At 66.9% G+C, this 56121-nt stretch carries 53 protein-coding genes and 3 pseudogenes (2 of these 56 only partly in view); 28 read left to right on the top strand and 28 right to left on the bottom strand.

Annotation, left to right across the window (positions count from 1 at the left end):
• The 5 genes from ACP7A5_RS01135 to ACP7A5_RS01115 form a co-directional block, all read left to right on the top strand.
• Positions 1-710 carry the final stretch of an efflux RND transporter permease subunit gene (locus ACP7A5_RS01135; RefSeq protein WP_426040190.1) on the top strand. It extends 2563 nt beyond the left edge of the window, so 710 of the gene's 3273 nt are visible here — the last part of the coding sequence; its start codon lies beyond the left edge, outside the window; the stop codon is at positions 708-710.
• A gap of 33 nt (positions 711-743) precedes the next feature.
• Entirely contained in the window at positions 744-2147 is a 1404-nt protein-coding gene (locus ACP7A5_RS01130) for an efflux transporter outer membrane subunit (RefSeq protein WP_426040396.1), read from the top strand.
• Between the two features lie 269 nt (positions 2148-2416).
• Positions 2417-3847, top strand: a complete 1431-nt coding sequence (locus tag ACP7A5_RS01125; protein WP_426040189.1) for an NAD(P)-dependent oxidoreductase — start codon at positions 2417-2419, stop codon at positions 3845-3847.
• A 151-nt stretch (positions 3848-3998) separates the two neighbouring features.
• Positions 3999-8510 carry a glutamate synthase large subunit gene (gltB, locus tag ACP7A5_RS01120; protein WP_426040188.1) on the top strand — a complete coding sequence of 1504 codons (4512 nt, stop codon included), beginning with the start codon at positions 3999-4001 and terminating at the stop codon, positions 8508-8510.
• Positions 8507-9760, top strand: coding sequence for an ammonium transporter (locus ACP7A5_RS01115; RefSeq protein WP_426040187.1), 1254 nt, complete (start codon positions 8507-8509; stop codon positions 9758-9760). Before gltB ends, ACP7A5_RS01115 begins: the two co-directional genes overlap by 4 nt.
• A gap of 173 nt (positions 9761-9933) precedes the next feature.
• On the opposite strand, the gene ACP7A5_RS01110 is transcribed toward ACP7A5_RS01115, so the two are convergent.
• From ACP7A5_RS01110 to ACP7A5_RS01095, 4 genes are all read right to left on the bottom strand, one after another.
• The gene (locus ACP7A5_RS01110; RefSeq protein ID WP_426040186.1) at positions 9934-13503 is read right to left on the bottom strand and encodes a M1 family aminopeptidase; all 3570 of its coding nucleotides are present in this window, start codon (positions 13501-13503) and stop codon (positions 9934-9936) included.
• Positions 13504-13507: 4 nt separating this feature from the next.
• A complete protein-coding gene (locus ACP7A5_RS01105) occupies positions 13508-14389 on the bottom strand; it encodes an ABC transporter ATP-binding protein (protein WP_426037456.1) in 882 nt (293 codons plus the stop codon).
• Between the two features lie 210 nt (positions 14390-14599).
• A complete protein-coding gene (locus tag ACP7A5_RS01100) occupies positions 14600-14983 on the bottom strand; it encodes an AprI/Inh family metalloprotease inhibitor (protein ID WP_426040185.1) in 384 nt (127 codons plus the stop codon).
• A 56-nt stretch (positions 14984-15039) separates the two neighbouring features.
• On the bottom strand, positions 15040-17187 hold the full coding sequence (locus ACP7A5_RS01095; protein ID WP_426040184.1) for a malate synthase G: 2148 nt from the start codon (positions 17185-17187) through the stop codon (positions 15040-15042).
• Positions 17188-17493: 306 nt separating this feature from the next.
• On the opposite strand from ACP7A5_RS01095, the gene ACP7A5_RS01090 reads away from it, so the two are divergent.
• The 3 genes from ACP7A5_RS01090 to ACP7A5_RS01080 all read left to right on the top strand — a co-directional run bounded on the left by ACP7A5_RS01090 (position 17494) and on the right by ACP7A5_RS01080 (position 21607).
• Positions 17494-19059 (top strand): carboxylesterase/lipase family protein, encoded by a 1566-nt coding sequence (locus ACP7A5_RS01090; RefSeq protein ID WP_426040183.1) that lies wholly within the window; start codon positions 17494-17496, stop codon positions 19057-19059.
• Complete coding sequence (locus ACP7A5_RS01085) at positions 19059-19736, top strand: DUF1345 domain-containing protein (RefSeq protein WP_426040182.1); 678 nt, start codon at positions 19059-19061, stop codon at positions 19734-19736. The genes ACP7A5_RS01090 and ACP7A5_RS01085 overlap by 1 nt, the downstream gene beginning before the upstream one ends.
• 332 nt (positions 19737-20068) lie before the next feature.
• On the top strand, positions 20069-21607 hold the full coding sequence (locus tag ACP7A5_RS01080) for a DEAD/DEAH box helicase (RefSeq protein ID WP_426037446.1): 1539 nt from the start codon (positions 20069-20071) through the stop codon (positions 21605-21607).
• A gap of 179 nt (positions 21608-21786) precedes the next feature.
• Here the strand turns inward: ACP7A5_RS01080 and ACP7A5_RS01075 are convergent, their stop codons facing one another.
• On the bottom strand, positions 21787-22539 hold the full coding sequence (locus ACP7A5_RS01075) for a competence/damage-inducible protein A (protein ID WP_426040181.1): 753 nt from the start codon (positions 22537-22539) through the stop codon (positions 21787-21789).
• Positions 22540-22673: 134 nt separating this feature from the next.
• Between ACP7A5_RS01075 and map the strand changes: the two genes are divergently transcribed.
• Together map and ACP7A5_RS01065 are read left to right on the top strand one after the other, a co-directional pair.
• Complete coding sequence (gene map, locus ACP7A5_RS01070; RefSeq protein ID WP_426040180.1) at positions 22674-23492, top strand: type I methionyl aminopeptidase; 819 nt, start codon at positions 22674-22676, stop codon at positions 23490-23492.
• Between the two features lie 99 nt (positions 23493-23591).
• Positions 23592-24017, top strand: a pseudogene (locus tag ACP7A5_RS01065) (JAB domain-containing protein); the annotation flags it as partial.
• 54 nt (positions 24018-24071) lie between these two features.
• On the opposite strand, the gene ACP7A5_RS01060 reads toward ACP7A5_RS01065, so the two are convergent.
• Positions 24072-25562 carry a DUF305 domain-containing protein gene (locus ACP7A5_RS01060; protein WP_425988401.1) on the bottom strand — a complete coding sequence of 497 codons (1491 nt, stop codon included), beginning with the start codon at positions 25560-25562 and terminating at the stop codon, positions 24072-24074.
• Between the two features lie 573 nt (positions 25563-26135).
• On the opposite strand from ACP7A5_RS01060, the gene ACP7A5_RS01055 reads away from it, so the two are divergent.
• Both ACP7A5_RS01055 and ACP7A5_RS01050 read left to right on the top strand, forming a co-directional pair.
• Positions 26136-26522 (top strand): response regulator, encoded by a 387-nt coding sequence (locus ACP7A5_RS01055; protein WP_425988404.1) that lies wholly within the window; start codon positions 26136-26138, stop codon positions 26520-26522.
• A 112-nt stretch (positions 26523-26634) separates the two neighbouring features.
• Positions 26635-26850 (top strand): hypothetical protein, encoded by a 216-nt coding sequence (locus ACP7A5_RS01050; RefSeq protein ID WP_425988407.1) that lies wholly within the window; start codon positions 26635-26637, stop codon positions 26848-26850.
• Positions 26851-27004: 154 nt separating this feature from the next.
• On the opposite strand, the gene ACP7A5_RS01045 is transcribed toward ACP7A5_RS01050, so the two are convergent.
• On the bottom strand, positions 27005-28996 hold the full coding sequence (locus ACP7A5_RS01045) for a TonB-dependent receptor plug domain-containing protein (RefSeq protein ID WP_426040179.1): 1992 nt from the start codon (positions 28994-28996) through the stop codon (positions 27005-27007).
• Between the two features lie 259 nt (positions 28997-29255).
• Here ACP7A5_RS01045 and ACP7A5_RS01040 point away from each other — a divergent pair.
• The 7 genes and pseudogenes from ACP7A5_RS01040 to ACP7A5_RS01010 form a co-directional block, all read left to right on the top strand.
• A pseudogene (locus tag ACP7A5_RS01040) lies at positions 29256-29558 on the top strand (JAB domain-containing protein); the annotation flags it as partial.
• On the top strand, positions 29555-30082 hold the full coding sequence (locus tag ACP7A5_RS01035) for a GNAT family N-acetyltransferase (RefSeq protein WP_426040178.1): 528 nt from the start codon (positions 29555-29557) through the stop codon (positions 30080-30082). The pseudogene ACP7A5_RS01040 and the gene ACP7A5_RS01035, both read left to right, overlap by 4 nt.
• 78 nt (positions 30083-30160) lie before the next feature.
• Entirely contained in the window at positions 30161-30403 is a 243-nt protein-coding gene (locus ACP7A5_RS01030; protein ID WP_426040177.1) for a BolA family protein, read from the top strand.
• A 6-nt stretch (positions 30404-30409) separates the two neighbouring features.
• On the top strand, positions 30410-31318 hold the full coding sequence (locus ACP7A5_RS01025; RefSeq protein WP_426040176.1) for an oxidoreductase: 909 nt from the start codon (positions 30410-30412) through the stop codon (positions 31316-31318).
• A 91-nt stretch (positions 31319-31409) separates the two neighbouring features.
• Positions 31410-31769: a Grx4 family monothiol glutaredoxin gene (gene grxD, locus ACP7A5_RS01020; protein WP_426040175.1), complete on the top strand. Its 360-nt coding sequence runs from the start codon at positions 31410-31412 to the stop codon at positions 31767-31769.
• Between the two features lie 3 nt (positions 31770-31772).
• On the top strand, positions 31773-32198 hold the full coding sequence (locus ACP7A5_RS01015; protein ID WP_426040174.1) for an acyl-CoA thioesterase: 426 nt from the start codon (positions 31773-31775) through the stop codon (positions 32196-32198).
• Between the two features lie 212 nt (positions 32199-32410).
• Entirely contained in the window at positions 32411-33481 is a 1071-nt protein-coding gene (locus tag ACP7A5_RS01010) for a sensor histidine kinase (protein WP_426040173.1), read from the top strand.
• Here the strand turns inward: ACP7A5_RS01010 and ACP7A5_RS01005 are convergent.
• The 5 genes from ACP7A5_RS01005 to ACP7A5_RS00985 form a co-directional block, all read right to left on the bottom strand.
• On the bottom strand, positions 33478-33867 hold the full coding sequence (locus ACP7A5_RS01005; protein ID WP_426040172.1) for a hypothetical protein: 390 nt from the start codon (positions 33865-33867) through the stop codon (positions 33478-33480). The genes ACP7A5_RS01010 and ACP7A5_RS01005 overlap by 4 nt on opposite strands.
• An 86-nt stretch (positions 33868-33953) precedes the next feature.
• Positions 33954-35039: a WD40/YVTN/BNR-like repeat-containing protein gene (locus ACP7A5_RS01000; RefSeq protein ID WP_426040171.1), complete on the bottom strand. Its 1086-nt coding sequence runs from the start codon at positions 35037-35039 to the stop codon at positions 33954-33956.
• Positions 35040-35166: 127 nt separating this feature from the next.
• The gene (gene rpsD / locus ACP7A5_RS00995; protein ID WP_292152148.1) at positions 35167-35784 is read right to left on the bottom strand and encodes a 30S ribosomal protein S4; all 618 of its coding nucleotides are present in this window, start codon (positions 35782-35784) and stop codon (positions 35167-35169) included.
• Between the two features lie 150 nt (positions 35785-35934).
• Entirely contained in the window at positions 35935-36861 is a 927-nt protein-coding gene (locus ACP7A5_RS00990) for an MBL fold metallo-hydrolase (RefSeq protein WP_426040170.1), read from the bottom strand.
• A 114-nt stretch (positions 36862-36975) separates the two neighbouring features.
• Entirely contained in the window at positions 36976-37590 is a 615-nt protein-coding gene (locus ACP7A5_RS00985; RefSeq protein WP_426040169.1) for a superoxide dismutase, read from the bottom strand.
• Positions 37591-38091: 501 nt separating this feature from the next.
• Between ACP7A5_RS00985 and ACP7A5_RS00980 the strand changes: the two genes are divergently transcribed.
• Positions 38092-38334 carry a hypothetical protein gene (locus ACP7A5_RS00980; RefSeq protein ID WP_426040168.1) on the top strand — a complete coding sequence of 81 codons (243 nt, stop codon included), beginning with the start codon at positions 38092-38094 and terminating at the stop codon, positions 38332-38334.
• Here the strand turns inward: ACP7A5_RS00980 and ACP7A5_RS00975 are convergent.
• From ACP7A5_RS00975 to ACP7A5_RS00935, 9 genes are all read right to left on the bottom strand, one after another.
• A complete protein-coding gene (locus ACP7A5_RS00975; RefSeq protein ID WP_426040167.1) occupies positions 38331-38561 on the bottom strand; it encodes a hypothetical protein in 231 nt (76 codons plus the stop codon). The genes ACP7A5_RS00980 and ACP7A5_RS00975 overlap by 4 nt on opposite strands.
• Positions 38558-39397, bottom strand: coding sequence for an S-formylglutathione hydrolase (gene fghA / locus ACP7A5_RS00970; protein WP_426040166.1), 840 nt, complete (start codon positions 39395-39397; stop codon positions 38558-38560). The genes ACP7A5_RS00975 and fghA overlap by 4 nt, the downstream gene beginning before the upstream one ends.
• The gene (locus ACP7A5_RS00965; RefSeq protein WP_426040165.1) at positions 39397-39801 is read right to left on the bottom strand and encodes a type II toxin-antitoxin system VapC family toxin; all 405 of its coding nucleotides are present in this window, start codon (positions 39799-39801) and stop codon (positions 39397-39399) included. The genes fghA and ACP7A5_RS00965 overlap by 1 nt, the downstream gene beginning before the upstream one ends.
• Positions 39798-40025: a FitA-like ribbon-helix-helix domain-containing protein gene (locus tag ACP7A5_RS00960; RefSeq protein WP_426040164.1), complete on the bottom strand. Its 228-nt coding sequence runs from the start codon at positions 40023-40025 to the stop codon at positions 39798-39800. The genes ACP7A5_RS00965 and ACP7A5_RS00960 overlap by 4 nt, the downstream gene beginning before the upstream one ends.
• A gap of 40 nt (positions 40026-40065) precedes the next feature.
• The gene (locus ACP7A5_RS00955) at positions 40066-40449 is read right to left on the bottom strand and encodes a VOC family protein (protein WP_426040163.1); all 384 of its coding nucleotides are present in this window, start codon (positions 40447-40449) and stop codon (positions 40066-40068) included.
• A 61-nt stretch (positions 40450-40510) separates the two neighbouring features.
• Positions 40511-41617 carry an S-(hydroxymethyl)glutathione dehydrogenase/class III alcohol dehydrogenase gene (locus tag ACP7A5_RS00950; RefSeq protein ID WP_426040162.1) on the bottom strand — a complete coding sequence of 369 codons (1107 nt, stop codon included), beginning with the start codon at positions 41615-41617 and terminating at the stop codon, positions 40511-40513.
• Positions 41614-42393 (bottom strand): RNA methyltransferase, encoded by a 780-nt coding sequence (locus tag ACP7A5_RS00945; RefSeq protein ID WP_426040161.1) that lies wholly within the window; start codon positions 42391-42393, stop codon positions 41614-41616. The genes ACP7A5_RS00950 and ACP7A5_RS00945 overlap by 4 nt, the downstream gene beginning before the upstream one ends.
• A 6-nt stretch (positions 42394-42399) precedes the next feature.
• Positions 42400-43461, bottom strand: a complete 1062-nt coding sequence (locus ACP7A5_RS00940; protein ID WP_426040160.1) for a S1/P1 Nuclease — start codon at positions 43459-43461, stop codon at positions 42400-42402.
• A 29-nt stretch (positions 43462-43490) separates the two neighbouring features.
• A complete protein-coding gene (locus tag ACP7A5_RS00935) occupies positions 43491-44165 on the bottom strand; it encodes a nitroreductase family protein (protein WP_426040159.1) in 675 nt (224 codons plus the stop codon).
• A 98-nt stretch (positions 44166-44263) separates the two neighbouring features.
• Between ACP7A5_RS00935 and ACP7A5_RS00930 the strand changes: the two genes are divergently transcribed.
• On the top strand, positions 44264-45616 hold the full coding sequence (locus ACP7A5_RS00930; protein ID WP_426040158.1) for a M28 family metallopeptidase: 1353 nt from the start codon (positions 44264-44266) through the stop codon (positions 45614-45616).
• 166 nt (positions 45617-45782) lie between these two features.
• On the opposite strand, the gene ACP7A5_RS00925 is transcribed toward ACP7A5_RS00930, so the two are convergent.
• Complete coding sequence (locus ACP7A5_RS00925; protein WP_426040157.1) at positions 45783-46100, bottom strand: glutathione S-transferase C-terminal domain-containing protein; 318 nt, start codon at positions 46098-46100, stop codon at positions 45783-45785.
• A 140-nt stretch (positions 46101-46240) separates the two neighbouring features.
• Positions 46241-46315, bottom strand: a pseudogene (locus ACP7A5_RS00920) (glutathione S-transferase family protein); the annotation flags it as partial.
• A gap of 338 nt (positions 46316-46653) precedes the next feature.
• Here ACP7A5_RS00920 and ACP7A5_RS00915 point away from each other — a divergent pair.
• The 4 genes from ACP7A5_RS00915 (at position 46654) to ACP7A5_RS00900 (ending at position 49716) form a co-directional block, all read left to right on the top strand.
• Positions 46654-47145 (top strand): 3D domain-containing protein, encoded by a 492-nt coding sequence (locus ACP7A5_RS00915; protein WP_426040156.1) that lies wholly within the window; start codon positions 46654-46656, stop codon positions 47143-47145.
• A 41-nt stretch (positions 47146-47186) separates the two neighbouring features.
• Positions 47187-48368: a helix-turn-helix domain-containing protein gene (locus ACP7A5_RS00910; protein WP_426040155.1), complete on the top strand. Its 1182-nt coding sequence runs from the start codon at positions 47187-47189 to the stop codon at positions 48366-48368.
• An 18-nt stretch (positions 48369-48386) separates the two neighbouring features.
• Positions 48387-48773 (top strand): hypothetical protein, encoded by a 387-nt coding sequence (locus tag ACP7A5_RS00905; RefSeq protein WP_426040154.1) that lies wholly within the window; start codon positions 48387-48389, stop codon positions 48771-48773.
• Positions 48774-49026: 253 nt separating this feature from the next.
• A complete protein-coding gene (locus ACP7A5_RS00900; protein ID WP_426040153.1) occupies positions 49027-49716 on the top strand; it encodes a hypothetical protein in 690 nt (229 codons plus the stop codon).
• Here the strand turns inward: ACP7A5_RS00900 and ACP7A5_RS00895 are convergent.
• The 4 genes from ACP7A5_RS00895 to ACP7A5_RS00880 all read right to left on the bottom strand — a co-directional run bounded on the left by ACP7A5_RS00895 (position 49713) and on the right by ACP7A5_RS00880 (position 52711).
• Complete coding sequence (locus tag ACP7A5_RS00895; RefSeq protein WP_426040152.1) at positions 49713-50237, bottom strand: hypothetical protein; 525 nt, start codon at positions 50235-50237, stop codon at positions 49713-49715. The two genes, ACP7A5_RS00900 and ACP7A5_RS00895, sit on opposite strands and share 4 nt — an antisense overlap.
• A gap of 78 nt (positions 50238-50315) precedes the next feature.
• Entirely contained in the window at positions 50316-50636 is a 321-nt protein-coding gene (locus ACP7A5_RS00890) for an Mpo1-like protein (protein ID WP_426040151.1), read from the bottom strand.
• Between the two features lie 51 nt (positions 50637-50687).
• Positions 50688-51497, bottom strand: a complete 810-nt coding sequence (locus ACP7A5_RS00885) for an undecaprenyl-diphosphate phosphatase (protein WP_426040150.1) — start codon at positions 51495-51497, stop codon at positions 50688-50690.
• Between the two features lie 23 nt (positions 51498-51520).
• Complete coding sequence (locus ACP7A5_RS00880; protein WP_426040149.1) at positions 51521-52711, bottom strand: citrate/2-methylcitrate synthase; 1191 nt, start codon at positions 52709-52711, stop codon at positions 51521-51523.
• A gap of 131 nt (positions 52712-52842) precedes the next feature.
• Here ACP7A5_RS00880 and ACP7A5_RS00875 point away from each other — a divergent pair, with 131 nt between their 5' ends.
• The 3 genes from ACP7A5_RS00875 to queG all read left to right on the top strand — a co-directional run bounded on the left by ACP7A5_RS00875 (position 52843) and on the right by queG (position 55850).
• The gene (locus tag ACP7A5_RS00875; protein WP_426040148.1) at positions 52843-53805 is read left to right on the top strand and encodes a cation diffusion facilitator family transporter; all 963 of its coding nucleotides are present in this window, start codon (positions 52843-52845) and stop codon (positions 53803-53805) included.
• A gap of 36 nt (positions 53806-53841) precedes the next feature.
• A complete protein-coding gene (locus tag ACP7A5_RS00870; RefSeq protein ID WP_426040147.1) occupies positions 53842-54513 on the top strand; it encodes a glutathione S-transferase family protein in 672 nt (223 codons plus the stop codon).
• A 185-nt stretch (positions 54514-54698) separates the two neighbouring features.
• Complete coding sequence (gene queG, locus ACP7A5_RS00865) at positions 54699-55850, top strand: tRNA epoxyqueuosine(34) reductase QueG (RefSeq protein ID WP_426040146.1); 1152 nt, start codon at positions 54699-54701, stop codon at positions 55848-55850.
• Positions 55851-55964: 114 nt separating this feature from the next.
• On the opposite strand, the gene ACP7A5_RS00860 is transcribed toward queG, so the two are convergent.
• Positions 55965-56121, bottom strand: partial view of an FKBP-type peptidyl-prolyl cis-trans isomerase gene (locus ACP7A5_RS00860; RefSeq protein WP_426040145.1) — the 3' end only. Its footprint extends 368 nt past the window's final position; the window shows 157 of its 525 coding nt (coding positions 369-525); its start codon lies beyond the right edge, outside the window; the stop codon is at positions 55965-55967.

Genomic DNA, 56121 nt, shown 5'->3' with positions numbered 1-56121 from the left:
CCATCGGCATCATGGAGAATATGGCGGCGACCACCCTGCCGCCGGGCTTCTCCTACGAATGGACCGGTCTGGCCCTGCAGGAGAAGACGGCTTCCGGCGGTGCGACGATCATCTTCGTGGTCGCGGTGCTTCTGGTCTTCCTGGTGCTCGCCGCCCAGTACGAGGCCTTCACGCTTCCGCTGGCCGTGATCCTGATAGTGCCGATGTGTCTGCTGGCGGCCATGCTGGGGGTGAACGCCCTCGGACTCGACAACAACATCCTCGTTCAGGTGGGACTTGTGGTGCTGATCGCGCTGGCCGCCAAGAACGCCATCCTGATCGTCGAGTTCGCCAAGCAGAACGAGGACGAACACGGACTGGACCGCTGGGACGCCGCCGTCGCGGCCGCCAAGACCCGTCTTCGCCCGATCCTGATGACGTCGTTCGCCTTCATCCTGGGGGTTCTGCCCCTGGTGTTGTCGGAGGGCGCCGGTGCCGAGATGCGTCGCTCCCTCGGGGCGGCGGTGTTCTTCGGCATGATCGGGGTGACCGTCTTCGGCCTGCTGTTCACGCCGGTCTTCTATGTGATCTGCCGCGGCCTGGCCGCGAAGATTCCGCAGCGCCCTGCAGCACCCAGCGCGACCCCGACGACGGCCTCGCCCTCAGACGACGCCATCCACAACCAGCCCACGCCGGCGCTCAACGCGCCCCGCACGGGAGACGCCGTATGACTGCTCGCCTCACCCCCCTCCTGACCCCGTGCGCTGCTGCTGCCCTGCTGGCGGCCTGCGCGGTCGGGCCGAAGGCGCCCGACGCTATTCTCCCCCCCCCTCGCGTCGGGCGCCTTCGTAAGTTCGCCGCTCGGGTCCGCCAACGGCGCGACCTCAACCGCAGAGGCCCGCAACGACTGGTGGCGGCTCTATGCAGACCCGACGCTGGACGGCCTGATCGAGCAGGCCTTCGCACAGAACAACGAGCTGGAAGCCGCCGTCGCCAATCTACGCGCCGTCAGGGCCAGCCTGTCGGAAGCCCGCTTGGGTCTGTTCCCGACGACCAACACCTCGGCGTCCGCGACCCGCAGCCGCGCCTCGGTCGCGACCAAGCCCGGCCTCCCCGCTGGTCAGCAAGCGCCGGAGGTCGATGTCTATGCCGTCGGCCTCGACGCCTCCTACGAGATCGACCTGTTCGGTCGCGTCGCCTCGACCCTCCGCGCCGCGAATGCCGACGCCGAAGCCCAGGCCGCGGTGCTCGACGTGATCCGCGTCACGGTCGCGGCCGAGACCGCCCGCGCCTATGCCGACACCTGTTCCGCCAATGCCCAGATCGCGGTCGCCGAACGCACAATCGGTCTGCAGCAGAACACTGCCGACCTGACCCAGCGCCTGCTGGAAGGGGGCGCCGGCACGGGCCTCGACACCGCCCGCGCCCGGTCGCTGCTCGCCTCCACCCGCGCACAGTTGCCGACTCTGCGCGCCCAGCGCGACGGCGCCCTGTATCGCCTCGCCACCCTGACCGGCGTCGCTCCGGCCGAAGCCTCCGAGGCCGCCCGGTCATGCCAACGTCCGCCGCAGCTTTCACAGCCGATCCCGGTCGGCGACGGCGCGGCCCTTCTGGCCCGTCGTCCCGACGTCCGTCAGGCGGAGCGCGCCCTCGTCGGCGCCGCTGCACGGGTCAATGTCGCCACGGCCGCTCTTTTCCCGACCATCTCGCTCGGCGGGTCGATCAGCTCGACAGCGCTGGAGGCCGGCGATCTCAGCGACGACACGTCGTATCGCTTCTCGTTCGGCCCGCTGATCAGCTGGAGCTTCCCCAACATCCTGGCCGGCCGCGCCCGGATCGAAGCCGCCGACGCCCGCACCGACGCAGCCCTGGCGACCTTCGACCAGACGGTGCTGCTGGCCCTGCAGGAGACCGAGACGGCCCTGACCAACTACGCCAACGAACTGGACCGCCGCGCGGCCCTGACCGAGGCGCGGGACCAGGCCGCCAACGCCTCCCGTCTGGCCCGCCTGCGTTTCGACGCCGGGGCCGACAGCCTGTTCACCGTGCTTGACGCCCAGCGCACGGAAGCGGCCGCCGACGCGACCCTGGCCCAGTCGGACGCTTTGGTGACCACCTACCAGATCGCCCTGTTCAAGGCGCTGGCGGGTGGCTGGGACCAGACCTGACTGAACAGACTCTCGCTCCCCTTCGGGGGAGGGTGGTCGGAGCGCAGCGGAGACCGGGTGGGGGCGGCAAGTCGACACCCCGCAGGCCCGCATCTGCAACACCGGCGGCTCCCACCGCGTCGCTACGTAACGACGCTCCCCCGCAGGAGAGGGAGAAATCCGCGATCCATTCGCAGCTGTGCGCATATTTCATGCGCATGCTGGATGAATTGAAGCCATATCGGGGAAATCATTTGCGCTGACGGCCCTGTCTCGCCTTATATGTTGCCATGCAACAGAAAGGCCCATCCGGACCGCAAGGGTTCGTCGTCCAGCCGCGCCGCCTGCCCAAGGCGGAGGCGTCCGTGCGCGTGCAGGATTTCGGCGAGATCATCGTCAAACCGACCACCGAGACCGTCGAGATCCAGGCCGGCCGCTGCACCGACTGCGGCGTGCCCTTCTGCCAGACGGCCTGCCCACTGCAGAACAACATCCCCGACTGGCTGGGCCTGTCCGCCGAGGACGAGATGCGCGAAGCCTGGCGTATCGCCTCGGCCACCTCGACCATGCCCGAGATCTGCGGCCGCATCTGTCCGCAGGACCGGTTATGCGAGGGCTCCTGCACCCTGAACCAGTCCGGCTGGGAAGCCGTGACCATCGGCTCGGTCGAGGCCTTCATCGGCGACACCGCCTTCGACAACGGCTGGGTGGAGCCGATCCGCCCGCTGCACGAACGAGCCCAGTCTGTCGCCATCGTCGGCGCCGGCCCCGCCGGCATGGCCGCCGCCGACCGGCTGCGCGAACAGGGCTATCAGGTCACCGTCTACGACCGCCACGACCGCCCCGGCGGCCTGCTGACCTACGGCATCCCCGGCTTCAAGCTGGAGAAGCGCGTCGTCCAGCGCCGCATTGATCGTCTGATCGACGGCGGCGTCACCTTCGTCACCCATTGCGATTTCGGGACCGACATTACCCTTGCCGAGTTGCGCGAGCGCCACGACGCCGTCCTGCTGGCCATGGGCGTCTATCAGGCCCGCGCGCTGCAGGTGCCCGGCGCGGGTCCGGGCGACACCCTCCCCGCGCTCGAGTTCCTGATCCACCAGAACCGCCGCGACCTGGGCGAGGCCGACGACGACACCGGCCATCACGCCCGGGGTCGCAACGTCGTCGTCATCGGCGGCGGCGATACGGCCATGGACTGCGTCCGCACCGCAATCCGCCAGGGGGCCGAGAGCGTCACCTGCCTGTACCGTCGTGACCGCGAGAACATGCCCGGCTCGGCCCGCGAGGTTCTCAACGCCGAGGAAGAGGGCATCCGCTTCGAGTGGCTGGGCGCGCCCAAGGCCCTGATGTCGCGTGACGGCTCGGTGTCCGCCGTCCGCGCCGCGCGCATGGCCCTGTCGGAACCCGAGTTCGGCAAACGCCGCGAGATCGTGCCGGTCCCGGGCGCCGATTTCGACCTGAAGGCCGACCTCGTCATCGAGGCGCTGGGCTTCGAGCCGGAAGCGTTCGCCGCCCACCACGACGAGCTCAGCCTGACTGAGTGGAACACCGTGGCCACCGCCCGGTCCGGCTTCGCCACCAGCCTGCCCGGCGTCTATGCTGCAGGGGACGCCGTCCGTGGCGCCTCGCTCGTCGTCTGGGCCGTTCGCGACGGTCAGGACGCTGCCGCCGAGATCGACCGTTACCTCAAGGCTCAAGCCGACTCGGTGGCGGCATGACACGTCAAACTCCGTACATCCCCGTGAAGGTGGGGACCCAGTTCTTTGGGCGGGCTCGTATTTTCGCGTGCCCGCTGACCCCCATCCCAACCGCCCGTGCCTCACAAAAGCACTGGGTCCCCGCCTTCGCGGGGATGAGCGGAGAGTACGCATGACCTGGCTGACCAAGTACCAAGAAGACCGACAGCGCCTCATCGACGCCCACGCCTACGAGCCGTCGTCGGAGAAGGACGCCTGCGGCGTCGGCCTCGTCGCCGCGATCGACGGCAAGCCGCGCCGCGAGGTGGTCGAACTGGCCATCAAGTCGCTGAAGAACGTCGCCCACCGGGGCGCGGTCGATCCCGACGGGCTGTCGGGCGACGGCGCCGGTCTGATGGTCGAGGCGCCCCAGGCCTTCTTCGCCGAACAGGTTCGCGTCATCGGCCAGACGCTCAAGCCCGGCCCCATCGCCATCGGCCAGATCTTCCTGCCGCGCACCGACCTCGGCGCCCAGGACCGCGCCCGCGCCATCGTCGAGACCGAGGTCCTGCGCGCCGGGTTCACCATCTACGGCTGGCGCCAGACGCCCATCGATCTGTCCGTCGTCGGCTCCAAGGCCGATGCAACCCGGCCCGAAATCGAACAGATCATGCTGGCCGTGCCCGCCGATCTGACGGACGACGGCGAGGCGCTGGAGCGCGAACTCTATCTGGTCCGCCGCCGCATCGAGAGCGCGGTAATCGCCGAAAGCGTGCCCGGTTTCTACATCTGCTCCCTGTCAGCCCGGTCGCTGATCTACAAGGGGATGGTCCGCGCCGAGCTGCTGGACCAGCTCTATCCCGACCTGCTGGATCCGACCTTCGAAGCCGCCTACGCCATCTTCCACCAGCGCTATTCGACCAACACCTTCCCCGAATGGCGGCTGGCCCAGCCGTTCCGCATGCTGGCCCACAACGGCGAGATCAACACGCTGAAGGGCAATCTGAACTGGATGCGGTCGCACGAGATCCGCATGACGGCCCAGGCCTTCGGCGACAGCGACGGCGACGTGAAGCCCGTCGTCCAGCCCGGCGGCTCCGACTCCGCCGCCCTCGATAACGTGTTCGAGGTCCTGGTCCGCGCCGGCCGTCCCGCCCCCATGGCCAAGGCCCTGCTGATCCCAGAGGCCTGGGCCCGCGACGAGGGCCTGATGAAGGCCGAGCACCGCGCCCTCTACGCCTACTGCAACGCCGTGATGGAGCCGTGGGACGGTCCTGCCGCCATCTGCGCCACCGACGGCCGCTGGATCGTCTGCGGCAAGGACCGCAACGGCCTTCGTCCGCTGCGCGCCATGGAGACCCACGACGGCCTGCTGCTGGCCGGGTCTGAGGCGGGCCTCGCCGGTCTGCCGGAAAGCCGCATCAAGCGCCGCCTGCCGATCGGCCCGGGCCGCATGATCGTCGCCGACCTCCAGAACGGCGTCCTGCTCGACGAGATCGAGACCATCGACGCTCTCGCCGCCGATCATCCCTATACGGAGTGGCTGGAGAACATGGTCGATCTGGAGCCGATCATCGGCCCCGGACCCGAGCCGCGCGCCGCCACCGGCGAGGCCCTGACCCGCCGCCAGATCGCCGCCGGCTTCAGCCGCGAAGACCTCGACCTGCTGCTCGATCCGATGATCAAGGACGGCAAGGAAGCGGTCGGCTCCATGGGCGACGACACGCCTCCGGCGGTCCTGTCCGCCTTGCCCCGCCCGCTGGCGCACTATTTCCGCCAGAACTTCTCCCAGGTCACCAACCCGCCGATCGACCCCCTGCGTGAAGCGGGCGCGATGAGCCTGAAGACCCGGTTCAAGAACCTCGGCAACATCCTCGCTGCGGAAGAGGCCCAGACGAATGTCTTCGTCCTCGACAGCCCGGTCCTGACTACCGGCATGTACGAGCGGATGCTCGACGTCGTCGGCGCCGGCTCGACGGTGGTGATTGACTGTTCCTATCCCCTCCCCGAGGCCGATGCGCGCCCGGGCGCCGGCCTGCGCGCCGCGCTGGACCGCATCAAGGACGAGGTCGAAGCCGCCGTCCGTCACGGCTCCAGCCTTGTCGTCCTGACTGACGAGCGCGCGTCCGAGTCCAGCCTGTCAGTGCCCATGATCCTGGCCACCGCCGGGGCGCATGGCCGGCTGACCGACACCGGCCTGCGCAGCTTCGTCTCCATCGTCGTCCGCTCGTCCGAGGTGCTGGACCCGCACGGGTTCGCCGTCCTTGTCGGGGTCGGCGCCACGGCCATCAATCCGTGGCTGGCGCAGGAGATGTTCCAGGAGCGTCTGGATCGCGGCGCCTGGCCGGGCCTCTCCCTCCGCGACGCCTGCCTGAACTACAAGGCCGCGCTGGAGGCCGGTCTTATGAAGACGCTGGCGCGCAAGGGTATCAGCGTCATCTCCGCCTATCGTGGCGGCTGCGAGTTCGAGGTCCTGGGTCTGTCCCGCGCCGTCACGGCCGAGTTCTTCCCGGGCGCCCCCTCGCGCATCTCCGGCATCGGCCTGGCCGGTCTGGAACGGGCCGCGTTGCAACGCCATGCCCAGGCCTGGACAGAGGCCACCCCCTCCCCCGCCGTCGGCGGCTTCTTCCGCATCCGCGCGGGCCAGGAAGCTCACGCCCACGATGCGAAGACGATCCACCTGCTTCAGGACGCCTGCAACCGCGGCGACTACAAGCGCTTCAAGCAATACTCGGAGGCCGTCCGCGACCAGCCGGATCTCGCCCCCCGCGACCTGCTCGACTGGCGCGAAGGCCTGAGGCCTGTCCCGGTGTCCGAGGTCGAATCCGTCTCGGATATCAGGAAGCGCTTTCTGACTCCCGGCATGTCGCTCGGCGCCCTGTCGCCCGAGGCCCATGGGGTGCTGAACGTCGCCATGAACCGGATCGGCGCCCGCTCGGTCTCCGGCGAGGGCGGCGAGGATCCGGACCGCTACGCCACCCGCCCGGACGGCGACAACATGAACTCGGCCGTCAAACAGGTCGCGTCGGGCCGGTTCGGCGTCACCGCCGAATATCTGAACCAGTGCCGCGAGATCGAGATCAAGATCGCCCAGGGCGCCAAGCCCGGCGAGGGCGGCCAGCTGCCCGGCTTCAAGGTCACCGAGTTCATCGCCCGGATGCGTCACTCGACGCCCGGCACGACCCTGATCTCGCCGCCGCCGCACCACGACATCTATTCGATCGAGGATCTGGCCCAGCTCATCTACGACCTGAAGTCGATCAACCCGGATGCCCGGGTGACGGTCAAGCTGGTCTCCGCCTCGGGCATCGGCGCCATCGCCTCCGGTGTCGCCAAGGCCAAGGCCGACTGTATCCTGATCGCGGGCCACAATGGCGGCACCGGGGCCTCGCCCCAGTCGTCGATCAAGCACGCAGGCCTGCCGTGGGAGATCGGCCTGGCGGAAACCCATCAGGTCCTCAGCCTCAACAATCTGCGCAGCCACGTCGTGGTCCGCGCCGACGGCGGCATGCGCACCGGCCGGGACATCGTCATCGCCGCTATCCTGGGTGCCGAGGAGTTCAACATCGGTACGGCCAGCCTGATCGCCATGGGCTGTCTGATGGTGCGTCAGTGCCATTCCAACACCTGCCCGGTCGGCGTCTGTTCGCAGGACCCGCGCCTGCGCGAGAAGTTCACCGGCACGGCCGACAAGGTCGTCAACCTGTTCAGCTTCATCGCCGAAGAGGTCCGCGAATACCTGGCCATGCTGGGCGCGCGGACCTTGGACGAGATCGTCGGCCGTACAGACCTGCTGCGCCAGGTCCGTCGCGGTGGCGCGCACCTGGACGATCTCGACCTCAACCCCCTGCTGGTCCGGGTCGAGGCGGCCGAGAAGAAGCTGTGGGGCGACAAGGGCCGCGCGTCCGTGCCCGAGACCCTGGACGCCCGCGTCCTCAACGACGCCTGGGCCTTCCTCGATCGCGGCCAGACCTCAGAGCTGACCTATCCGATCTCCAATGTGATGCGCACGATCGGCGCGGGGATATCCTCGGCCATCGTCCGACGCTGGGGCCCAACCGGCCCGACTGGCGTCCTGACGCTGAAGCTTCAGGGATCGGCCGGACAGTCCTTCGGGGCCTTCGGGGCCAAAGGGCTGAAGCTGGAGCTGACCGGCGAGGCCAACGATTATGTCGGCAAGGGCCTGTCCGGCGCCGACATCGTGGTCAGGCCGATCGAATGGCGCGAGCACCAGCCCGCCATCGGCAACACGACGCTCTATGGCGCCACCTCCGGCCGCCTGTTCGTCGCCGGTTCGGCGGGCGAGCGGTTCGCGGTCCGGAACTCCGGCGCCGAGGCCGTGGTCGAGGGCGCCGGCGCCCACGCCTGCGAATACATGACCGGCGGCCGCGTCGCGATCCTGGGCCCCGTCGGCTGGAACCTGGCCGCCGGCATGTCGGGTGGCGAGCTGTTCGTGCTGGACGAGGCGGGCCGGACAGGTCTCGCCCTCAACGGCGATCTCGCGGCCTTCGCTCCCGTCACCCAGGCGGCAGGCGAGCGGCTGAAGGCCCTGATCGAGGCCCATCTGGCGGCGACCGGATCGCCCCTGTCGCGTCGTCTGCTCTCGGCCTGGCCGGACAGCGTGAAGCGGTTCGTCCGCATCGTCCCGATCCCGGTCGCCGAGGCCGAGCGCAAGGTCGACGCTGAACAGGCCGTGCCCGCGTGACGCTCGCCGCGCCCGCCCTCCTCGCCCACCAGGCGCCGCTCGTCATCGACGGCGCGGCGACCGCCTGGATCCTCGTCTCGACGGCCTTCGTGCTGATGATGACCCTGCCCGGGCTGGCGCTGTTCTACGGCGGCATGGTGCGCAGAAAGAACATCATCGCCACCATCGCCGCCTCCACGGCGTCGCTGATGGTGGTGACCATCCTGTGGTTCATCGCCGGCTACAGCCTGTCGTTCGGCACATCAGGCCCGGCGACCAACGGCTTCATCGGCGGACTTCAGGCGGTCTTCCTCGACGGGGTGCGGATCAACACGGCGCACAGTCTGGCGCCTGCCCTGCCCGAATACCTCTGGATCGCCTACCAGCTGACCTTCGCCATCATCACCCCCGCCCTGATCGCCGGCGCCTTCGCCGAGCGGATGAGGTTCTCGGCGTCCCTGCTGTTCTTCGGCCTGTGGCATCTGATCGTCTATGCGCCGATCTGCCATCAGGTCTGGGGCGGGGGCTACCTCGGCTCGTGGGGCGTGCTCGACTTCGCGGGCGGCGCCGTGGTGCACGTCAATGCTGGCGTCGCGGGCCTCGTCTGCGCTCTGGTGCTCGGTCCGCGCTACGGGTTCGGACGTGACAATATGGCGCCCGCCAATCTCGCCTACACCGCCATCGGCACGGGCCTGCTGTTCGTGGGCTGGCTGGGCTTCAACGCAGGGTCCGCCTGGGCCGCCGACGGCATCGCCGCCGTCGCCGCCCTCAACACCCTCATCGCCCCTGCCGCCGCCGCGCTCGGCTGGATGGTGATCGAGTGGATCGAGAAGAAACGTCCCACGCTTCTGGGACTTCTCTCCGGCATCGTCGGCGGCCTCGTCGCCATCACGCCCGCGGCCGGTTTCGTCGATCCCAAGGGCGCCTTCCTGATCGGCCTGATCGGCGGCCCGGCCTGCTACGCCGGCGCGGTCTGGCTGAAGCACGCCCTCAAGTACGACGACAGCCTCGACGCCTTCGGCATCCACGGCGTCGGCGGCATCGTCGGCGCCATCCTGACCGGCGTCTTCGCCACCACGGCCATCAACGGCGCTGCCGAGGGCGCGGACGTTGTGAAACAGATCGTGGGCTTCGCGGCCGTCATCGCCTGGAGCGCGGTCGGCACCTTTGCGGTCCTGATGATCTGCAAGTTCACCACCGGCCTGCGCCCGACCAAGGACGGCGAGGTCGAGGGGCTCGACTACTCCGAACACGGCGAGAGCATTCACTGAGATTCATCTGAAGTCTCCTCCCCGTTCGCCACTTGGCGAATGGGGAGGTGGATGCGAGCGCTTTGCGAGCAGACGGAGGGGTTATTCGTGCGCGCGGAAAGAACCCCTCCGCCTCTGCGCTGCGCTCCGAGCCACCTCCCCATCGCTGCGCGACAGGGAGGAGACCGCGGTCGCTAATCCACCTTCCGCACGTTGTCGTCGGAGTTCCGGTCGATCCACTTGTTGTACGGATCTGCCCCCGCGAAGGTCGGCTTCGTCGCCGTCGTGAACCGGAACGTCTGCACCCCGCTCCTCAGCGGCCGCCGCTCGAACAGCAGCACGTTGCTGGCGTCGAACTCGCCCTTGCCCGGTTCGGCCGAGAACAGGCCGATATCGAAGGTCTCGTTCAGCGGCGATTCCGTCTCCACGCCCTTGCCGTCGGCGTAAAGTTTGCGCGCCTCGACCGTGACCGTCACATCCCAGCGTCCATCACGGCGTTGGGTCGCTGTCGCCGCCGTGGTCTTCACGTCGTACAGGGTGATCTTCTCGAACAGGTCGGTGATCAGGGCCTGTTTGTCGGCCGGCGCATTGGCCCGGAACAGGTTGATCAAATCCGTCGAGCGCGGATAGGGCGCGGACTTGAAGGCATGCGCCGCCAGGAACTGGGACAGCGCCCGGTTCACATTCGCCTCGCCGATCTGATCAGCCAGCAGGTACATGACCACCGCGCCCTTGCGGTAGTGGATGTACTGCTGGTTCTCCATCCGGTTCAGCGGCAGTTCCTCGATCAGCTCGGTCCCGCGCGAACGCAGGTAGCGGTCCAGCTCGAACTTCAGGAACCGGCGGATCTTGTCGGGTCCATACATCTCCCGCATCACCATCAGGGCCGAATACTGGGCCAGGGTCTCGGACATCAGGGTCGCACCCTGCATGTTCGCCCCGACCACCTGGTGCGCCCACCACTGGTGCGCGAACTCGTGCGCCCCGATGTAGGTGACGTAGTCGATCTTGGTGTCGTCCCGCAGGTCGGCGATGAAGCCCAGGTTCTCGGACCAGGCGAAGGTGTTCGGCATCGACTGGGCGAACGACCCGTAGGGGAATTCGCTGATACGCGCCTGACGGAACTGGTAGGGCGAGAAATTGGCCTGGAAATAGTCCAGCGCGTTTTCCAGCGCCGTCATCATCCGGGGCACGTTCCGGCCGTGCTGCGCGTCATGGAAGACGACCATCTCCACGCCGTTGTGCATCTGGCGCGCGATCTCGTAGCGGGCCGACTGGACCGACAGGAAATAGAGCACCGGGCTCTCGGTCACGAACCGCATCGTCCGGCGGCCGTTGGCGGTCGTGTCGCTGCGGACCTGGCCGGGAGCCAGCGGCGTCTGGTCCGCGTCGGTGGTGACGGTGACATCGGCCGTGACCCAGTCGGCGCCGATATAGTTGCGGCCCGTCGCCGTCAGGTCCTCGAGCTTTGCGGGCCGCAGCTCTGGCGGAAGGCCGTTCTTGCGGCGCTTGGTCCGGTCCTGCAGCACCCCGGAGCGGTCCATGCCGATCCGCGGCGCGAACTCGCCGTTGGAGACGAAGGTGCCGTTGTCGACGATCCGGGTGGTGTTGCCGCTGTTCTTGAAGCCGCGCTGTTCCAGCACGGTGTCGAACGACACCGTCCGTCGCTCGCCCGGCGCCATCGGCGTGTCGAAACGGTAGATGCGATAGTCGAACTCGGGCCACTCGCGCACCATTCGCGCGCCCTGGACCGTCAGCGCCTTCATCTCCAGTTCGTCGTTCCAGCGCATATGCATTTCCGACAGCGGCGCCCCGGTGCGGTTCTCGACCACATAGGTTCCGGTCGTCTCCAGACGCGGCGTGCGCGGATGCAGGTCGAGGTTCAGTTTCACGTCCACCAGCGTGGGCTGGGACGTGGTCTCGAAGCGCAGCAGGGTCTTCTCGTACTCGGCCTGCAGCTTCTCCTGCTGGCCTTGGCTACGATACTCGTTCCAGACGTTGGTGTTGACGTAGATGAAGACGCCCAGGCCGATGAAGGCGACGAGGGCCAGGCCTCCAACGACGCCCGCAGGCCCCATCAGCCGGTGCGGAAGACGCTTCAGCCGCGGCATGAACCGGGTCTCGGTTCCCCGACGCCACAGGGCGTATCCGAGGGTCAGCAGGATGATGGCGGCCATCGTCCAGTAGGCGTCCATCCAGGCGGCAAAGCCGGCGTAGTCGCCCCGGCCGTTCATGTCGGACAGTGGCTGACCGACGCCCGAACCGTAACGGTACAGCACATGGTCGAAGCCCATGTTGGACGCCACGATGGTGGAGATCATGTAGACCACCATGATCGCCCAGCCGACGAACTTGTTGGGCGACAGCGACTGCACGAAGATGGCGAGCACCGCCAGCAGGGCGAAGTTGATCGTCTGCGGCACGACGTACCACATCAGGTATTTGTCGAACTCGTAGTCAGTGTAGCCCTTGAAGGTCTGAACAGCGACGCCGGCCACGACGCCCGCGATCGAGATCGAGGCCAGCACCAGGATCAGCGCCAGGGTCTTGGGCAGTAGGAAGGTCCAGTTAGGCGTCGACGAGGCGTCGATGATCTCGTGCACCTTGCGCTCGCGATCACGCCAGACCAGCTCGCCGGAATAGTAGATGGCCACGATCATCGCGATCAGACCGAATGGCAGGCCGTCGATGACTACGCGCGTCACCAGCAGGACGGGCGCGCCGTAGATCTCGCCGAGGAACAACAGGGTCGTGACCGCGAAGGCGAAGCCCAGCAGGATCAGGACGAAATAGGCCGGGCTTTTGAACACCAGACTCATTTCGAACGCCGTGCGCGAGGCCAGCCGCGTCCAGCCGGCGGCGAAGCCCTCGGTCGGCGTGGGCAGCGGGCGGTTCGGCGTCAAGGCGGGCGCGGCGGTCTCGGCCATCTTGCGCAGCTTGTCGGTCTTGCCCTCCTTGGCCCCGCGAATGGCCGGGCGATACAGGGCGTAGGCGACCGCGAGGATGCCCGCGCTGATACCCAGCCACAACAGTCGGTTCCACAGGAAGATTCCCTCCAGCGGGATGTTCAGCGTGTTCCGCTCGGCGGACGTCCAGTATTTGGTCGCCAGGCCGAAGGCTGCGGCGCCGAAGGGCTCGCCCCATGCCATCGCCGTCTCAAGCTCGGGCTTGTTTCCCAGAACCCCCGACGCCGCCAGGTAGAGGATGAAGACCGCCACCACGCCGACATAAGTCGCCATCATCGACCGGGTCACGGTCGCCAGGGCGAAAAACAGGGCCGAGGTCAGGAACACGCCCGGAAGGCCCAGCACGAGGTAGTTGTAGAGGTAGTCCCATGGCCGGAAGGCGCCGATCGTCTCCTTGTCGACCCAGGGTGCGATCGTGCCCGCTATGACGCCCAGCGAGATGACCGCGAAGCACAAGGCCGTCGCCAGGAAGGCGCCCGTGAACCGCCCATAGAGGTAGTCGAACTTCGTGATCCGGGTGGACTGGACCATGGGCCCGAAGCCCGTCTGGATGTCCCGCACCACGACATTGGCGACGATCGCCGTGGTCGCCAGCATGAAGAACATCGACATGATCGCGTTGATGCTGGCCAGGGCGTAGGGCGCGTTCTTGTGGACGTTGCCGCCTGCGCCGATGGAGATGTTGTCAGAGGCGGCGACAAGGCCGAAGCCCATCAGGCCGAAGATGATGGCGATGACCCAGAAGGCCGGCTGGCGCAGCTGGTAGCGGAATTCGAAGGCGGCGATTTTCCCGAACATGGTCTTACGCCGCGACCTTGCGCGAGGCTGACAGGGTCGAGAAATAGACATCCTCCAGACCGCCCGGCACGGGCTCGAAGCCTTCGCCCGGACGACGGTCGGCCAGGACGTGGATCACGGTCTTGCCGGCGAACAGGCGCGTCGAGATGACCTCGTGTCTGGCGCGGTTTTCCTCCAGCGCCTCCTTGTCGATGGTCTTCTTCCAGACCCGGCCGTTCAGCTGTTCCATCAGGTGGGCGGGCGCGCCTTCCAGCTGGATCTTGCCGCCCGCCAGCACCGCCATGCGCGGGCACAGGTCGGCCACGTCCTCGACGATGTGGGTCGACAGGATGATGACCACATTGTCCGCAATCTCGGCCAGCAGGTTCAGGAACCGGTTGCGCTCTTCGGGGTCCAGACCCGCCGTCGGCTCGTCGACGATGATCAGTTTCGGATTGCCGATCAGGGCCTGGGCGATGCCGAAGCGCTGGCGCATGCCGCCGGAGAAGCCGGCCAGGGCCTTCTTGCGCACCGACCACAGATTGGTCTGTTGCAGCAGGGTCTCGACCGTCTCCTTGCGGTCCTTGCCCGAGGCGATGCCCTTCAGCACCGCCATGTGATCCAGCATGTCGTAGGCCGAAACGCGCGGATAGACGCCAAAATCCTGGGGCAGGTATCCGAGGGTCCGGCGCAGCTTCTCCGGGTCCTTGATCACGTCGATGCCGTCGAAGTCGATCGAGCCGGATGTCGGGGTCTGCAGCGTCGCGATCGACCGCATCAGCGTCGACTTGCCCGCGCCGTTGGGACCCAGCAGGCCGAACATGCCGTTGGGTACGCTCAGGGACACATCATCCAGCGCCCGCGTCCCGTTGCCGTAAACGTGGACAAGATTCTTGATCGTAAGCATGAGCAGCCCCCTGACAGTCAAGCGACCTTGTCATGGCCGAAGTGGCCCGACAAGTTACGATCGTGTCAGGTTCGGCGGGAAATGCAGGCCCGACCGCCGATCGACGGATTCGCGGTGTTCTCGACCATGCCGAGGCCGCCATGTTCCGGCGATTTCGGTCAGGATGACCATGCAGATTTCTGCCGAATTCCGGCAGACTCCGCATTCGGTTCAGGACATCGGCGCCCGGCTGAGGGTGAAGCCGCCCGAGGTCGCCGCAAAGGCGTCCTCGCCGGTGCGATGGAAGGCCATCGCTACCGCTCCGTCAGCGGCCAGCATCTCGAACCCATTCGCCGTGGCGCGCCAGCTCTTCGCCCGCGTCGCTGCGGGTATGCCGCAGTTCTCGGCCAGCACCGGCCGGACGCCGTCGATCACGAGGTTGGCCAGCGACACTTGGCAGCGCGCGCCGTCGGGCCCGCGCAGGGACCAGAAGCCGGCGACCTGATCCACCGCCAGCACCCGCCCCTGCGGCTCCGACGAAGCCGGCGGCGCGGCGCAGCCGGTCATGAGGATCGCTCCGGCGACAGCGCAGATAATGGATCGGTCACGGATCATGCGTTCCTCTCTAGACGATCAGCTTCCGCCGCGATCGGGGCAGAGACAAGGCCGGATCAGCCCGCCTTCACCCTGAGCCGATACGCATGTAGCAACGGCTCGGTATAGCCGTTCGGCTGCTCCACCCCCTCGAACACCAGGGCCCGCGCCGCCTGGTACGCCAGCGACCCATCGGGTTCCGGCGCCATCGCCCGGTACAGGGGATCGCCCGCGTTCTGGGCATCCACCCTGGCCGCCATCCGCAGGAAGGCGGCATCGACCTGCGCCGCTGTGCACACCCCGTGCAGAAGCCAGTTGGCGATATGCTGCGAACTGATCCGCAGCGTCGCGCGATCCTCCATCAGCCCGACATCGTGGATGTCCGGCACCTTGGAACAGCCCACCCCCTGATTGATCCAGCGCACGACATAGCCGAGAATGCCCTGGGCGTTGTTGTCCAGCTCATCGGCGACCTCCTGCTCCGACCAGTTGGCCCCGTTCGCCAGCGGCGGGGTCAGCAGATCCTCAAGCCCCGGTGTCGGCCGCCCCGCCACGTCCTTCTGCACCGCGAACACATCGACCGCGTGATAGTGGAGCGCATGCAGGGTCGCGGCCGTCGGCGAGGGCGTCCAGGCGGTGTTCGCGCCGGTCCGCGGGTGGCCGATCTTCTGCTCCAGCATGTCCGCCATCCGGTCGGGCGCGGCCCACATCCCCTTGCCGATCTGGGCCCGCCCGGACAGGCCGCACGCCAGTCCGATGGCGACGTTGCGCGCCTCATAGGCGGCGATCCATTTCGAGCTCTTGATGTCGGCTTTTCGCACCACCGGCCCGGCCTGCATGGCCGTATGGATCTCGTCGCCGGTGCGGTCCAGGAAGCCCGTGTTGATGAAGACGATCCGGTCCTTCACCGCATGGATGCAGGCGGCCAGATTGGCCGAGGTCCGCCGCTCCTCGTCCATCACCCCGACCTTGACCGTATGCCGCGCCAGACCCAGGAGGTCCTCGACCGCATCGAACAGTTTGTTCGTGAGCGCCGCCTCGTCCGGCCCGTGCATCTTCGGCTTGACGATATAGACCGACCCCGCGCCGGAGTTGGTGAAGGCGCCGATGCCCTTCAGGTCGTACATCGCGATCAGCGACGTCACGATGGCGTCGAGAATCCCTTCCGGCGCCTCGGTCCCGTCCGGCAGGCGGATCGCCGGATTGCTCATCAGATGGCCGACATTGCGGACGAACAGCAGCGACCGGCCCTTGAGCGTCACCGCCCCGCCGCCCCCCTCTGAAGTATTGGGCGCGGTGAAGGTGCGGTCTGGTTCCAGCCGCCGCTCCAGCGTCTTTCCACCCTTCTGGAAGCTGGCCGACAGGTCGCCCCGCATCAGCCCCAGCCAGTTGCGGTAGGCGGCCGTCTTGTCCTCGGCATCTACCGCCGCGACCGAGTCCTCGAGGTCGCAGATGGTCGACAGGGCGCTCTCCAGCACCACGTCCGACAACCCCGCAGGATCGCTCGCACCGATCGCGCTGGACCGGTCGATGACCAGCTCGACGTGCAGCCCGTTGTTGACCAGCAAGATTGAGGACGGCGCCGACGGCTCGCCCAGATAGCCCACGAACTGAGCCGGATCCCTCAGCCCCGGCTTCAGCCTGCCGGCCGCCACCGACCAGCCCGTCACCTGCGAATGCGATCCCGTCTCCAGCGGAACCGCCTCGTCGAGAAAGGCCTTGGCCCGCGACACGACCCGCGCCCCGCGCGCCGCATCATACGGCCCGGCCGGCGGCAGATCGCCCAGCGCGTCGGTGCCGTAGAGGGCATCGTACAGGCTGCCCCACCGCGCATTGGCCGCGTTCAGCACAAAGCGCGCATTGAGGATCGGCACCACCAGCTGCGGGCCCGCCAGCCGCGCCAGCTCGTCGTCGACACCCTCCGTCGTCACAGAGAAGGGCGCCGGTTCGTCGACCAGATAGCGGATGTCGCGCAGGAAGCTCTCGGTCCCCGCCGGTTCGTGCGCCTCTCCGTTGCGGTCTCGATACCAGCTGTCGATCCGCGCCTGCAGGTCGTCCCGGCGCTTCAGCAGTTTGCGGTTCTCCGGGGTGAACCGCGCGAACACCTCGGCCACCCCGGTCCAGAACCCGTCCGGCCCGATCCCGAGCCCCGGCAGGACATCGTCCTCGATGAAGCTCGCCAGTTCGGCGGCCACGGACAGGCCGGCGCGGTCATGGTGGGTCATGCGGATCTCCAGCGCAGACCGGCTGGGGAGGCGGCCTGTAACAATGCGTGATCGCACTAGAGCGGACCGCCAGCGGGGCCGCAAGGGCCGATGCGGATGACACCGGTGACAAAGTCCCCTTCCGCGCCCTAACCTTCCCCCCCGTGCACCCTGGCCCCCGGGTCCGGCTTGCCGGCCCGAGGATAAACTTAGGCCGGGGTCCAGATGGAAGACACAGTCCGATGATCAGCAAGACCGACGCCCGATCCCAACCTTCGGCATCCGGGATCTGGACCCCGGCCTTCGCCGGGGCGCACGGAGTGTGAGATGGGTTTTTCGCGTCGTTCCGTTCTTGCCGCCGGCCTGATCCTGCCCACGCTCGCCTTGCCCGCCTTCGCTCAATCCGACCACCCGGTGGTCGCCACCACCAACGGGCCGGTACGCGGCCAGACGGACGCCGGCGTCGCGGTGTTCAAGGGCCTTCGTTACGGCGCCGACACCGGACCGCGCCGCTTCCAGCCGCCCGTCCGCCCGACCTCATGGACCGCCCCTGCCGAGGCCTTCGCCTATGGGCCCGCGAGCCCGCAGGGCGGGACTGAAGCCAGTCAGTCCGAGGACTGCCTCTTCCTCAATGTCTGGTCGCCTGGGCTCGACCACGAGCGGCGGCCGGTGATGGTCTATATCCACGGCGGCGCCTATTCGAACGGCTCGGGCTCAAGCCCGCTCTATGACGGGACGCGGCTGGCGAGGCGCAACGACGTGGTCGTGGTGACCCTGAACCACCGGCTCAACCTGTTCGGCTACGCCTATCTGGCCCGCATCGCGGGCGCGCCCTTCCTCGACAGCGGCAACGCCGGCCAGCTCGATCTGCACCTCGCCCTGGAATGGGTGCGAGACAATATCGGCGCTTTCGGCGGCGATCCCTCCCGCGTCATGGTCTTCGGCCAGTCCGGCGGCGGGGCCAAGATCGCGACCCTGATGGCGACGCCGGCCGCCGCCGGCCTGTTCCACCGCGCCGCGACCATGAGCGGCCAGCAGGTCACTGCCTCCGGCCCATGGAACGCGACTCGCCGCGCCGAGGCCTGGCTCGACGCCCTGGGTCTGCCGAAAGACCGCGCCGCCGAGGTCGCGACCCTGCCGGTCGAAGATCTGCTGAAGGCCTCCGAAGCGACCGATGCGGTGCTCGGTTTCGGCGGCCTCTACTGGGGGCCGGTGCTGGATAGCCGCAGCCTGACGCGTCACCCCTTTTATCCGGACGCCCCTCCGCAGTCGGCCCAGATCCCGATGATCATCGGCAACACCCACGACGAGACCCGCGCCTTCCTTGGCAACGATCCGGCCAATTTCGCCCTCACGTGGGACGACCTGCCCGGCAAGATGACAAACCGGGAGTTCCGCATCGACGTCGCTCCCGAACCCGTCATCGCCGCCTATCGCCGGATGTATCCCGACTATTCCCCGTCCGACGTCTTCTTCGCCTCCACCACGGCCGCCCGCAGCTGGCGCGGCGCGGTGATCGAGGCCGAGGCCCGCGCCGCGGCCGGAACCCCGGCCTGGGTCTACCAGTTGGACTGGACATCCCCGATCGACGGCGGCCGACGCGGCGCCATGCACACCGACGACATCCCCCTGGCGCTCGACAACGTCATGGCGACCGGCAGCCGCGCCCAGGGACCGGAAGCGCAAGGCATGGCCGACCGCCTGTCGAAGGCCTTCGTCGCCCTGGCCCGCGACGGCGACCCCAACCACCCTTGCCTGCCGAGCTGGATCCCCTACGATCTGACCCGCCGCCAGACGATGATCATGGACGAGCCGCCCCGGATGGAGGACGATCCGCGCGGCGCCGAACGCCGCCTGTTCGCGGCGATCCCCTACATCCAGCCCGGAACCTGATGGCCCAGCCGCCCGCCCCGCCCGAAGCTCGTCCGCCGTTCCGGGTGCTGCGCCTGCATGGCGTGTTGCTGGCGGGTCTGGCGACCGCGGCGGTCATCACCCTCGCCGCCCCGGTCGAATGGCGCTGGACCGTCCGGCTCGCGGCAGGCTGGGACGCGGGCGTGGCCCTGTTCCTGCTCCTGACCTTCCTGAAGCTGGCCCGGACGCAGTCGGTCGAAGCCATCCGCGCCCGGGCGGCCGAACTGGACGAGGCCGGGGTCGCAGTCCTCCCGCTCAGCCTGCTGGCCGCCGCCGCCAGCGTCGCCCTGGTCATCTCCGAGGCCGCAACGGCGTCGGCGGGCATCGACAAGGGGATCGAGGCCCTGCTGACCCTCGGCACCGTCGCCGCCTCCTGGCTCTTCGTCCACGTCCTGTTCGGCCTGCACTACGCCCATCGCTTCTATGCGCCGGACAAGAAGGGCGATCGTGGCGGCCTGCTGTTTCCGGGCGAGACCGAACCCGACTACTGGGACTTCCTGCACTTCTCACTGATTATCGGCGTCGCCTCCCAGACCGCCGACGTCCAGATCGCCGACCGGGGCCTGCGTCGGCTCTCGAGCGTCCACAGCGTCACGGCCTTCGTGTTCAACACTGTACTGGTGGCCCTCGCGGTCAACCTGGCGGTGAGTTTGATCTAGGCCGGCCGTCTCCTCCCCATCGCTGCGCGACAGGGAAGAGACGACAGCCCCCCGCCTTGACTTCGCCGCAGTGTGCGCCCATTTGCGCTGCGTCGCACAATTGCGATCCCCGGCGTCTCCAGCGCGTGTGGGTCTTGCTCCCGAGCGAAGACCTGACTGTAGCAGCCGCCGGACCCTCAAGATTCATTCGCTGCCCGGACACGCGGGGCGGCGCCCGATCCACCCCGCGAGCCCCACTCTGGTGCTCCGTCGGGACTGGCGGTGCGCGGCCTTATCGGCGTTGAGCCATGGCTGATGCGCGTCGCCGCATACGCGAAAGAAACATAGCTCCCATGAGCATTACCTTCGAATCCTTCGGCCTTAACAAGGCCCTGCTGCAAGCCCTCACGACCGAGGGCTACACTATCCCCACGCCGATCCAGGCCCAGGCCATTCCCGACGTCATGCTCGGCAAGGACCTGCTGGGCATCGCCCAGACCGGGACCGGCAAGACCGCCGCCTTCGCTCTGCCGATCCTGCATCGTCTGGCCGAGAACCGCGTCGCCCCCCTGCCGCGCACCACCCGCTGCCTGATCCTGTCGCCGACGCGTGAACTGGCCAGCCAGATCGCCGAGAGCTTCAAGACTTACGGCCGCCACCTCGGCTTCAAGGTCGCCGTCGTCTTCGGCGGCGTGAAATACGGCCCGCAGGAACGCGCCATCCAGGGCGGCCTCGACGTCCTCGTCGCCACCCCCGGCCGCCTGCTCGATCATATGCAGCAAAAGACGCTGGACCTGTCCTCGACCGAGATCTTCGTCCTCGACGAGGCCGACCAGATGCTGGACCTCGGCTTCGTCAAGCCGATCCGCCAGATCGTCAGCCGCATCCCGGCCAAGCGCCAGAACCTGTTCTTCTCCGCCACCATGCCGACTGAAATCGGCAAACTGGCGGGCGAACTGCTCAAGGATCCGGTCAAGGTCCAGGTGACCCCCCAGGCCACCACGGTCGAGCGCATCAACCAGTCCGTGGTCCACGTCGAACAGGGCCGCAAGCGCGCCCTGCTCACCGAGATGTTCGCCGACGACAACTACACGCGCTGCCTGGTCTTCACCAAGACCAAGCACGGCGCCGACAAGGTCGCGGCCTATCTGGAAGCCGGCGGCGTCCAGGCCGGAGCCATCCACGGCAACAAGTCCCAGCCCCAGCGTGAACGCACCCTGGCCGCCTTCAAGGCCGGCAAGCTGCGCGTCCTGGTCGCCACCGACATCGCCGCCCGCGGCATCGACGTCGACGGCGTCTCGCACGTCGTGAACTTCGAACTGCCCTTCGTGCCGGAAGCCTATGTCCACCGCATCGGTCGTACCGCGCGGGCGGGGGCCGACGGCTCGGCCATCAGCTTCGTCGCCGGCGACGAGATGAAGCTGCTCAAGGACATCGAGAAGGTCACCCGCCAAAAGATCCCGGCCACCGACCGCAGGAACGACAAGTCGCTGGGCCTGCTGGACCAGTCGATCATGGCCGCCGGCGTCGGCACCAAGGCCACCATGCCCGACCGCGAGGACCGTCCGCGTGGCGATCGCGGCCCGCGCAACCCGCGTCGCGACGGCGTCAAGCCGGCCCACGGCGGCCAGCCACATCGCCAGCGCAAGCCGGCTCCGGGCGGCAACCGCGAAGGCGGACGCGATGGCGGACGCGATCAGAACCGCGGCCACAACGGCGACCGTTCGATCACCAACGTCACCCCGTTCGATCCCCTGGCCGCCGACCGCGCCCGCTCGGCCGCCAACGCCAACCGTCCGGTCGCGGCGCCCAAGCCCGACGGCGAGATCAGCCGCCGCCCCCGCGGCCGTCGCCCGTCCAACGGCGGCAAGGGCTACGTCGCCAAGGCCTGATCCGAACCGTCTCCTCCCCGTTCGCCACTTGGCGAATGGGGAGGGGGACCGCCGCGCCCTTGCGCGGGGGTGGAGGGGCTCCTGAACCCCCACCGACCGCGCCCGCTTCAAGACCCCCTCCGTCACGGCGCTGAAGAAGCGCCGCGCCACCTCCCCATCCCTTCGGAACGGGGAGGAGACTATTGACGGCTCGTCGCGATCCCGGCCGCGCCAAGCGTCCCCGCCAGCGCCTGGACTGCCGCCTCGACCTTCGCCGCATCCCGTCCGCGCACCACCAGATTCGTGCCCAGCTCGCCGTCCGACCCGGCACCGAACGGATAGCTGCCGAACGACAGGTCGCGGTCCGCCTTCGCCGCCTCGGCCAGGGGCGCCGCGATAGCGCCTTCGCCGACGCCGGTGACCCTCAGCGTCCGATGATGCACCACCGCCCCGGTCCGCAACCTGGGCGCCACGTCCTCCAGCATCGCGGTCATGATCTTCGGCACCCCCGCCATGACGAAGACGTTGCCGATCTGGAACCCCGGCGCATCCGTTACGGGATTGGCGATCAGCACGCCGCCGTCCGGGATCCGCGCCATTCGCCGGCGCGCCTGGTTGAGTTCGTCGCCATAGCGTCGCTCCAGGATCGCCAGCGCGTCCGCACGCTCCACTATGCCGACGCCGAACGCCTCAGCCACGCAGTCCGCCGTGATGTCGTCATGCGTCGGGCCGATCCCGCCGGTGGTGAAGACATAGTCGTGCCCGGCGCGCAGCGCGTTCAGCGCCTCCACGATCTGCGACGGCCGATCCCCGACCGTTCGCGCCTCCAGCAGGTCGATCCCCAGCGCGCCGAGGAACCGCGCGATGGTGTTGAGGTTGGTGTCCGGGGTCCGCCCGGACAGGATTTCATCGCCGATGATCAGGACGGCGGCGGTCGGTGCTGCGTGGGTCATAGGCCACACCTACGCCGCCGCAGCCAGCCCACAAGGGTCTCGCCGTCGCAGCCGCTGAAAAGGCTTGAGGAAGCGTGCTACACTGCCCATCTAACCCCCGACGGCGCTGACCAGCGCGACCCCGAGACCCCCGAATGTACGAAACGCCCGAGCTGGCTGACGAGACCTTCACGCGGACCAGCGCCATCCGTCTGTATGAGCCCGGGGATTTCGAGGGCATGCGCGTCGCCGGCCGTCTGGTGGCCGAGGCGCTCGACATGATCACGCCGTTCGTCGTGCCCGGCGTGACGACCCAGGAGATCGACGACCGCATCCGCCAGTTCACCCTGGACAAGGGCGGCCTGCCCGCCTGCCTCGGTTACAAGGGCTATATGAAGACCGTCTGCACCTCGATCAATCATGTGGTGTGCCACGGCATTCCGGGCGACCGGGTGCTGAAGGACGGCGATATCGTCAACATCGACCACACCGTGATCGTCGATGGCTGGCACGGCGATTCCAGCCGCATGTACGCCGTGGGCAACCTGGCCCCTCGCGTGAAGAAACTGGTCGACGTCACCTATGAATCGCTGGCTCTGGGGCTGGAGCAGGTGAAGCCGGGCAATACCTTCGGCGACATCGGCTTCGTCATCCAGCGCCACGTCGAGGCCAACCGCATGAGCGTCGTGCGCGACTTCTGCGGCCACGGCATCGGCCGCCTGTTCCACGACAGCCCCAACGTCCTGCACTATGGCCGCAAGGGCGAGGGCGCGGTCCTGAAGCCGGGCATGTTCTTCACGATCGAACCGATGGTGAACCTGGGCAAGCCGCACGTGAAGGTCCTGTCCGACGGCTGGACCGCCGTGACGCGCGACAAGTCTCTGTCGGCCCAGTGCGAGCACACGGTCGGGGTCACCGAGGACGGCGTCGAAATCTTCACCGCCAGCCCCGCCGGTCTGTTCAACCCGAACTAGAAAGCCCCTTGAACCGCGCCGGCCACCGGTTAGCCTGACGGCGTGTCAGCAGGGTGCGGCGTGACGGATCAGGGCGATCAACCGACAACGACCACCGCCATGGTCGTCCCGCATCATACGGGACACCGCGAACGGCTGCGCGAGCGGGCCCGAACCGCCGGCCTGCACCATCTGCCCGACTATGAATTGCTGGAGCTGTTCCTGTTCCGCAGCCAGCCGCAGGGGGATGTGAAGCCGATCGCCAAGGCCCTGCTGTCGCGGTTCGGATCCTTCGCCGCCGTCCTCGCCGCCTCGGTCGAGGACCTGATGACCGTGCGCACCGAGGACACCCGGGGCCGCACGAAGGGCGTCGGCATGGAGACGGCCCTGGACCTCGCCGCCCTGCACGAGGTCGCGCAGCGCGTGGCCAGGGAACCGACCGTCAAACGGCCCGTCATCTCGTCCTGGACGGCACTGCTCGCCTACGTCCGCGTCGCGCTCCAGCACGAACCGCGGGAGCAATTCCGCGTCCTCTATCTCGACCGGTAGTGTGCGTTCCGCAAAACCGAGGAATGGATCGGCAATGAAGTCTGCCCGCTGCTAGTGCCCCGCGTGGGCCGGACTAGTCGCGCTTGAACCCCCGCCGACCTCAGCCTTCATATGACCGATCTCAGCCTCTTGGCTGCTGACGATTTGCTCGGCCAGCCGCCGAAGCTCAGGATCGGTGCCGCTTTCCAGATACACCCGAGCCATGTCCACACCGGATTGGTGATGAGGAACCATAAGGGCAACGAAGTCCCGATCTAGGTCGCCGGTTACCTGTAGTTCGTTCATCTCGGCGTGCATGCGATCCATGGACCGCATCATGGCCGCAGACGCCCCAGCCTCCGGCGCGGCGGTCGAGTTTTCATCGCCATGGTAGTGCTCATTGCCACGCCAGAAACCGCCAGGAGCGACACCGCCTTGGGTGACTATCTCCCGCGACTCGGGCCGCAGTAGTGCTGCGAACGGGCCTTCAAGCACGCGATAGATAACGTAGTGCTGGCCAGCGTAGGACAGCATAGTGATGGCCAATGCGATAACGAGGCCGACCGGGACGAGCCACGTTGCGCGGTGATCACGGGGCGTCACTTCGAAGGCGTGATGACGCATAGGGTCTGCAATGGCGACCAGCAGACCGGCCAAGATGGTCGCGTGGCCGATCATGTCGATACGGCCAAATGGGTAGACTGCCGAGAACATCAACGCGAACAGCGCGACTGCCGAGAGCCGTCGCACGAGCGATGTCCACAGAAGCCCGAAGCCCAAGGTAAACTCAGCCACCCCGGCCATCGTCGTATACGGCTCAAAGGGTATTCCGAAGGCTAGGAAAGGCTTCTCTTCCAGCAGCGGCATGAACCACTGCGGATACATGAACTTCTCCATGCTGGACCACATGAGGGCCAGTGCAATGCCCCAGCGCAGCACCGCGAAGCGTCGGTCATGCCACTTCCCATCCTTCAGTCCCGACAGGAACAGATACCCCGCCAGCCCCAAGCCAAGTGCGAGATAGTCATAGAGGTGGAAGAGGTCATAGTTCGCGAGCGCGACGGCCCACAGGAGGACGATCATGACCGCGGCCACTGGTCGAGTGCGTCGCCAGATCAGCAGAATGCCGATCAACAATTGCGCCCACGGTAGAAGCTCAGATTCTGTTTTGAGGTCGGGCGTCAGGTAGGAGCCGCCGACAGCAAAAAGCGCGACGAAGAACGCGGCCATCACCGCGATCATGAAGGCGTCTGCATGATCGCGCAGCAGCCGAGTTCCAGTGTCGAGAATGCGGGTGGCGGCCTGACCGGGTGCTCGGCGTTCGAGAACAGTGGCTGCTAGAAAGAAGGCCGTTACCAGCGCGACGGCAAACCAGAAGGCAGGAAGCACAAGGGTGGTCGTGATCGGAACCGGGTCTGCCGAGACCTCATAGGCTTCAAACCATTTGACGTGCGCCCATGCCGCCGTTGCGATGGCCGACAGCCCGAGTGCAAGCACCGGTATGCGTGAGGCTTGGGCGGTCATCTGCATTTTGGAAAAACACCAAATGCCCTGCTTGCGCATATATCCACGCGAGACGCGGGAAATATCAGCGGTCTGTGAGAGACGAGAACCCAGTTCCAGTCAACAAACGAACCACAAGGCGTGTCGCAACGGGCGATACGACGGTCTATGCTCGGAGTTGAAGGGGAAAGAAAGCCAATAAACGTGATCCGGCGCGAACCGACCGCCCATATGTTGGCAGTTTTAGCGACCGACAAGACAATATAATCGGTGACAAAGATTAAAGGCCAACCTGTAGCGACCACGGCACATCCGTCCTCACATCCCATAATATCGGGAGAGGCCACTGTATCCGACCGCTCGCCAGCGAACGTAGATAGAAGCGTTACCGCCAGCCCGACGATGCAATGATGTCCGCTATCGGCGCGCGAGACGAGGAGTGACCTCCACCCTCAACAGTTCGGCGCATCTGGTTTGTGGCGGTGACGCCAACGTCTGGTTTGGGGCAGATCGCCAACCGCCGGGTTCGACCCGTTGCAGACGACGTCGAAGATGACGGAAATTTAAGGGAAAAGGACGCAACCAGCCAAAGTGGCTGGGGTTAAGCCTGCGCCTGAATGAAATGAGACTTTGATGTCGGATTCCGTGTGCGTGTTCGTCGTTGACGACGAGGCTCTGATCCTCATGACCATCGAGCATGCACTTGAAGACGGCGGCTTCGACCACAAGTCGGTGATGTCGGCCGAAGAGGCGGTGACGCTGTTTAGAGAGCACGGCCAGAACTGCCGTGCGCTGATAACCGATGTGAACCTCGGCGGAGAACTGACGGGCTGGGATGTGGCTCGGAACGCCCGCGAGAAGTTCCCGACCTTGCCGGTGGTTTATGTGACCGGGGACAGCGCGCACGAGTGGGCAGCCCGTGGCGTCCCCAATAGCATTCTCGTGAGTAAGCCATTCGTCTCAGCGCAAATCATAAACGCGGTTGCAACGCTTCTGAACACCGAGCCATCGATACCGTAGTCGCCAAAGGCATGATGAAGATTGAAGAATCTCGACCCGCGACCCAAGAACGCCAACTATGACTAGAACGGTTACGCTGGACATCTAGTGCTACTGCTGTGCAGCTTGATGTATGGATCGTCTAATCGACAAATTCCGCTGCGCCGACCCCGCCTTCCGCATTGAGCCGGTCGGCGACGGGGTGATTATTATTAGACAGGATGGTCAGGCCGAATTGTTCAACGTTTTGACGCGAGACATCATCAATTCTACGGGAAACGAATTTTTGGTGTTGCCGACTAAGGACGGGCACAAGGGCTACGAGCGGGTGTTCGTCCTTCCTCTTTAGCCGAAGGATTAAAGAGAGTCCGCTAGCCACCATCCCAGACATTTGCGGGGTCCAGATTGGACCCGTTATGTCTTCGGATTATGGGTCTATTTCTCGGACCGGTAACATCCGTTCCGCAAAACTTTCCCATGTCCGCTTTTCAGAGCAAAGCGGCTCATCCCCCGAAGCGCAGCCTTAGGCCCCCGTTGACAACGAAGCCCTCCAGCGGAGCCCACGAGTCAACCGTCCACGTCCCAGCGGGGGAGCGTTGCGGCAACAAGAGCGGGTCGTAATCGGTCTGCTGAACATCAAGGATGTTCTCCAGATTGACGAAGGCCCGCACCGTGGGCGTAACGACGACTTCGACCAATGCGCCGACTTCAAGGTATGATTCGCTTTCCGTCCGATATGGGTTGCCGTCCAGCGGTTGAGGCCCGGTGTAGTAGGCTTCGAGCCCGATCCTGCCCCGCTCCTCATTTTCCCACATCGCGACAACGCTGCCGGAGTGGCGAGGCGTAAGGGGTGTCGCTCGGCGGCCAAAGCCAGACGGGTCAGGCTCGGTCGCATCGACATAAACGTAGCTGCCGGTGAGAGTGAAGCCTTCCAGTCGGTAGCGCAGCAGGGCTTCGGCACCTCGTGTGCGACTCGCGCCTGTGCTGTTCACGAGGCGCACCAGATCGGGCGCGACCTCCCTTAGCTGAACCGCGTCCTGAATGTCGGACCCGAAGAACGTCAGATTGGCTTCGAAGGGGCCAGCCGCGTAGCCGAAATCGATGGAAGTCGTTTGCGCGGTCTCGGCCTCCAGCCCTGCCAATGGCTCAAGGCGAGAAAGGCCCGACTCCTCGGTTTCTTCTACGAATGGCGTCGGGCCGTAAAACCCCTGCCCATAGGAGGCCCGGACTGTCCAAGGTCCAGGATTGTAGAGGAGCGATATGCGGGGGCTGATCTGTGTTCCGTATTCGCTGTGCGCGTCGAGACGCGCACTTCCGGCGAGGGTGAGATCGTTCGACAAGTCCCGTTCCACCTGCCCGAAGAGAGCCGGGGTTGTGAACGTGTAGTCAAACTGCGGAAAGGCTTCGGAGCGATAGTCATCCTCCTGAACAGCCAGTCCGCCGACCCAAGATGCGTCTGCCCAATCAGCGGAAATCGACGCTTCTGCGAATATGGTCCGATGCTCGTCCTCCTCCACCAGCGATCCGAACTGGTGCCGGTGATCTTGGCTGACCCCCGAGGCCCTGAACTGCGCGAAGCCCCAGTCGCCCATCGCTCGTTCAAAGACGAGGCCGCCATCAAAGCGAGTCGTGTCTTGAAGTTGCGGGAATGCCGACCCGTCCGGCGCAACACGTCCCGAAACGGTCCCGCCCTCACGTTCCTCGTGCAACGCTCCCAGAGTGAAATAGGCGGTCGATCCGCTATCACCTTCCCAGAACAGGCGAGGCCGTGCGCTGATGCGCTCGTAGCCCGCCATCTCGGCCCAACCGTCACCATCGAGGTCTTGGATGGTCTGGCGGTTGAATGTCGTAAGGAGTGAACCGCCCCACGAGTCCGACAGCGGCGTCGCGCCGTAGGCCGCGAAGTCCTGACCGTCGCGAGTGGTCGCGTTCAATGTGATCTCGGCGGTGGAGGAGTCATCCGGTCGGCGGGACACGAGGTTGATGACGCCACCCAACGCTGAACCGCCGTAAAGGGCGGACGCCGCACCCTTGATGATCTCGACCTGCCTCAGGTCGCTCGGCGGAATGGTGAGCAGTCCGAATGATGACGACTGCCCCCCGTAAAGGGGTAGCCCGTCAGCGAGGATTTGCGTGTAGCGACCGCGCATCCCCTGAACGCGGACGTTTGACGATCCGAGGCTCGGCGAGGTCACCTGAATCCGCAACCCGCCAGTTTCCGCCAGGACCATGGAGATGTTGCCGGGACGCATGAGGATTTTCTCCTCGATCTCTTCCTGCGAGACGACCTCGACCCTCACGGGCTCATCCTGGACCCGGCGACGGGATCGTGTTGCTTGAACGATCACATCGTCCAACTCGCTTTCAGCCTCTTCTTCCGGTTCAACCGATTCCGGGGCCGGAACGTCCTGCGCCGTCGCGGCGGTGCCAGACATAAGCCAGAGCAACGCGCATGCGGCTGTTGAAGCGAGCGAGCGTGGATTCAAGCCGGTCATGAGGACTCACGGTGAAACTGGCAGCGAGGCTCGCCACGGTGCAGTGAAGGCTGTCGCTTATCTGTCCGCCGCGATTAGGCTCTCTGCGACGGCCTCGCAACCAGAGGGTCAGAGCAGAACCGGGGGCTTGACCTCAATGTGTCCCTTTGCACCATTCACGCATCGGAACGCACACGGCTCGGCAGGTCCGACTATGGCCCTGGCATCAAGGTGCGCTCTCCATCCTTCTCGGAGGTTCGCAGAGGCCGCACTGACGATGTTCCGGGAGCTGCTCGTGGACAAGAAGAACCAGCTGATCCTCGACGAGATCCAGAACCGGGGCACGGTCGATCACGCCCCGGTCTATCCGCGCGAAGTCGTCCGCCGGGGGCTGGAGGTCAGCGCCGCCGCCATGATCCTGGTCCACAACCACCCGTCCGGCGACCCGACCCCCAGCCGCGCCGACATCGACATAACCCGACAGATCATCCAGGCGGCGAAGGCCCTCTCCGTCGAGGTCCACGACCACCTGATCGTGGGCCGCGAGGGCGTGACCAGCTTCAAGCAACTGGGATTGATGTGACCGGCCCGATCCTCAGCACGCCCCGCCTGACCCTGACGCCCGTCGCCCTGACGGACTTCGACGACCTGGCCGAGCTTTGGCGCGACGCGCGGTTCACCCTTCCCATCGCAGGGCGGGGGCCGATGACCCGCGAAGAGGTCTGGTTCCGGCTGCTGCGCGATCTGGGCCACTGGCAGGCGCTGGGCATGGGCAACTGGGCCATTCGCATGACCGACACCGCCCACTATGTCGGCAGTGTCGGGGTGCTGGACTACCGGCGCGAGACCCATCCGCCAATGGACGCGCCGGAACTGGGCTGGGGCGTCGGGGTCCGCTTCCAGGGACAGGGGCTGGCGCGAGAGGCTCTGGAGGCGGCGCTGCACTGGTGCGATCATTCGCGCAAACTGCCCCGGACCGTCTGCATGATCGATCCGCCAAATGCGCCGTCGCTGAAGCTGGCCGCCCGCACAGGCTTCACCGCCTATGCTGAGGGGACCTATCAGGACAAGCCCGTGATCTTCCTGGAACGGCCGGCGGCCCAATGATTTCATCCTCCCTCGAACGGAGGGAGGTCGCCGTCGCCGCTAGCCTGCCATTAAGGTTTACGAGCCATTCTCCCCGCCATGCCGATGCCCGTCGAAACGCTCCATGCCTATCTGATCGAGGCGTTTCCCGACGCCGAGATCGCGATCGACGACCTCGCGGGGGACGGCGACCACTACAAGGCACGCATCGTCTCGACCGCCTTCGCCGGCCTGCCGCGCGTGAAACAACACCAGCTCGTCTATGCCGCGCTCAAGGGCCATATGGGCGGCGAACTGCACGCCCTCGCGCTCGAAACCTCCGCCCCTTCCACGACAGGCTGATCCGCCATGCGCTATCGCCCCTTCGGCGCATCGGGCGCCGCCATCTCGACCCTGACGCTCAATCTCGGCGTCGACAGCCTGTCGCGCGGCGTGAACGCCGCCAACGACCTGATCTTTTCGGCCCTTGAGGCGGGCATCAACTCCTACCGGCTGGAAACGGCCGATCCGGTCCTCGCCGAGGTCGTCGGCCAGGCCCTGGCCAGCGTCGATCGCAAGCTGCTGAACGTCAGCCTGGAACTCGGCGCCGGCGACGGCCGCCGGGGTTCGGCACGCGACTTCTCCGCCGAGGGTATGACCGGCGCCATCGACCGCTGCCTGCATGTCTCCGGCCTCGGCTGGATCGACGTCGCCCTGCTGGAGGAACCCGGCGAGGACGAGCTGCCGCAGAGCTCGCTGAACGCCCTGAAGGCTCTGCGCGCCACCGAGCGGGTTCGCTACCTGGGCGTTTCGGGTTCCGGCGAGGTGATGGACGCCTATGTCTCGACCGGCGCCTTCGACGTGCTGGGCACCCCCTTCCACGTCAACGTCGACTGGAAGATCCGCTCCCGCCTCCGCGCCGCGCGCGAGCAGGACATGGCCATTCTGGCCTATGACTATTTCCCCGCCGAACTCGACACCGAGAAGAAGGCCGCGACCGTGCATCAGCCCAAGAAGGGCCTGTTCGGCTTTGGCGGCGGCTCGAAGACGAAGGATGACCCACTGGCCCATGCCGGCACCTTCGCCTTCCTGCATCGCACGCCGCACTGGACGGCGGAGGCCATTTGCCTCGCCCACGCCATGACCGACCCGGCGATCTCCAGCGTCCTGATCACCGCCCGGGATGCCGAACGCGTGAACGCCCTCGCCGCCGTGCCCGAGCGCGACATGCCGCCTGGCCTTTCGGCCCAGATCGAGATGGCCCGGGTCGCCGCCTGATCTCCGTCTGGACACGCAGGCTTGTGCTCGCGTCCCTTGACCGGCGCCCCCGCCGTCCCTAGCTGACGCCTTCAACGAAAGGCGTCTCCCTGTGTCCGAACAAGCCCTCGATACCGCCGCCGATCCGGCCCAGGCCTTCATCGCCCGGACCGTGGCCCAGAACGACGTCGTCCTGTTCATGAAGGGCACGCCCGACAGCCCGCGTTGCGGCTTCTCCTCGCTGGCCGTCCAGATTCTTGACCATGTCGGCGCGCCTTTCGTCGGCGTCGATGTGCTTCAGGACGACGGCCTGCGCGACGGCATCAAGGCCTTCACCGACTGGCCGACCATCCCCCAGCTCTATGTGAAGGGCGAATTCGTCGGCGGTTCGGACATCGTGCGCGAGATGTTCCAGGCCGGCGAACTGACCGCCCTGATGGTCGAAAAGGGCGTTCCTCTCGGCAAGGCGTAAGCCTTGGCCCGCCAGACCCTGACGCCGCGCAAGGACCGCGAGGTGTTCGAGGTCCCGCTGGAGATCCGTCCGGACCACATCGACGACAACGGCCACGTCAACAACGTCGTCTACGTCGGCTGGCTGCAGGAGGCGGGCACGACACACTGGAACGCCCGGTTCGACGAGGCGACGCGGGCGAAATGGTCCTGGGTCGCCCTGAGGCACGAGATCGACTATCTGCGCCCCCTGATGCCCGACGACACCGCCGTGGCCCGCACCTGGGTCGGCGATCCGCAAGGTCCGCGCTTCGCCCGTTACGTCCGCATCGAGGACGGCGAGGGTCGGCTGTGCGCCCAGGGCGTTTCGGAATGGTGTCTGGTCGATGCAGTCTCAATGCGCCCGACGCGCATTCCCGCAGACATGCTGCCAACCTTCGAGCGTCGCTGACCGAAGAGCAATATTCGCCCAAGCTTCACCTTGGCGAACCGCGCGTTGTCTAGACGAACCAGCCCTTTTTAGTCGTCTGCAACACGACGCCCATGGTAGAGCTCATTTTTTCGTGGGACGATTTCAGAAAATCGACCCCTGGATCTATCCTCAAAACTCGGCTGGGTACGGCTTTCGCTTCGTGAGCCTCCAGATCACCTAAAGGGTCAGCGATGGCTGCCCACCCGCCTCTGCATCCCGATGGTCCTTTGAGCCTGGCTCTTGCCGTCGTCGGTTCCTCCAGGCCCCCTCTGTTGCTTCTGGATCAGGGGCTGAAGGTGATCGCCGTCAGCGCCTCTTTCTGCCGGACGTTCGACATCGACGCCGAACGCGTCGTCGACCGGTTTCTGGGCGAGGTCGGCACGGGCGAGTGGAACAGGCCGCAGTTGCAGGTGCTGCTGGAGGCCACGGCTGCGGGCGATGCCGCTGTCGAGGCCTATGAGATGGATCTGAAAGGTCCGCGCAGCGGCGGGCGCACGCTGGTCGTCAACGCCCAGCGGCTCGCCTACTCAGACGGCGCCCCGGTTCGTCTTCTGCTGACCGTCGAGGACGTCACCGCTGCCCGCGAGGGCGAAAAGCAGAAGGACGACCTGCTGCGCGAAAAGGCCATCCTGCTGCAGGAACTGCAGCACCGGGTCGCCAACAGCCTGCAGATCATCGCCAGCGTCATCCTGCAGAGCGCCAGGAAGACGAACTCCGACGAGACCCGCGTCCATCTGAAGGATGCGCATAGCCGCGTCATGTCGGTCGCCGCCCTGCAGCAGCAGTTGGCGACGTCACGTCTCGGCGAGGTCGAACTGGCCCCCTATTTTACCCAGCTGTGCAAGAGCATAGGCGCGTCGATGATCCACGACCCCACGCGTGTGTCGCTGCGGGTCGAGGCAGACGACAGCTCGACCAGTGCAGATGTTTCGGTCAGCCTGGGTCTGATCGTGACGGAACTGGTGATCAACGCCCTGAAGCACGCCTTCCCCGGCGGCCGCTCCGGCAAGATCGTGGTGGGCTATAGCAGCCACGGGCCCAACTGGACCCTCACGGTTCGCGACGACGGCGTCGGCATGCCGAAGGACGCGGCGAGCGCAACGCCCGGCCTGGGCACCAGCATCGTCGAGGCCCTGGCCAAACAGCTTCAGGCCCGCATCCAGGTCGAAAGCCCGGGCCACGGCGTCGTCATCTCTGTGATCCACAGCCAGCTCGCGGCCGTCCAGAACCCCTCCCTCAGCGCGAGCGGCACCGCGACCTAGGTCGTCGGGATGGTCGACGGCAGCTGGTAGGGATTGTTGATCGACACCCGCGAGCCGGGGACCAGGCCCAGTTCCTCGAACGACCAGATCAGTTCGATGCCGTCGGCGATCGGGGTCTCGCAATCGTCCTGTTCGATGCGGCGCAGGGTGATGGTCGAGTCGGCGCCCATGTGGTCCACGACCGGCCGCAGGTCGGACTTGTCGGTGCAGCCGTTCGAGCTGACCCAGAAGACGGCGAGGTCGCGTGTGATTGCGGCGGCATGGATCGGCTCGATCTGGCCCGGCATGGCAGCCGTCTGCACCGGCGTATCTCGCTGGAACCAAGCGCAGCCGGACGTCGCCAACGCGGCTGACGCGATCAGTGCGAATGTGCGGATGGGCACCATGTCCCGGGTCCTTGAACAACCTTGAGCACCACCATCCCCCAATTCGGCCCTTTTCGCACCTGAATTTCGCGGATCCGGCGAGCCGGTCACCCCGGCAGGTCGAGCCGATGCAACTCGACCCCGATGCCGAACACGGCCACCCCGTCCCCGTTTGGTACGATCCGGACCTTGTTGACCGCCAGACCCATGGCGACCGGGGCCCAGGTCGCCCCGCCGTCCCGGGTCTCGAACCCGTTTGGAACTGCGCCGATCCAGCCGCGATTCTCGTCCACGAAGCCGATGCCGAATTCGCGGACCGCTGCATTGTCGATCAGCGGCAGTTCCGACCATGTCAGGCCGCCGTCAGTGGTCTTGGCGAAGACCCGCTGCGACACGGTCGTATCCGGATTGTAGCTCTGCAACGTCACATAGCCGGTGCTCTCGGTGGGGAAGGCCATCTTCCACGTCAGTTCGAACGGCCGTGAGCCCTCATAGACCCGTGCCCAGGTCCGGCCGCCGTCAGCTGTCCGCAGGATCACCGCGTGGGACTGTTCGACATTGGTGTCCGACGCGCCGCAGATGAAGCCGATCCGTTCGTCGACGAAATGCACGTCCAGGATCATCGCCGTCAGGGCCGACAGATCCTCCGAGGTCCAGGCCTCGCCGCCGTCGCGCGAGGTGGCCAGCAGAGCCGGGCCTCCGACCCGTCCGCCCGCGCGGATCGTGACCCGATGGCCGAGAACACCGGCGTTGATGAACGATGCCTTGTGCACATCGATGGCGCAGATGCCGGTCACCGCCGGCCCCTCGATCGTCACTGCATCCCACGACGCGCCGCCATCCCGGGTCCGATAAAGCGGCGTCGCATCCGTCACGCCGGGAAAATAGTCCGGCCCGATATTGCCCAGGAACCCCAGGTCGGCGTCGACGAAGCCGACCGCCCGCACAAAGGTGCCGGGCCTGTCCAGGATCTGCGTCCAGCTCTGGCCGCCGTCCGTCGTCTTGAACAGCTTGCCCGCGCCGTTGCCGTACCAGCCGGTCAGGGCGTTAACGAAGACCACGTCGTCCTGCTTGCCGCGATAGGGCTCGGTCGGCAGCTTGATCCACGCGGGCTCGAGCGCCTGTGCCCAGCTCAAGCCCGGCAAGGCCCCCATGGCCATGCCTGCGGCCAGCACCTGTCTGCGATCCATCATGCCTCTCCCCGTGGAAGCGACATGGAAAGCGTGCTTTACGTCCGACGGCAAGTGAACAGTCCGTAATCCGCGAACGAAAAAGGCCCCGGATTTCTCCGGGGCCTTTCCAGTCCAGATCGCGTTGCGATCAGGACGAGTAGTATTCGACGACCAGGTTCGGCTCCATCTTCACCGCGAACGGCACGTCGGCCAGTTCGGGGAAGCGGACGAAGCGGACCGAGAAGCCGCGGTCGCCCAGTTCCAGGTAGTCGGGGATGTCGCGCTCGCCGGACTGCTGGGCTTCGAGCACCAGCGCCATGTTGCGGGACTTTTCCTTGACCTCGACGACGTCGCCGACGCGCAGGCGATACGAAGCGATGTTCACCTTCTTGCCGTTGACGGTGACGTGGCCGTGGTTGACGAACTGACGGGCTGCCCAGGGGGTCGGCACGAACTTGGCGCGATAGACCGTAGCGTCCAGACGGGCTTCCAGCAGGCCGATCAGGATTTCCGAGGTGTTGCCCTTACGGCGAGCGGCCTCGTCATAGGTCTTGCGGAACTGCTTTTCCGTCAGGTTGGCGTAGTAGCCCTTGAGCTTCTGCTTGGCCTTCAGCTGCAGGCCGAAGTCGGAAACCTTGGACTTGCGGCGCTGGCCGTGCTGGCCGGGACCGTAGGAACGCTTGTTGACCGGCGACTTGGCGCGGCCCCACAGGTTCTCACCCATGGCCCGATCGATTTTATACTTGGCGCTATGGCGCTTCGACATTGTGTTCTCTTTTAAATGATGCGGCCCGGCCCCCCCGCGAATGGAGGGACGATCTCAACGGCGGTCCACGCATCGTCCGTAGTGAATTCGCGCGCCGGACCAGGGTCAGGCGCGTGAAGGGGCGGCTTATGCGTTCCCCACCCTATGGAGTCAAGGCTGGGCCGGTGTTTCCGGAACCCAGATGAAGCCGTCCGCCCGGCGCTGGAACTTGCCCAGGCCCGGGTAGGGGAAGTGGACGCCATAGACGCGCAGGGACTGCGTCGCCCCCCGCCCCAGCACCGCCAGCCGCGTCGCGATGGCGGCGTCGGAATCGAAGTCCCACTGGTTCACATACTCGGGCCGCTCGACCGAGATGATCGAACTGTGCAGGGCGTCGCCCAGATACAGTAGCCGGTCCTGGCCGGAGACGATCTCATAGCCGGTGTGGCCGGCCGTGTGGCCCTGCAGCGCGACGGCGGTGATCGAGGGCGTCACCTGGGCGCCGGGCTCGAAGGCCTCGACCCTGGGCGTGATGATCGGGATCAGGGCAGCCACTGCGGCGTCGGCCTGCAGCGCGGTCCATTCGGCGGCGCTCATGCGGATCGTGGCGTTCGGGAACGCGAGGACGCCGTTGGAGACCAGACCGCCGACGTGGTCGCCATGGCCGTGGGAAATCAGGATGTCGGTCACCTGGGCCGGCTGGACCCCGGCCGCCGCCAGCGAGGCCGGCAGCTTGTTGGCCGTGCCCATCCCGCCGCCCGCGCCGGTATCGATCAGCACGACCTTGTCGTCGCCCCGGATCAGCAGCGGCTGGATCGACAGATGGATCTTCGCATCGCCCGTCGGACGCAACGCTTCGGCGACACCGGCCGTGTCGCTCCAGGGGCTGGAGCCGACCACGTTGTCCAGCGTCAGGTCCCCGTCCTTCAGCGCGACCGCCTGCAGCGTGCCTATGGCGAAGGGATAGACGTCGACACTGGCGACCGGCTGCGCGGCCGGAGCAGCGGGCGCATCGGCCTTCTCGGCGGGCTTCTGGCATCCGGCGAGGATCAGGCCCGACAGGATCAGGGCGGCGGCGAGCTTGAACTGGGCGGTCATGATATCCTCGGGGCGGGCGAACGGCTCAGCTCAGATAGGTCGGCGCGCGCAAGGCGCCAGACGGCGAACCGTGAAGCTTTTTCACGGCCCGCCGCCTGTTGCAGAACTGCCAGGTCAGGTCGAGGCGGCCGAGAACAGTGCGTTGGCCTTGTTCCAGTTCACCACGGTCCAGAAGGCCTTGAGGTATTCCGGACGACGGTTCTGGTATTTCAGATAGTAGGCGTGTTCCCAGACATCGGCGCCCAGGACGACCGCGCCCTTCTGTTCGGCGACGTCCATCAGGGGGTTGTCCTGGTTCGGGGTGGACGTGACCTTCAGCTTGCCGTCCTGAACGATCAGCCAGGCCCAGCCCGAGCCGAACTGGCCGGCGCCGGCGGCGTTGAAGTCATCCTTGAACTTGTCGAGTCCGCCGAGGTCGCGATCAATCGCGGCGGCCAGCTCGGCCGAGGGCTCGCCGCCCTGACCGGCGGGGGCCAGCAGCTCCCAGAACAGGGCGTGGTTCCAGTGACCGCCGCCGTTGTTGCGTACGGCCTTGGGCGCGGTCGAGATCGAGGCGAACAGATCTTCCAGCGACTTGCCCTGCAGGCTCGCATCGGCGTCGACGGCCTTGTTCAGGTTGTCGACATAGGCCTGGTGATGCTTGTCGTGGTGGAAGGTCATCGTCTCGGAGTCGATGGCGGGCTCCAGCGCATCATAGGCGTAGGGCAGCGGCGGCAGGGTGAAGGCCATGGGGAGAGGCTCCTTGTTTTCGATGTATCGGTGACATGTATGTAGGCGTCCAGTGTCCGCCACCAAAGGCTTGGGCAGAGAAAAACAGCCTGCATGCATACGATGCCGGAAACAAGAGACGGAACAATGGTATTCCTCAACAGTTGTTCTTCCGAACGGGTATATCCCGGGAGGCACATCTCATCTTTTATCCAAACTCAAAAGAGAACGACGAACGAAAAATCGTCCCGATGTCCATGAATGGCGTCAAATTTCTTACCGCGATCGCATCTTGTCTTGCGATGTTCGACAAGAAGCCTCGCACACCCGATACCGATACAGAGAACGGGCCCGCGGCAGACCCCGGGTCTCCGACGCCGCCAGCCGAACGACTTGGCCCGGGGCCGTACCTCGCCCGCCGCCTCGCCACCGCTCCCCGCGTCTCGCCGGCCGCTCAAGCATCTTTCCGGGGAACGGCTATTCCCCGCGAACTTTGATCCGTGTGGAAGGAGAGGTCACCCGATGGGACAGACATTCGCCTACGCCCCGCCCGCCTGCGCCCCGCCCAAACTCAGCCAGCACGCGCCTGACGCCCTGCGACATGAACTTCTCTACGCGGGCGAATTCATGGCAGACGACCAGATCCTGTGCGTCGCCGACGCACTGCACGATACGCTGCGAAACCGTCGCCGGCTGCGGTGCAAAATCCATGATCGGGTCGAAGATCGTCTCTGCTCCGGCGCGATCACGCCATTTCCCGTCTAGACGGCCTCCGCCGGGAGATTGGCCTTCAGGCAGTCCCGCACCGCCCGCTTCAGGCTGCCCGGCGCGTTGAGGAAATCGACCCCGTCGGCCTCCAGCACCACCTTCACCGCCGCATCCAGCCCCGACGGCAGGGCGGCGATCACCTTCTTCTGACCCTTGTCGTGCAGGCAGTGGCCCAGTTCGTTGCACAGGGCGGCGAACAGGTCGTCATAGGTCGCGTCAGTCATCGTTTCAGTCTTTCCGCATGGAAGGCGACATGGTCGGCGATGAAGCTGGCCATGAAGAAGTAGGAGTGGTCGTAGCCCGGCTGCATCCGCAGGCAGATCGCCTGCCCCGCCGCCTCACCCGCCGCAGTCAGCAACTCGGGCTTCAGCTGTTCGACCAGGAAGGGGTCGGCGTCACCCTGGTCGATCAGGATGTTGTCGAAATGTCCGCGCGCGATACCGGCCTCGATCAGAATAGCGGCGTCGTATTTGGCCCATTCGACTCGGTCTTCGCCCAGGTAGGCCGTCAAGGCCTTCTCGCCCCAGGGACAGCGCGTCGGCGACGAAATGGGAGCGAAGGCCGAGACGGATCGGAACAGCTCCGGATGACGCAGCGCCAGGGTCAGCGCCCCGTGTCCGCCCATCGAGTGGCCGCTGATCGCCCGCGTGCCCGTCGTCGGAAACTCGACGTCGATCAAGGCGATTAGTTCCTCGACGACATAGGTTTCCATGCGGAAATGCGGCGCCCAGGGCGGTTGCGTCGCATCGATATAGAAGCCCGCGCCCTGGCCCAGGTCATAGGCCGGGTCGTCGGCCACACCCTCTCCGCGCGGCGAGGTGTCGGGGGCGACGACAATCAAGCCATGTTCCGCAGCGGAGGCGTATGCTCCGGCCTTGGTGGTGAAATTGTCCTCGGTACAGGTCAGGCCCGACAGCCAGATCAGCACCGGGAACGGGCCCTCGCCCGGCGGAACGAAGACCGACAGGGTCATGGGCGTGCCGGTCGAAACGCTGTCGTGCCGCAGGTAACGCAGGGTGCCGCCGTGGACGGCGTGGGTCTTGATTGTCTGAAGGGTCATCAGCCGATCATCCGGACGTCAAGGCCATCCAGCGACGCCAGTTTTCGGGCGAGTTTTCCGTCGGCCGTCACCAACGGCAGATTCAGACGCCTTGCCAGCACGGCGTAGAGGCAGTCCGTCATCGAGTGGTTGAACCGACAGGCCAGAGAGAAGGCCTCGTCCAGCAACGGGGCGTGGTCAAACAGCTCGACCACCTCCTTGATCACCGACAAATCCTCTTCGGCGGCGGCGGCCTGCAGTTCGCCCCGAACGACGTAGCGCCGCAGGGCATTGGCGACCTCGATCACCATGAGGTCCGGCGCCACGGCGGGCCTGAACGCCAGCCGGGCGTCGCGGACCGCCGCGGCAAGCGGGTCATCCACGAACCATTTCACGACGACGCTGGCGTCGAATACCGCGCTCACCGGTCCCGGTCTGCCCGGATCATGGCTGTCGAATCCAGTTTGGAGCCGCGCGTTTGCTCACGGGATCGCCGGGAGATTTCCTCGAACCGTTCCTCGACCGCCAGGACTTCCCGGGCTGCCATGTCCCTGAATTTCTGCTCAAGTGAAATGTTCTGCGCCTTCGCCATCGCCTTCAGGCGGGCGACGATGCCGTCGTCGAGATCGCGGACGAGAACCTGAGCCATGCGCGGATGATAGCATACCGCTAGCATCCGCGCCAGACGCTCAGCTGGCCCGGTGCATGGCGCAGATCTTGTTGCCCGCAGGGTCGCGCAGATAGGCCAGGTTCAGCGTGCCGAACGGGCCCTCGCGCGGGCCGGGCGGGTCCTCGATGGCCGTACCGCCGGCCGCGATCCCGGCGACATGAAAGGCGGCGACCGCCTCCATATCCCTCGCCGCAAACCCGATCGTGCCGCCGTTGGCGTGGCAGGCCGCCTCGCCGTCGATCGGCTTGCAGACCGCAAAGGCCCCGCGCGGTGTACGCCACCAGAACCGCCCCTTGGGGTCCGGGCCGTTCGACGCATCGATCCCCAGCGCCCCGAGCGCCGCATCATAGAACCGGCGCGACGCCTCGATGTCGTTCGCGCCGACAGTCATATGGGTGAACATGGCTTTCCCTCTCCCGGTGTCAGGTTAGTTTTTTTAAACAACTATCTCGGCAACGCAAGCCCTAGAACACCACGACCGAACGGATGCTCTCGCCCGAATGCATCAGGTCGAAGGCCTCGTTGATCCGCTCCAGCGGCAGGGTGTGGGTGATCATCGGGTCGATCTCGATCTTGCCGTCCATGTACCAGTCGACGATCTTGGGTGTGTCCGTCCGCCCGCGCGCACCGCCGAAGGCGGAGCCGCGCCAGACCCGTCCCGTCACCAGCTGGAACGGCCGGGTGGCGATCTCCTTGCCGGACTCGGCCACGCCGATGACGATGCTTTCGCCCCAGCCTCGGTGGCAAGCCTCCAGCGCCTGACGCATGACCGTGGTGTTGCCGGTGCAGTCGAAGGTGTAGTCGGCCCCGCCGTTGGTCAGCTCGACCAGATGGGCGACGACGTCCGGCGTGTCCTTCGGATTGACGAAATGGGTCATCCCGAACCGGCGGCCCCACTCTTCCTTGTCCGGATTGATGTCCACGCCGACGATCATGTCGGCCCCGACCATCTTCAGCCCCTGGATGACGTTCAGACCGATACCGCCCAGGCCGAAGACGACGGCGTTGGCGCCCGGCTCGACCCTGGCCGTGTTGACCACTGCGCCGACGCCCGTGGTCACGCCGCAGCCGACGTAGCAGGCGCTCTCGAACGGCGCGTCCTTGCGGATCTTCGCCACCGCGATCTCGGGCAGGACCGTGTAGTTCGAGAAGGTTGAACAGCCCATATAGTGGGCGATGGCCTGACCCTTGTAGCTGAAGCGCGAGGTGCCGTCGGGCATGACGCCCTTGCCCTGGGTCGAACGGATGGCGGTGCACAGGTTGGTCTTGCGGCTGAGGCACGACTTACACTGGCGGCATTCCGGCGTGTACAGCGGGATGACGTGATCGCCGACGGCGACGCTGGTCACGCCCGGGCCGATCTCGACGACGACGCCGGCGCCCTCGTGCCCCAGGATCGAGGGGAAGATGCCCTCGGAGTCCAGGCCGTCCAGCGTGTAGGCGTCGGTGTGGCAGATGCCGGTCGCCTTGATCTCGATCAGGACCTCGCCCGCGCGTGGACCCTCCAGATCGACCTCGACGATCTCCAGCGGACGTTTGGCCTCGAAGGCGACGGCGGCGCGGGTTTTCATGTCTTGTCCTTGTCGTTGTGGGTGCGGGCCAACCGCTCCAGCACCCGTCCTCTACCCTTGGACAGGGCGGTGATCACGCCCCGGAAGGTCGCGACCTCCTGCGCGCTGAAAGCGGAACGGCCCAGCATGACGCGCAGGTTCTGGCTCATGGAGCGGAACTTCTCCGGCGGGTGGAAGAAGCCGGCGGCGTCGAGCTCGCGCTCCAGATGTTCGTACATCCTGAGCTGAAGGTCGCCTGACGCCGGCGCCTCACCCTCGCGGAAGTTCGGCGGCGGGGCGTCGAGCACCAGGGTGCGCCACTCATAGGCGTTGATCGCCACGGCCTGGGCCAGGTTCAGGCTCTGGTGGCGGGGGTCGATGGGGATGGTGACGATGCCCTGGCACAGGGCGATGTCGGTCGTCTCCAGTCCGGCCCGCTCGCTGCCGAACAGCAGGCCGACGCCCAGACCCGAGGCGACGTCATCATACAGGACGCGCGAGGCCTCGCGCGGCGTCCGAACCGGCTGGCGGGTCTCGCGCGGGCGGGCGGTGGTGGCGAAGACGGTGGTCAGGTCGGCGACGGCGGCGGCCACGCTGTCGAACACCTGAACCCCGTCCAGCACCCAGTCGGCCCCGGAGGCCAGGGGCCAGGCGCGATCCTGGGGCCATCCGTCGCGCGGGCTGACCAGCCGCAGTTTATCGAGCCCGAAGTTCGCCATCACCCGCGCGACCGCGCCGATGTTCTCGGCCATCTGGGACCGGTCGAGGATGACGACGGGAGGCGTGGGCTCGGTCAAACCGGATCAGTCCTCGCCGATCATGGCCAGCCACGGGTCCGCCGTGCCGGCCTCGACCTCGGCCACCTTGACCGCCGGCCAGCCGATCGACTGCGTGCCCGCGTCGCGCCAGGCCAGGGTGATCAGGTCGCGCAGTTCGGCCGCGCCCGCCGCCAGACGCGCCGTGGCGAACCCGGCGCCCGGCGCCAGAACAGCGCCTTCCGCATCCGCGGCGAAGGCGCCGGTCTTCTCCAGCCGGTAGAAGGGAATGACCTGGCCCAGGGTCGCATTCAGGTAGGTCGCGGTGCGCGCCCGCAGGTCGAAGCCCTCGAGGTTGGGCGCCGACATCGCCGCCTCGACCGCGTCCAGCCGGGTGTTGCGACGGATGAACCCGCCCTCGAACGCGCCGTGGGTGCTGCGCGCATTGGTGAATCCCTCCGGGTTCGGATAGTCGCCCCAGCCGTTGTAGTGGATCGACATATGGTGCGGCTGCGAGCCGTCGCCGACGTAGTGCGACAGATAGCCGATGTCGCGCAGGATGAGGGCCTCACGGCGCAGGCGGTCCTCGCGGTACCAGGCGCGCTTGCCAGGATCGAGCTCGCGGACCTCGGCGGCGTTCAGAACGCGCCAGGTGGCGAAGTCGCGGGCCAGCTGCTGGTAGCCGTCCATGATCGCATAGGGCAGGTAGCCGGCGTCGTTGACCTCGATGCCCGAGGCGGCCAGCAGGGCGTCGTATTCACTCTTCAGCTGGGGCAGTTCCGACAGGGTCGGGCCCGAGGCGTTCATGACATGGCCGTTGTCGTCCAGGTCGACGAAGTGGGCCGTGTCGCGCTCGCGGTCGTGCGGCTGGCCGGCGCCCTTGGTGCGGTCGGGCTCGCGCGACAGTTCGCCGACCTCGGCCACGGCGCCCGGATTGCGCAGGAAGGCCGGCAGCTCGTCGGACAGGCCGCGCATGGCGGCGACGCCGATGGTGCGGTGGCCGGTCGCGCCCCAGGCGTCGACCCGGGTGGCGGTGAAGACGCCGCCGGCTCCGACGATCAGGGCGGCGGCGGCGACGAGGGCCAGATGCTTGAGGGAAGGACGCTTCATGGCGGGGCTCCGGCTGGGATGCCCCGCCGTTAAATCCACGCCGCGACGGCGTCCAGCGGCTTCTTGTCCAGTGCGGCCAGCGGCACGGTCGCATCGGCGGCCGGGTGACCCGCCACCAGCAGCAGGAAGGGCTTCTCGCCCTCCGGCCGCCCGCAGATTTCAGACAGGAAACTCATCGGCGCGGGCGTGTGCGTCAGGGTCGCGAGGCCGGCGTGATGCAGGGCTGCGATCAGGAAGCCGGTGGCGATGCCAACGCTCTCCGGGACATAGTAGTTCTTCTTGGCGTCACCCGGGCGCGGCCCGCCGCGCTTCTGGCCGAACACGGCGATCAGGACCGGCGCGACCTCCAGAAAGCCCTTGTCCGGATCGGTGCCAAGCGGCGCCAGGGCGTCCAGCCATTCCTGGGGCGCCTTCGTCTCATAGAAGTCGCGCTCCTCCGCCTCCGCCGCCGAGCGGATGCGCGCCCGGGCTTCGGGGCTTTCGATGACGGAGAAGAACCACGGCTGGTGATTGGCGCCTGAGGGAGCCGAGGCGGCCGTCAGGATCGCCCTTTCCACCACCGCCCGGTCGACCGGCCGGTCCGAGAATTCCCGCACTGTCCTGCGACCGGTCATGATCCCGTGAAAACGTTCGGCCCTTCGCAGGCACTCGGCGTCGTCGATAGCGGGATAGCCGGGGAGAGGCGTCGCGAGATGATCCTTCATGCGGCGGACCCTAGAGGCTGACAGGCCGAAGCTCCACCCGACTTGACGGCAAGCCGACCAGCCCCCTACGCCTTGCGCCTGTTCTTTTGGGGCTCGTCATGAAACGTCTCTCGTTCGCCGCCGTCTCTCTGATCGCCCTGCTCGCCGCGCCCGCGGTGGCGCAACAAACGTCGGTCATCGACCAGAACGCGGTCGCCGCCCACATCGGCTTTCTGGCCGGGGAGGAACTGCAGGGCCGGGGCAGCGCCACGCGCGACGAAGCCATCGCCGCCGCCTATGTCACCGCCCAGTTCCGCCTCGCCGGCCTGACCCGGGCTCCGGGAATGACCGGCTTTGTGCAGCGCGCCCCGGTGGTGAAGACCACGCCGTCGGGCGCCGCGACCGTGACTGTCGGCGGAAGCACCCTGAACCAGGGCGCCGACTTCGCCATCCTGACGGGCGGGCTGAACGCAGCCTCGGGCGCCGTGACAGTCGCCGCCGACCCGGCCGCCCTGCCCAGCGCCAGCGAGACCCTGATGATTGCTCCGGCCGAGGGTCCGGGAGTGCGCGCCCTGTTTGGCGCCGCCATGCGCAGCGGCGCGAAACTGATCCTGTTGCGCCGGACGGAGGCGCTCGCCGCGGCCACAGGCGACGGTGGCTCGCGCGATCCGGTCATCCGCCTCGCCGACGCCACGCCGCGCGCCGGGCCGGTCGTCCTGGTCATGGCGCCAGAGGCTTATGACCGTCTCGCGTCCGCTGGCGGAACAGCCTCCTACGATCCCGGTCCGTCGGAGGTGGAGCAAGGCTTCACCTCCAACGCCATCGGCTGGTTGCAGGGAAGCGATCCTTCGGCCGGCGTCCTGATGGTCTCGGCCCACCTCGACCACATCGGCGTCCGCTCGGACGGCGTCGTCATGCACGGCGCCAACGACGATGCCTCCGGCACGGTGGCGGTGATCGAGCTGGCCAACGCCCTCGCCGCCTCGGGGCCGCACGAACGCAGCATCATGTTCGTCGCATATGGGTCCGAAGAAGCCGGCCTGCTCGGCTCGCGCTACTTCGTCGACCACCCGCCGATCCCGCTGGAGGACATCGCCGCCAACCTGGAGATCGAGATGATCGGCGATCAGGATCCGCAACTGCCTGCGGGGGTGATGATGATGACCGGCTTCGAGCGCTCCAACTTCGGCGCGGCCATGAAGGAACGCGGCGCCCTGGTGGGGCCCGACCCCTATCCGGAACAGAATTTCTTCCAGCGCTCGGACAACTACGCCCTGGCCCTGAAGGGCATCGTAGCCCACACCATCTCGGGCTGGGCCACCATCCCGACCTATCACACGGCCGAGGACACGATCGAGAACCTCGACATCCCCTTCATGACCAACGCCATCCAGTCCCTGGTCGAACCGCTCAAGGCCATGGCCGACGGCGACTTCACGCCCGAGTGGGCGGACGGTGGTCGGCCGGAGTAGTCTCGTCCCTTCCCCCCTTGCGGGAGAAGGTGGCTGAGCGCAGCGAAGTCGGATGAGGGGTCGTGCTGACTCCAGAGATCCGCGCTTCGAGCTTCACTTCATCCGCCTGCGTGACCCCTCATCCGTTAGCCTTCGGCTGCCACCTTCTCCCGCAAGGGGAGAAGGATCACTTGATCCCGAACGCCGTCTCAACACGCCCGATCCAGTCGCGGACGTTCGGATAGGCGCCCATCTCAAACCCGCCTTCGTCGGCGACGCGCGTATAGGCGACCAGGGCGAGGTCGGCGAGCGTCGCTCTCTGCCCGCCCGCAAGCCAGTCCGACCCGGCCAGAGCCGTTTCCATCCGCGTCAGCGCCGCATGCCCCCGCTCGAGCAGGCGCGGCTCGACTTCGCCCGCGGTCTTGCCGGCATAGACCCGCTGGAACCGGGCCACCGCGACATAGGGTTCGTGGCTGTATTGCTCCCAGAACAGCCACTCCAGCATCTTCGCGCGTTCAAAGCCGTAGAACGGTATCCATTCGGTCTGGTCGGCCAGGTGCAGCAGGATGGCGTTCGACTGGGCCAGGTCCGGCCGTCTGCCAGCGTCAGGGTTGGGACCTGACCGAACGGATTCCGCAGGAGAAATTCCGGCGTCCGGCTCCCGCCCGACATGATATCAACCTCAACCCATTGATAATCACGCCCGAGCGCGTCTAGCATCCACTTGACCTTCAAGCAGTTGCCGGAGCGAATATCTCCGTGAACAGTAAGCATCTCACCCCAGCAAAGGATTTCTGATCAGGCTATACTGCTATCGCGATTGCAGACGTTGCCCAACCCCCGTTCCGCTTATCTCAGGCAACGGTTGACTGATCCATGCACGCATGGGGACAGACGGTCGCAGCGGGGTATTCGACACATTCTCGCCACAGGCCCGAACGACAAGCCTGCCGCCGGTACGTTTCTGGGGACCGGTGTCACGATGAGTTCGATCTGTGTTCAACACCCTCGCAGCGTTCGCCATGCTTTGGGCTTCGGCTTTTCCAGCCGGAGATCCGGTGCCCTACGAGACGGCCGTCGCGGCCGACCCCGTGGTAGCGGTAAGCCCTGACATCGCGGACGGTTCCAGCGAGGCTTCAGCAGATCTGACCCCCGAACAGGCCGCCTTGATGGCCGAAGATCCCGACTGGAACGCGCGCGCCAGCCTCTATCACGCAGGCGGCGGCGGAGCGACGGGCAACGATTCGCTTGGCTGCCGTCCGATCCCGATGCGCACCCTGGCCACCGACCCGCGTGTCATTCCCCGCCGCACCAAACTGTTCATCCGCGAGACCGTCGGCATGCGGATGGCCGACGGCACGATCCATGACGGCTACTGGTACGCCTCGGACACCGGCGGCGCGATCCGCGGCCAGCGCGTCGATCTCTACACCGGCAACGGTCGCGGCTCGATGCAGCCGGTGCTGCGCTTCAACCAGCAACGCCTGACGATCACCAACGCCGGCCGCTTCGACGGCTGCCCTCCCGCCTGGAACACCGCTTCCAACTAACGGCTTTGCCGACGCCGTCTGTCCTGCTCTAGGTTGACGCGATGGATGGCGTGACCCTGTATTTCGGATGGCGCGTCGCGATCCTCGGCTTCGCCGCGATCCAGATGCTCGCCCTGGCCGTCGCCCTGACCCTGCCGGCGCCCAACCATCTCGCGAACCGGCTGCTCGCCGCAGTCCTGGTCGTGCTCGCAGGCTTGCTGACCCCCTATGTGATAGGTTTCGCCGGCGCCTACGATGCCTGGCGATGGCTGACCTTCGCACCCTTCGCGATCACCCTGGCCCTGCCTCCGCTGCTGTACGGCTATACCAGCGCCCTGGTGCAGGGCCGGCGCCCGGAGCGGTTTGGTCTGCACCTGACGCCCGGCGCCGTCCAACTGGTCGATTTCCTCGTCGCCTTCACCCTGCCGCTGGATGCCAAGTGGAGCTGGTACACGTCGGGCCACCGACACTGGATCGGACCGGCGTTCGACGTCCTGCTGCTGGTCTCGCTGGCGGTCTATTCGGTCGCGGCGCTGCGACTTCTGCGAGCCTACCGGGCGACGCTCGCCGATCAGCGAAGCGATGGCGACCGCTTCGCAGCACGCTGGTTGAGCCGCGTCATCGTGGCGCTGATCGTGACCTTCCTCCTGTATCTGGCCTTCACCCTCTGGGACCGGCTGTCGGGGGGCATCGACTTCTTTCAGGAGACGGGCCTCTATCTCGCCCTCGCCGGGATCGCCCTCTATCTCGGCGTGGAGGGTTGGCGTCACTCGACGCAGCGGTTCCCCGTCCTGACCGCGCCGACCAGGGACGATGCGCGTTCAAGTCCCGACTGGCCGTCTATCGGACAGGACTTCGACGCCCGGCTCCGGGCAGGCGGATGGGCGAGCGAGCCGGATCTGAGCCTGCTCGGCGTCGCCCGCCGGCTGGCGACCAACACCGGTCGGGTGTCGCGGGCGATCAATCTGGGGCTGGGCCTGAACTTCGCCGCCTGGATCAACGGCGTCCGCGCCGAGGCGGTCGCAGCCGCGCTGAATGCAGGGTCGGCGGAGGACCTGCTCACCCTTGCCTTCGATGCCGGGTTCAGTTCCAAGGCCAGCTTCAACCGCGCCTTCCAGGCTCGCTTCGGCGTCGCCCCCTCGCGCTATCGTCGACGCGTCTCAGATCATGATTTTCGGCCTCCGGAACCGGAAATGAGGCGCGAACCGAACGGATCGCCATCAGGGTCCGCAGGTCGCTTTTGACAGGACCGGAGACCCGACATGCCCGTTCGCCTTCTGCTGCTCCTCCTCTCCCTCACCCTCTTCCTGCCCGTCGTGGCCGAGGCCCAGCCTGCCCAGACGGCCGTCGAGCTTCGTCTGGGCCTGATCGGACGCTGGTCCGGCGCCTTGGGCTACAGGGACTACCAGACCGATGAGCTGTTCGAGATCCCGGTCGTCACCACCATCGAAACGCCGGGCGACGGGGCGACCCTGATCCGTCGCTCGCTGTTCAACGACGGCCCGAACAATCCGGTCTGGATCACGACGATCAGTCTCGACGACGCCGAAGCGGCGACATCGACCTCGGCCAGCTTCCGCGCCGGGAAGGCGCCCGACCTGTCGACCGAAGCGGTAGAAGTCGCCGCCTTCGTCGATTCCACCCACTAGACCCTGATCTATCGCCGGGTCGGCGAGGATGACGACGCGCCCGCCGATATCCGGATCACCGAGACGCGCGACGGCGATGCGCTCATCGAGATCAAGGAGGTGCGGCCGGTCGGCGCGTCCGACGACGCCTGGCGGTTCCGCAACCAAACCCGTCTGACGCGGATCGTGGATCAGGGCCTCGCATCGGACTGACCGCATTCCAGCCGCCACGCCTATGGTCTAGCATGGCTGCCTTGAGCTGGAGGAGGTCCGCATGCGCATCCGCCTTGTTTCCATCGTCCTGGCCGCCCTGACATTCGCGGCTCCCGTCCTGGCTTCGGCACAGGACGCCGCCGTTCCCATGCGGGACCGCACCGAGCGGATCGGCCTCTCGGGCCGACGCGGCCCGAGCCTGTTCCGCCCCGGCTTCGCCATCGGCGAACACACGGGCTGGGCCAGCATGCGGGATTCCGCAGTGAATTTGCCCTGGCAATCGCGCGACTTCGCCACCGCCGAACTGTCGATCGCCACCCCGGCCGGAGCGATCACGGGGAACTGCGGCGGCGGCCAGGGTCATCGCAACATCCTGGGCATCACCTTCGACCGCGAAACCCTGAGCTATGACTGCGAGTACGGCGGCGCGGCCCCGGCCGACGCGGGCATGGGGCTGGCCCTTGCGCGGGGTTCGATCCTGCGCCGCATCCAGCAGCCCCAGCGCGCGGGAAGTCTGATGTGGAACGGGGTCGAATACCGGACCGAGACGCGGCGCATCGGCGGCCTGCCGTTCGGCGGCGGCAGCGTCATGGGCTATGTCATCACCCGCGACGGGATCGAGATCGGAGGCGTCGACCTGAACGGCATGCGGCCGACCTTCTATCTGCCGCCCCCCGGTTCACCCGACCGTGATGCGGCGGCCGTCTTCGCCATCAGCCTGTGGGCCTTCCGCGATCCGGCCAACCGCTAGGCGGCGGGCGCAGGCTCCGGCCCGAGCAGCCGGCGCAGGATCGGCCAGATGTTCGACAGGGCCGAAATGAAGCCGACGATGCTGGCGACACCCTGGAACAAGGCCCAAACGCTGCTGAACACTGCGCCTGACCGCACCAGTTCCTCCAGCGGGAACAGCAGTTCGCTGACCCCGATCTGGAAGGCGGCGTAGACCTGCGAATATTCAATCGAGCGATCGGCGAAGAAGGCGATCGCGACGCCCGCCGCAACCGGCGCCCACATCAGCGGCAGGACCAGCAGCAGGACCAGCGCTCCGACGGCCAGCTTGGTCCCCACCGTTTCGCGCGAAATCAGGCTGGCGATCAGCCCTGCCCCGAGGGCCAGCACGGCCGCCGCCATCATGACCGGCAGCACCATGTCGGCGACCACGATTAGATCCTCGAACAGCATTCCGACCAGGATCGCTGCACCCGTCGCCAGGAAGGCCGCCACCCAGGCCGCGCCATACTGCCCCAGCCGTCTCTTGATATGCCCGATCATCACGATATGTCCCGACGCCCCCGCCGGAGGATGCGCTCGCCCGGGACGCGAGTCGACTGACAGAACAGTGATCGTCAGTCAGAATTTCCGCTTGCCGCTGATCGTCTCGAAGAACATCCGCCAGTCGCCCAGCAGGCTCCACAGCGGGTATTTGATGGTGGCCGGGCGGTTCTTCTCGAAGAAGAAATGCCCGATCCAGGCGAAGCCGTAGCCGACCAGCGGCATGGCGGCGAACCACCAGGCGTTCACGAACAGGCCCAGCAGCGCCGCCACGATCACCAGGGCCGAGCCGACGATGTGGATGCGCCGGCAGAGCTGATTAGAATGCTCGTGGATGTAGTACGGATAGAAGGCTTCGAACGAGGCGAAGCGTTCGCCGTCAGCGGGCCGGGTGCTCATGGCCTCAGCTTGCACCCGACGAACGCGGGCTGACAAGCCTCAGGCCCGGAGTCAGGCAATCACGCCCGAATACAGCAGCCCAAGACCGATGACCCCCACCGCGATCCGCCACCAGGCGAACGGGGTGAAGCCGTGCTTCGCCACGAAATCGAGCATGGTCCGGACCACGAACAGGCCGCTGATGAAGGACACCACGAAGCCGATGGCGATCAGGGTGACGGTGTCGCCGACGAGGAAGTCGCGGCTCTCCCAGAAGTCCAGGGCGAAGGCCCCGACCATGGTCGGGATGGCGAGAAAGAAAGAGAACTCCGCCGCCGCCCGCTTGTCGACACCGAGCAGCAGGCCGCCGACGATGGTGGCGCCCGAGCGCGACACGCCGGGGATGATCGAGAGACACTGGAACAGACCGACGCCCAGCGCCGTCTTCAGCGAGAAACCCATGGCGTCATGCTCCCGGGGCTGGGGTGCCCAGCGCTCCAATGCGATCAGGGCGAAGCCGCCGACGATCAGGCTGACGCAGACGATGGTCGGGTTGAACAGCACGGTCTTGATGAAGTCGTGAAAAAACAGGCCGAGGAGCGCCGACGGGAAGAAGGCGAGCAGGACCGAGTATGCGAACCGGCGCGCAGCCGGATCCTTGCCGGGCAGGCCGATCAGCACCTTCCACAGGCGGGCGAAATACAGGGCGACCACGGCCAGGATGGCGCCCAGCTGGATCATGACGATGAAGGTGTCCCACGGCTCGTTGGGCAGGCCCAGAAGGCTCTTGGTCAGCAACAGATGGCCGGTGGACGAGACCGGAATGAACTCGGTCAGCCCCTCGACCAGCCCCAGGATGATCGCCGCGATCCAGTCCGCCATAGTGTCCCCGCTTTACGCCAGGGTCACTCGCCGCCCGGCCTCGGACCCACATAGCGCAGGCGCACCCGGATAGGCGAGCCGTCGATGATCTGATCCAGCGCATGGGCCATCAGACCGGTCAGCCGGCCGATCAGCAGCACGTCCGAGGCCCCGTCGCGCGGTAGGTCCAGACGCCGCGCCATGATCGCCAACGCCCCGGCGAATCCGGTCCTCTGGCCGCTCGCCGCCTCCCCCTCGCGGATCACAGCCGTCAGGTCGTTGGGCAGGTCCGCCAGCGCGAGCAAGGCTTCGACGCGCGGATCACCGTGCGGAAAGGTTTCGCTGCCGAAGCCAGGGATGGAGCCCTCGTCGGCCATCCGACGCTGGGCCGAGCCTGCGGGGTCGCGTCGCGCTTCGGCGACATAGGCGATCGCCCGGGTCAGGGTCCGGGCTGCTGGCGATCCGGCCGTCGTGGTCAGCCCCGCGAACGCCGCTCCCGCCGGGGAAGCCCCGCCCGAAACCGCCGCCCGCGTCGCCAGAACCGCCGGATCGAGAGCAAGATCGGCCGCCAGCACCAGGGCACGTCTCAGATGCACGCTGTCGCGCTCCAGCATCTTCCAGCCGCGCGCGAGGCGCTGATGGAAGAACAGACGCGGTCCCGGCCCCGCCATGGCGTCGACCACCTCGTTCAGCGCCACGGCGGCCTCGATCTTCAGCACCTCAGGCGAACGGCCGGTCGAGGACGGGTCTTCCTCCGCGCGTCGGGCGAGGGCCGCGAACAGCCGCGCCCGATGCGACGATCCGCCGGCGCTGGCGACACGCACGCCCAGGCCCGCGAACGGGTTCGAGTCCCCGGCGCCCCACAGCAGCCGGGCGGTTTCCTCCAGCGTCGCGTTCTGGGCCCACTGGGCCACGTCGCGGCCGCGATAGTAGAGCCGCCCGTCGGAGATCAGACTGACCGTCGACCGGATCAGACTCTCGCCCTTCACCGCCGGCTCGAACGGCACGACCACGCCCGCCGGCTCGCCCGAGCTCGCGCCCTTCAGCCGCGCCACGTCGGCGGCGGCATAGAGGCTACGGCGAGGATCGTTGGGGTCGGGTCGGGCAGTGATCCGCCCCCGGCTGACATAGGCATAGAGTGTCTGGGTCTTGACCCCCAGCAGCGACAGGACCTCAGCGCGGGGGATCCATTGATCCGCCGTCTCTCCGTCCCGCTCGCTAACGCCTGGCGTCATCGCTGCAAGTCCCCGTCCCCTCACGGTGAATCCGCGCGCACCTTGGGGCGCTTTGATGACCGCAAGCCTAACGGCGGTTCCTGAAGAGTCCTCCATTGGCAACCGACGGGCGATCAGCGAAAAGGGCGGCGATGACCTCCCCTGTCTCGCCGCCGCCGACACCTGCCCCCGGATCCGGTCCCTGGGGCGCCGTCGCCACCCTTTCGACGCGCCAGATCACCGGCCTGTCGGTCGGAGTCGCGGTCCTGCTGATCGCGATGAAGGCCTTCGCCCTGGGCGCGTCCGGGTCGGTGTCCATCCTGGCCTCACTGGCCGATTCCGCGCTCGACCTGATCGCCTCCATGACCACCTTCTTCGCCGTGCGCTGGGCCGCCGCCCCCGCCGACGCCGACCACCGGTTCGGCCACGGCAAGGGCGAGGCCATGGCCGCCCTGGTCCAGGCCGGGCTCGTCTTCGCCTCGGCCGTCTTCATCGGCTGGGAAGCGTTGCAGCGGATGTTCGACCCCAGGCCGGTCGTCGGCGGCTCCTGGGCCGTGGGCGTCGTGATCCTCTCCATCCTGCTGACCGGCCTGCTGGTCTGGCTCCAGACCCGGTCGCTGAAGGCTTCGGGCTCCATGGCCGTCTCGGCCGACCGCGCCCACTACGCGGCGGACCTGGCGTCTAGCGCCGTGGTCCTGATCGGCGTGGTTTCCGGCGCCTGGCTGGCCGCGCCCGGCCTCGACGCGGCCGCCGGTCTCGTGGTCGCCGTCTGGCTGTTCTGGGGCGCGGTCGGCGTGCTCAAGGGCGCGGGCGACCATTTGCTGGACCGCGAGGCGTCGGACGCCGACCGCGTCGCCCTGACCAACGCCGTCCTGTCGGACATCCAGGTCGGCGGGGTGCACCAGTTGCGCACCCGGATGTCGGGCGACCGGCTGATGGTCCAGATGCACATCGATCTGGACCGAAGCCTGTCGTTCGAGGCCTCGCACGACATCGTCGTCGCCGCCGAGGACCGGGTGACGGCCGCCTTTCCCGGCGCCGACGTGCTGATCCACGCCGACCCGCGCGGTCCGGTCGGCCCGTCAGTCCCCGTCACAGGGTTGCCCTCAGCGTAAACGAGGTTTTAACGGCGCACGGTGCAGGACAGGCCGATGTCGGCGAACGTCCTGTTCCATTTCCCCTTCGATCCCGGCAGCCGCACCGCGCGTCTGGCCCTAGGCGAAGCACGCATCGAATGGACCGAGGTTCTCGTCCGCCCCTGGGAGGCGGACTGCCCCCTCGGCGACCTGAACCCCTCCGGCATGCCGCCCGTGCTTCAGGTCGAGGGCCTGACCCTGTGCGAGGCGCCCGCCATCCTCGGCTGGATCGAGGATGCGCAGAAGACGCCGCTGCTGATGCCCGCCGACGCCGCCGAGCGCGCGGAGACGCGCCGCCTGACCGCCTGGTTCGACCGCCGCTTCACCGACGAGGTCAACGCCGTCCTGCTGCACGAGCGGATGGAGAAGCCCCTGCTCCGCCTCGGCCCGCCAGAGGCGCGGATGCTGCGCGAGGGTCGCGAGGCCCTGAAGCACCACCTGGCCATCTTCGACGCCCTGCTGGCCCGACGCGACTGGCTGGCAGGGCGCCGCCTATCCCAGGCCGACATCGTCGCCGCCGCCCATCTGTCGACCCTGGACTATTTCGGTGAGGTGTCCTGGGCCCACTGGCCGGGGCTCAAGACCTGGTACATGAAGATCAAGTCCCGCCCCTGCTTCCGGCCGCTGCTTGCGGACCGGTTCCAGGGCCTGGCCCCCGCGGCGCACTACGCGGATCTGGATTTTTAGCGATCCTTCCCTTCTCCCCTTGTGGGAGAAGGTGGCCGAGCGAAGCGAGGTCGGATGAGGGGTGACAGAGGCCTCAAGAGTCAGCGCTGCAGATCCAGACTCCAACCGCCGGCACAACCCCTCATCCGTCAGCCTCGGCTGCCACCTTCTCCCGCAAGGGGAGAAGCAACTGCTAGACCGCCTCCATGTCCGACCTCCGCGCCATCCTCCGCTTGAAGGCCGCCGAACTCGGGTTCGACGTCTGCCGGTTCGCGTCGGCATCGGAGCCCTGGTCCGCCGGCGAACGGCTTCAGCATTTCGTGGAGGCCGGGCGACACGGCGAGATGGGCTGGATGGAAACCACCCTCGAACGCCGCGCCCACCCGGCGGCCATGTGGGACGCCGCCCGCACCGCCATAGTGCTCGGCATGAACTACGGGCCCGAACATGATCCCCTGCCCGAAATGGACGACAGCAGCGCCGGCTATATCTCGGTCTACGCGCGCGGCGACGACTATCACGAGGTCATCAAGGGCCGGCTGAAGACCCTGGCCGGCCAGCTCGCTTCGCGCCTCAACGCCGAGATCAAGGTCTTCGTCGATACCGCCCCCCTGATGGAAAAGCCCCTGGCCCAGCGCGCCGGCCTCGGCTGGCAGGGGAAGCACACCAACCTCCTGAGCCGCGAGCACGGAAGCTGGCTGTTCCTCGGCGTCATCCTCTGCGCCGCCGAAATCGAGCCCGACGCGGCCGAGACTGAACACTGCGGTTCCTGCACCGCCTGTCTCGACGCCTGCCCGACCAAGGCCTTCCCCGCGCCGTTCCAGCTCGATGCGCGCCGCTGCCTGTCCTACCTGACCATCGAGCATGCTGGAGCCTGGCCGGTGGAGTTCCGCGCCCTGACCGGTTCGCGCATCTACGGTTGTGACGACTGTCTGGCGGTCTGTCCGTGGAACAAGTTCGCCGTCGCGGCGCGCGAAACCCGGCTGGCTGCGCGCGAGATCTCTGTCAGCCCCCGCCTCGCCGACCTCGCCGCGCTCGACGACCCGACCTTCCGCATGCTGTTCTCGAAGAGCCCGATCAAGCGCATCGGCCGCGACCGTTTCGTGCGCAACGTGCTCTATGCGATCGGCAACAGCGGGGATGCGGGGCTGGTCGCGAGCGCAGAACGTCTGCTGGACGACGGGTCGCCGCTGGTGAGAGGCGCGGCCGTCTGGGCCCTGTCGCGGCTGGTGGAGGCGGAGGCGTTCGCTGGGATGCGGGCCATCCGTCTTCCCGCGGAGATTGACGAAGGGGTTCAGCATGAGTGGACCCTTCTCCCCTTGCGGGAGAAGGTGGCCGAGCGAAGCGAGGTCGGATGAGGGGTCACGCCGACATCGAAAGTCAGCGCCAGGTCCCTCACTCCAACCGCCGGTGTGACCCCTCGTCCGTCAGCTTCCGGCTGCCACCTTCTCCCGCAAGGGGAGAAGGAAACTTCAGCCCGTCGCCAGTCCCACGCCCCTGCCGCCGCCCGGCACCGGGGCCACGTCCAGCAGCTTGATCCGGAACACCAGCACCGAGTTGGGTGGAATGTCAGCGCCCTGGCCGCGCTCGCCATAGCCCAGCGCCGGCGGCACATAGAGCATCCACTCG

It is taken from the genome of Brevundimonas sp. TWP2-3-4b1 (genome assembly GCF_049897665.1).
GTDB classification, from domain to species: Bacteria; Pseudomonadota; Alphaproteobacteria; order Caulobacterales; family Caulobacteraceae; genus Brevundimonas; species Brevundimonas subvibrioides_B.
The sequence above is the reverse complement of the archived record's forward strand: the minus strand, read 5'-3'. Positions and strand labels throughout refer to the sequence as shown.

Coding starts and splice junctions, on each gene's coding strand:
- queG (WP_426040146.1), top strand. CDS start 54,699: ATGTCCGACCTCCGCGCCATCCTCCGCTTGAAGGCCGCCGAACTCGGG.
- ACP7A5_RS00890 (WP_426040151.1), bottom strand. CDS start 50,636: ATGAGCACCCGGCCCGCTGACGGCGAACGCTTCGCCTCGTTCGAAGCC.
- ACP7A5_RS00925 (WP_426040157.1), bottom strand. CDS start 46,100: ATGCTGGAGTGGCTGTTCTGGGAGCAATACAGCCACGAACCCTATGTC.
- ACP7A5_RS00870 (WP_426040147.1), top strand. CDS start 53,842: ATGTCGGCGAACGTCCTGTTCCATTTCCCCTTCGATCCCGGCAGCCGC.
- ACP7A5_RS00985 (WP_426040169.1), bottom strand. CDS start 37,590: ATGGCCTTCACCCTGCCGCCGCTGCCCTACGCCTATGATGCGCTGGAG.
- map (WP_426040180.1), top strand. CDS start 22,674: ATGTACGAAACGCCCGAGCTGGCTGACGAGACCTTCACGCGGACCAGC.
- ACP7A5_RS00940 (WP_426040160.1), bottom strand. CDS start 43,461: ATGAAGCGTCCTTCCCTCAAGCATCTGGCCCTCGTCGCCGCCGCCGCC.
- ACP7A5_RS00990 (WP_426040170.1), bottom strand. CDS start 36,861: ATGACCGCCCAGTTCAAGCTCGCCGCCGCCCTGATCCTGTCGGGCCTG.
- ACP7A5_RS01105 (WP_426037456.1), bottom strand. CDS start 14,389: ATGCTTACGATCAAGAATCTTGTCCACGTTTACGGCAACGGGACGCGG.
- ACP7A5_RS01025 (WP_426040176.1), top strand. CDS start 30,410: ATGCGCTATCGCCCCTTCGGCGCATCGGGCGCCGCCATCTCGACCCTG.
- ACP7A5_RS01080 (WP_426037446.1), top strand. CDS start 20,069: ATGAGCATTACCTTCGAATCCTTCGGCCTTAACAAGGCCCTGCTGCAA.
- ACP7A5_RS00960 (WP_426040164.1), bottom strand. CDS start 40,025: ATGGCTCAGGTTCTCGTCCGCGATCTCGACGACGGCATCGTCGCCCGC.
- ACP7A5_RS01050 (WP_425988407.1), top strand. CDS start 26,635: ATGGATCGTCTAATCGACAAATTCCGCTGCGCCGACCCCGCCTTCCGC.
- rpsD (WP_292152148.1), bottom strand. CDS start 35,784: ATGTCGAAGCGCCATAGCGCCAAGTATAAAATCGATCGGGCCATGGGT.
- ACP7A5_RS01055 (WP_425988404.1), top strand. CDS start 26,136: ATGTCGGATTCCGTGTGCGTGTTCGTCGTTGACGACGAGGCTCTGATC.
- ACP7A5_RS00980 (WP_426040168.1), top strand. CDS start 38,092: ATGGGACAGACATTCGCCTACGCCCCGCCCGCCTGCGCCCCGCCCAAA.
- ACP7A5_RS01060 (WP_425988401.1), bottom strand. CDS start 25,562: ATGCGCAAGCAGGGCATTTGGTGTTTTTCCAAAATGCAGATGACCGCC.
- ACP7A5_RS00880 (WP_426040149.1), bottom strand. CDS start 52,711: ATGACGCCAGGCGTTAGCGAGCGGGACGGAGAGACGGCGGATCAATGG.
- ACP7A5_RS00950 (WP_426040162.1), bottom strand. CDS start 41,617: ATGAAAACCCGCGCCGCCGTCGCCTTCGAGGCCAAACGTCCGCTGGAG.
- ACP7A5_RS00955 (WP_426040163.1), bottom strand. CDS start 40,449: ATGTTCACCCATATGACTGTCGGCGCGAACGACATCGAGGCGTCGCGC.
- ACP7A5_RS01125 (WP_426040189.1), top strand. CDS start 2,417: ATGCAACAGAAAGGCCCATCCGGACCGCAAGGGTTCGTCGTCCAGCCG.
- ACP7A5_RS00975 (WP_426040167.1), bottom strand. CDS start 38,561: ATGACTGACGCGACCTATGACGACCTGTTCGCCGCCCTGTGCAACGAA.
- ACP7A5_RS00910 (WP_426040155.1), top strand. CDS start 47,187: ATGGATGGCGTGACCCTGTATTTCGGATGGCGCGTCGCGATCCTCGGC.
- ACP7A5_RS00885 (WP_426040150.1), bottom strand. CDS start 51,497: ATGGCGGACTGGATCGCGGCGATCATCCTGGGGCTGGTCGAGGGGCTG.
- ACP7A5_RS01030 (WP_426040177.1), top strand. CDS start 30,161: ATGCCGATGCCCGTCGAAACGCTCCATGCCTATCTGATCGAGGCGTTT.
- ACP7A5_RS01110 (WP_426040186.1), bottom strand. CDS start 13,503: ATGTTCGGGAAAATCGCCGCCTTCGAATTCCGCTACCAGCTGCGCCAG.
- ACP7A5_RS01075 (WP_426040181.1), bottom strand. CDS start 22,539: ATGACCCACGCAGCACCGACCGCCGCCGTCCTGATCATCGGCGATGAA.
- ACP7A5_RS01100 (WP_426040185.1), bottom strand. CDS start 14,983: ATGATCCGTGACCGATCCATTATCTGCGCTGTCGCCGGAGCGATCCTC.
- ACP7A5_RS00905 (WP_426040154.1), top strand. CDS start 48,387: ATGCCCGTTCGCCTTCTGCTGCTCCTCCTCTCCCTCACCCTCTTCCTG.
- ACP7A5_RS00875 (WP_426040148.1), top strand. CDS start 52,843: ATGACCTCCCCTGTCTCGCCGCCGCCGACACCTGCCCCCGGATCCGGT.
- ACP7A5_RS01095 (WP_426040184.1), bottom strand. CDS start 17,187: ATGACCCACCATGACCGCGCCGGCCTGTCCGTGGCCGCCGAACTGGCG.
- ACP7A5_RS01090 (WP_426040183.1), top strand. CDS start 17,494: ATGGGTTTTTCGCGTCGTTCCGTTCTTGCCGCCGGCCTGATCCTGCCC.
- ACP7A5_RS01085 (WP_426040182.1), top strand. CDS start 19,059: ATGGCCCAGCCGCCCGCCCCGCCCGAAGCTCGTCCGCCGTTCCGGGTG.
- ACP7A5_RS00930 (WP_426040158.1), top strand. CDS start 44,264: ATGAAACGTCTCTCGTTCGCCGCCGTCTCTCTGATCGCCCTGCTCGCC.
- ACP7A5_RS00900 (WP_426040153.1), top strand. CDS start 49,027: ATGCGCATCCGCCTTGTTTCCATCGTCCTGGCCGCCCTGACATTCGCG.
- ACP7A5_RS00895 (WP_426040152.1), bottom strand. CDS start 50,237: ATGATCGGGCATATCAAGAGACGGCTGGGGCAGTATGGCGCGGCCTGG.
- ACP7A5_RS01000 (WP_426040171.1), bottom strand. CDS start 35,039: ATGATGGATCGCAGACAGGTGCTGGCCGCAGGCATGGCCATGGGGGCC.
- fghA (WP_426040166.1), bottom strand. CDS start 39,397: ATGACCCTTCAGACAATCAAGACCCACGCCGTCCACGGCGGCACCCTG.
- ACP7A5_RS01005 (WP_426040172.1), bottom strand. CDS start 33,867: ATGGTGCCCATCCGCACATTCGCACTGATCGCGTCAGCCGCGTTGGCG.
- gltB (WP_426040188.1), top strand. CDS start 3,999: ATGACCTGGCTGACCAAGTACCAAGAAGACCGACAGCGCCTCATCGAC.
- ACP7A5_RS01010 (WP_426040173.1), top strand. CDS start 32,411: ATGGCTGCCCACCCGCCTCTGCATCCCGATGGTCCTTTGAGCCTGGCT.
- ACP7A5_RS01045 (WP_426040179.1), bottom strand. CDS start 28,996: ATGACCGGCTTGAATCCACGCTCGCTCGCTTCAACAGCCGCATGCGCG.
- ACP7A5_RS00935 (WP_426040159.1), bottom strand. CDS start 44,165: ATGAAGGATCATCTCGCGACGCCTCTCCCCGGCTATCCCGCTATCGAC.